Genomic DNA, 57,671 nt, shown 5'->3' on the forward strand with positions numbered 1-57,671 from the left:
GACGACAATGATGCCGTCAAACTGATCTAAATTCAGTATAGCCTGGCGCTCAGTATGGCTCAGCTCACGGGGCGTGATCGCCAGTAGCGGAATATTGAGGGCGCTGATGTGGGCGGCTTCTAGTGATGTCAGCAATGTCGCTGCACGGGCCTCGGGACGTGTCGTGATGACCTTAAAAGGAGACGCGCTCATAGCATGATCTCTGTATAACGGCTATTCGGGGGCGGGAAGATAAGCGGAACCCCTGAGCAGGTTAGCGCCTGCTCAGGGTGAGAATAGTGGTGATGCTTATTTAATTTCACGCCCATAAACCTTGGCCAGAATCTCGCCAGCACCTTGAGCCAGCAAGTCCTCTGCGACGGCAACCCCCAAAGCCCCCGGGTTAGCGGCAGCGCCACGGGCTTCTGCCCGTAAGATCTGGTGGCCTTCCGGTTCTCCCACCAGGGCGCGTAGCCACAGGGTTTCACCTTCCAGCATCGCATAACCACCAATCGGCACTTGGCAGCCCCCTTCTAGCCGCGTATTCATGGCCCTTTCTGCTAAGACGCAAGCGGTGGTCTCAGCATCCGCCAGAGGGGCCAGTAAAGCCGCCGTGTCGAGATCGTCAGTGCGTAATTCAATCCCTAGCGCGCCCTGGCCACAGGCGGGCAGACTGACTTCAGCAGGCATGTCCTGACGAATGCGATCCGCCAACCCCATACGCTGCAACCCTGAAGTGGCGAGAATAATGGCATCATATTCGCCCGCATCCAGCTTACCTAGACGGGTTTGCAGATTCCCTCGAAGCCAGTGAACGGTGAGATCAGGTCGAGCGGCGCGAATCTGACAACCTCGGCGAAGGCTTGACGTCCCAATGACTTTACCCGCCGGTACTTGATCCAAACTGTCGTAGTGATTCGATACGAATGCATCGGTCGGGGCATGACGCTCTAGAATCGGGCCTAGCATCAACCCCTCTGGGAACGTCATGGGCACATCTTTCATCGAGTGAACGGCGATATCGGCTTGATCTGAGAGCAAGGCGGCTTCCAGCTCTTTAACAAATAGTCCTTTGCCACCAATTTTAGCCAAAGGCGTGTCGAGTATTTTATCGCCTTGTGTCGCCAGGGGGACCAGCTCAACGGTCAAATCTGGGTGCAGCGCCTGTAAACGGGCCTGCACATGTTCAGCTTGCCACATGGCCAGTGGGCTGCGACGGGTGGCGATTCTCAGTGTGTTCACATCGACTCCTGTTTGAACGGCAAGTGACAGTTTTCAAGGCATCATGATACGCGAAAAGGACAGTGCTTTCGCATCTGTCCTTTTCATTCCGACCTTATTCGCGCCAAGAGATCTGTATTGGCTGATCTGGATCAGCTGAAGGTTATCCTCAAGGCGGCTTACAAGAGCCCGTCGGCTCTGAACATGGCTTTTATGCCGCGAACCGCTTGACGAGTGCGATCATTATTTTCAATTAACGCAAAGCGAACATAATCATCACCATAGTCGCCAAAACCGATGCCCGGGGAGACACACACTTTAGCCTCAGCAAGCAGTTTCTTAGAGAACTCCAGTGATCCCATCTCCGCATAAGGTTCGGGAATTTTCGCCCAGACATACATCGACGCCTTAGGCTTATCGACCATCCAACCGGCTTCATGCAACCCTTTGACTAGCACATTGCGACGCTGCCGATATTGTTCGGCAATATCGCGGACACACTGCTGATCACCTTCTAGTGCAGCAATCGCCGCGACTTGAAGCGGTGTGAAAGTGCCATAGTCGTTGTAGCTCTTGATCCGTGCCAACGCATGTACAATTTCTTTATTGCCCACCATAAAGCCTATACGCCAGCCGGCCATATTGTAACTTTTAGACAGCGTAAAGAACTCAACGGCGACCTCTTTGGCGCCGGGCACCTGCATAATCGAAGGCGCCTTCCAGCCGTCATAAACAATATCGGCATAGGCCAAATCATGGACCACAATAATGTTGTATTGCTTGGCCAACGCCACGACGCGTTCAAAAAAATCCAGCTCGACACATTGCGCCGTCGGGTTGGAAGGGAACCCGAGAATCATCATTTTCGGCTTGGGAATAGATTCCCGAATCGCGCGTTCAAGCTCAATAAAGAAATCGATCCCCGGCACCAGCGGCACAGAACGCACCTGAGCACCGGCAATCACGGCCCCGTAAATATGAATCGGATAACTGGGGTTAGGCACCAGCACCGTATCGCCTTGATCCAAAGTGGCCAGCATTAAATGAGCCAACCCTTCCTTTGAACCAATGGTGACAATGGCCTCGTCTTCAGGATCAATCTCCACTTCATAGCGATCCTGATACCAGCGCGAGATCGCACGTCTTAACCGTGGAATGCCGCGGGACGTCGAGTAACCGTGAGTATCCCCCCGCTGCGCGACAGTGCAAAGCTTCTCAACAATATGAGGTGGGGTTGCACCATCGGGATTGCCCATACTGAAATCGACAATATCCTCGCCTCGACGGCGGGCCGCCATTTTCAATTCGGCAGTGATGTTAAATACGTAAGGAGGTAAACGTTCAATGCGGGAAAAGTGGCGAGCCGTCTGCTCACCTGTCGTCTGTGTCATAGCGCTCTCGATAGACGTCAGCGCCCGGAACCGTCCGAGCGACGCAGGCCATGCCTTCATGACCTTCTATTGATATTAGCGTGAATGCGATGAGGTCGCCAGTTTATTTTGATCTCGCGCTGAGTTTTTCAAGTACCGTGATGTGTGTTTCATTGTAACGCTATCCGAGTGCCTACTGTGCTCGGGGTTTATTGCTATTCAATTTACAGGGCTTTTAATAGACTTTATTAATAGGGTTTTTCATTTTACTTCATAATGAAGGGTTTTTGGTTTTCAATGGTCTAGATGAGTATTCAGCTTATTGTTTCACCCAAAGTAACTCAATATACTCATCGGCGTGATTAGCACCTCAAAAGTGGTCGTTCGACCGTTCTAATAATTAAATTTTGCTCCCGGCACATTATTTAGGCGCCTGCTTTTGAACGTAGAGACCCTGCGGGATCTATCGAGTGCCTTCTCCTGAAGTTGCTTGCCGAGGAAAGCGCAAGGAAAACCTGATGAATAGACGAGAGGCCTTGAAATCTCTTAGTGCGTTGATTGCAACGGGAGCGGTTGCGGCCAGCGCCCGAGCCAGCGAAATGCAGGGTTACCCAAGCAATCTCGCGGTGGCCGACGAGTTTTTGCCGCGGCCTGCTATGGACGGCGGTAAGATGCACGTTCTTACTGATGAAACCGCACTCAAAACGGTCACGGCAGTTTTCGACCGTCTTATTCCCGCCGATGATTTAGGGCCATCAGCCAGCGAAGCCGGATGCATTGTCTTTCTTGATAGCCAGCTCGCTGACCGTTTTGGTCAGGGCGCTCAGCTGTATCGAGAAGGGCCAAAACTCCCTGGCGCTGATGAGCTGACCCAAGCACCGCAATTTATTGCCACCCCGCGAGAACGCTATGAAACCGGGCTTAAAGCGCTAGAAGCCTATGCGCAACAGACTGACGGGGCTGCTTTTGCCGACCTTCAGCCAGACCGACAGGATGAAATTCTCCAGGGTATGGAAGAGGGTTCGATTAGCCTCGCTGATGACATCAACACCAAAGCTTTCTTTGAGTTGATGCTGCAGAACGTACGGGAAGGTTATTTCTCCGACCCCATCTACGGCGGCAACAAAGATATGGTGGGCTGGAAGTTGATTGGATTCCCTGGTGCCCGCTACGACTATCGCCTCTATGCCGATCGAGTTGGTCAAAAGCTCGATTTAGAGTCCATCAGCCTCATTCCGCTCGATTGATGCAGCGCACCGGTAAAACAAGGTAGTAATGATGACAACCAATAGCAAAGCTGACGTAATCGTTGTGGGTCTTGGCTGGGCAGGCTCGCTCATGGCCGAAGAACTGACCCGTGCAGGTCTCAACGTCGTTGCAATCGATCGTGGTCCATGGATCGATACCTCAACCCATACTCCGCCTGCCGTCGATCCTGATGAACTGCGGTGGGGTATTCGCAAAGAATTATTCTCCCCGCCTAAAGACAACACACTGACTTTCCGGAACACACTAGATCAGACGGCTGTACCGCAACGCGACTTCGGTATTTTTGAGTTAGGCGGTGGCGTTGGCGGTGCCGGCTTTCACTGGGCGGGTATGGCTTGGCGCTTTAATCCTTATGACTTTGAAATCCGCTCCAAAACTATCGAACGTTACGGTATCGATCGTGCTGAAGATGGTGAACTGCAGTTACAGGATTGGGGCATTACTTATGATGAGCTGGAACCCTTCTATGACCGCTGGGAACGCATCGCTGGTATTTCAGGAAAGGCGGGCAACCTCAATGGCGAAAAAATTGAAGGGGGCAACGTTTTAGAAGGGCCGCGGTCGCGTGATTACCCCACCCCCCCGTTGAAAACGTTACGTTCAATGGAAGTCTTCAACGAGGCAACCGAGCGGATGGGCTATCACCCCTTCACCATCCCCGTCGCGAATATATCCCAAGCCTATGTTAACCCTTTGGGCGTTAGCATGGGGGCCTGTAGTTATTGTGGTTTCTGTTTGGGTTTTGGTTGCGGTAATTTCTCAAAATCCTCGCCACAAGCATGTATCTTTCCTGCGTTGATGCGGCGTTCCAACTTCCGGTTGCTGACCGAAAGCTGTGTGACTCGCGTCAATAAGGCGCCTGATGGTCAAACAGTGACGGGCGTTACTTATGTTGATGCCCATGGCAAAGAACATGTGCAAGAAGGTGATATTGTTTGTATTACCGCCTTCCAAATCGATAGCACTCGATTGATGCTCTTATCGGGTATTGGTCAACCCTATGATCCGCGCGACCAGTCTGGTGTGGTGGGGCGTAACTTCAGCTTCCAGACCGTATCAGGTGTTGATATGTGGATTGAAGGCGAACAGATGAATCCATTCATTGGCGCTGGAGGCCTGGGGAGTCAGATCGATGATTTTAATGCCGATAACTTTGATCACAGCGATCTAGACTTCTTGCATGGCGCGGGGATGTTAACACTTGCTCGTGACGGCATGCCGATTAGTAAGGCTAACAAGCTACCTCAAGGGTCACCGCGTTGGGGCTCCGGTTTCAAGCAGGCGTATAAAGATCACTACCAAACTTATACGACTATTTTTAACCAAGGCTCGTCAATGCCGATCAAGCATGGCTATTTAGACCTTGATCCAAACTATAAGGATAAGTTCGGTCAGCCGTTGTTACGTCTGACCTACGACTATTCTCAAAGCGACCGTAACATGGCGAAGTTTACCATGGACCGCTCGATCGAAATTGCCAAAGAAATGGGGGCGCAGCACATCACGCCATTCAACTTTGCCGATAAGCCTTTCACAACCTCCATCATTGCATCTGATCACGTAATTGGCGGTACCCCAATGGGGGCTGACCCCCGAACGTCAGTAGTGAATCCTTATCTACAAAGCTGGGATTGTCACAACCTGTTCATCTGCTCGGCTTCGGTCTTCCCCATGAACTCGGGTTACAATCCGACAGAAACCGTGGGGGCTCTTGCCATTCGTACAGCCCAGGCGATTCACCAGCAATATATCCAAAATCCTGGTGCACTGGTAAAGGTATAAAATATGGCAAACTATAAAAAGATCAGTACCCGCATTCTAGTGCTTGGCGCTGTGGTGATTGTCGCTGTGGGCTTCTGGGCTTCGCGCTCATCAAATACCGAACGTAATGCTGTGGCCGATGATAACGTCGCATTGGCTGATTTCCGTAGCACCGATATAGAAGCCATTCAACGTGGTGAATATGTCATGCGTACTGCGGATTGTGCGGCCTGTCATACCCAGGGCAAAAACAATATGGCGGGTGGGTATCCGCTCGCCACACCCTTTGGCACGCTGGTTTCATCGAATATCACACCTGACCGGGATACCGGTATTGGACAGATGACTGAGCGCGACTTCTTTAATGCCGTTCGTAACGGTCAAGGCTCCAAAGGGTTTCTCTACCCGGCGATGCCTTATACCGCTTACGCGAATCTGACCGATCAAGATATGCATGACCTTTGGGCCTATATGTCGACGGTTACGCCCGTGAACCATGCTATTGATGAAAACAGCGCGATGGCGTTCCCTTACAACATCCGTTTAGCGATGCTGGGTTGGAACATGTTGTTTTTCGATAACAAAGCGTTTGATGGCGATGCGGACGGCGCTGATAGGGGGCGTTACTTGGTCGATGCCGGTGGCCACTGTTCAGTCTGTCATAGTCCGCGCAATGCGCTGGGTGCCGAAAAATCGGATCACTACCTACAAGGTGGGCAGCTTGGGAGCTGGTATGCCCCCGACATCACATCGAACCCTCATGTCGGCATTGGTGATGTCAGCGTCGAAGACTTGGCCGAATATTTAGGTACCGGCACCAATGGGCAGGCTACTGCTGCGGGCCCCATGGCTGAAGCTGTCGAGCATTCACTCCAGTACATGAGCGAAGACGACTTAATGGCCATAGCGTCTTACCTTAAATCTGTTCCAGCGTCTAAGACTAAAGCCCACACAGCTTTAGATGCCAGTTTGCCGTCGATGAAACGGGGGGCACTGGCCTATGAAGTCAACTGTGCGGCCTGTCATGGGGTTGAAGGTGAAGGTATGGGAGAACTCGCGCCAGCGCTTGCAGGTAACCATGCATTGCAAGGCGAGCCCAATAATGCCATTCGTGCGCTCATGGTCGGGGCTCGTGCCGCAGCCACTCACACCAAGTTGACGGGGGCTGGCATGCCTTCTTTTGCCTGGAAAATGAACGATCAACAAATTAAAGATGTGCTGGACTATGTGCGTAACAGTTGGGGCAACGCTGCTCAACCGGTCACGCCGGAACAGATCGAACGTATACGGGTTGGGATGCAGGCACGGGATAAGATGATTGATGGATACTGATATTTTATCGGTGTATAGGGACTGATATTCTATCTATCAAGAGGGAGGCGGGGCGATAGACCCTCTCCCTCGAATTCGACCACATTTCATCATGGGTGCTGCGCTATTGCCGAGGGAATCTATCCGGATGTCTAAACGACCTACAATGCAGGATGTGGCTGATATCGCCGGCGTTTCTCTCTCCACTGTTGATCGTATTCTCAATCGCCGTACCAATGTGAGGTCTTCAACACTTCAGCATGTACTCGAAACTGCTGAACGTATCGGCTTTTATGGATCCCCAGTCATTCGCGATAGACTTAGCGAACAAGCCCCGTCTTGTACTTTCGGATTTTTGCTAAACCCTATTCAGCGAACGTTATATCGCGAATTTGCAGAACGACTTGTGCAACGTACGCTCGATGCTTCATGCGTTCAAGGAACACCCAAAGTGCTCCACATAGAACGCTTGAGTGAAGAGATGATGATTAACGGTCTGTATCGTCTCGCTGAATACTGTCAGGTGATCGCTGCGGTGGTGTTTGATACTCCGGCGATCCACGCTGCACTTCGTGACCTCACGAGTCAAGGATGTGCTGTCATTGCAATGTTTACCGACGTTACATCACCTGAATGCATTGCTTTTGTTGGGGCCGATCCGACCAAAATGGGCCGTGGGGCAGGATGGATCATGCATGCTTTGAGCCCTGATCATGGCCAGGTACTTGTTCTCTCAGGTTCACCCCAATATAGCGCCCATCGCGCCTACATTGCAGGATTTCACTCTTACATGTCAGAGGCGCCACATTCACGGCGCATCAGTCCGGTGCAATATACTGCAGAAAATGACAGCCAGGCCGAAAGCTTAGTTCGGGCTGCCATCGCCCAGCAGCAAGTGACCGGTATCGTAATGGTCGGAGGCGGGTTAGAAGGCGTGATACGTGCTGTCCAAGAATCAGTAACGCCATTGACCGTTATAGGAACAGAATCAAGCCAGTCTATTGATCGTGCCCTAGTGGCACATGAAGTTGATGCCGTGATCAGTCACCCTCTGGCCGAAGTGGTTGAACATACCGTAAGTCTTATGGAAGACTTCATACTTTCAGGGCGTCGCGGAGAAAGAAAAAACTGTTTCGTGAAAGCTGAAATTCGCATCAGCGAAATCGTATAACCTTCGTCCACCTGTCCATCCTTGAGCATGTTGAACCTGGATTTCATTGCCCAATCCGAAAAGTAATACTTTGAAACCACCTGATTACTTTTAAGGTGTCAGGGCTTATTATTTAAATTAATAATATTATCAACCCCTTTTTTTGATATTGTTTACGAGTGCATCGAACTCATTCATATGAGCAAAGAACTGAGCTTTCTGATCCGAAGGTAATGATGTTGCCATTGGTAACGCAACTTTCATCGAGTCGACGGGTCGATTATGGACCAATATTTCAAAATGTAGATGCGGCCCCGTCACCCGGCCAGTCGCCCCGGACAATGCAATTCTTTGCCCCCGCTTAACATGCTGACCTTTTTTTACTAGGAACTTACTGACATGTAGATAACGCGTTTTATATACGCTGTTATGTTTAATGACAAGATAGTTTCCGGCATAAGGATGACTTCGAATGGCAATCACTTGACCATCTCCTATTGAATATATTGGAGTCCCCACGGGGGCTGCGAAATCAGTGCCATGATGGGGCATAATTTTCCCGGTCACAGGATGTTTACGCCTTAGATTAAATGGCGAAGTGATACGCCTAAAGGGTTTATGCATCGGGTAACGATTAAAGGCTCGTTCAAGACTGTGGCCTTCTCGGTCATAAAACCGCCCGTCTTGGGCTAAAAAAGCAGCAATTTCTCCTTTTGAAAGTTTAAATGAGATTGCCTTTATCTCACTACGACCTGTTGCCTGATTTTCCAGATATTGTTTGCTTATTAATATGTTGAACTGATCGCCGTTTCTTAAACTATGCTTGAAATCAACTTCGTCTTTGAGACTATTTGAGATGTTGGCGATTTGGGTCGGTGTTAATCCCAAATGGTGTGCGGATGTATAAAAACTACCGTCTATTTGTCCTGATAATAACAGATCATGCCAGGAGCTGGGAACTTCATTGAACTCGTAAGAGAACGAACCATCATCCTTCCGAGAATAAATAGATTGCTCAACTAAAGACATATTATATACGAGCTTTTTTAGCTGTCCTGCTTCATCCAGATCCAGCTCTAATAACTCCCCAGGCTTAATCATATCAATATGAAGATAATTTTGATCGACGGAGAGAATGCGTTGTAACGTATTATAGGTGATGCCATTTTCATGAAAAATATGGCTCAGTGTGTCTCCCTCTTTCACTGTATAGTAGATGGTGCTTGTCTTTAAGACAGGCGCCACATCTTTAACCAGAGATTCCTGATCCGTTTGAACATGATTGATTGGTATCTGAGCCGTTTCTTGAGCCGTGCTGTTCGTCACGATTAACCATGCAACACCGGATAAAAAACACACAGCAATAACTAAAGCAAAATTGATCAGTCTATTCATTAGAAACCAATGCATCGATGGGTTGCCAGAAAAATAATGTTATATCATAACAATAACAAGATAGCCACCTATGGATCTCAGCCCGACACTCGCTTTAAACTCCGATCAACCTGAAACAGATCATCCTGTATCTCATTCGATTAATAAGCACCAAGTTAAGCCAGGGGTTGTGACTGTCCCGCACCCCAAAGAAGGACATTAAAAATGGGACACTAAACAGCATATACAAGGTGGCGGGTCTATAGTCCGCCACATCTCAAAGGTGAGTGTGATGAAGTATCCCGTGTGTTGTCATACAGATGATGGTATTGAGTACAGCGTTACCGTCCCCGATGTGCCGGGTTGCTATGGTGCAGGGGATACCCTGGATGATGCCCTATCAGATATCGAATCAGCGTTGCATGCACATTTTGAACTGCTGGCAGAGGACCAGGAGCCGATACCGCAGGCAACCAGCATCACAGCGCATAAAGATAACGGTGATTATGTTGATGGGGTCTGGGCGGTTATTGATGTCGATCCGGCCCCGTATATATGGGTAAAGCTCAAAAAATCAACGTGACTTTGCCCAGCTTTCTGATCAGTCGGATAGCGCATAAGCTGAAAGAGAGTAATGAATTCAAAAGCCGCTCACAATTTCTGGCTATTGCTGCTGACAGGCTCTTGCAATCTCGTTGAGAAACACGTCCCACGGCGTGGGGAATACTAGGGGATACAAGCGTCGGGACTCCATTGTCCAATCAACAACCAAGGAAGGTGTTAACAAATAATCCCTAATTGCAAGCATTATTGAGGAATAGTTCAACCACTACCAACGCAAATCATTGAAAAATAAAAAAATGGTTGAAAAACTTACGAAACATTAATTTGATAATAAATAATTATTGATATTAAATCAATAAAGAATAAAAAATGATGGTAAAGCTCAAAGCCTCATGCTCGATATCAAATACTACATTCTAATTGATGCGATCGCGCGTCATGGATCGCTTCATGCTGCATCAGCGGCAATTGGTTTAACACAACCAGCTGCAACACATCGCATAAAGGAGATGGAGCGTCGATTAGCGGTGACTTTGTTTGAAAAGCGCGGCCGCCGGTTGGTACTAACACCGGCGGGGAAGCGTTTACTCGATACCGCACGCGAAGTCATCCCCTTACTGATCGCCGCCGAAAAAGAAGCGGCGTTGCTTGCACGTGATGAGATGCCAGCTCTTCGGTGGGGTGTCGATGCCCATGACATTGTGGGCGCTATACTGCATGAGGCCTACTCTAGAGGTATTCATGGCATCGATATTTATCGTTTCTCAACGCAGGCTAAAATCAGCGCGCTGTTAGACAAACAGATCGATCTAGCCTTAGTGAACAGCCCAATGGTCCCCAAGGGGATCAAGAGTTTATTGATTCACGAAGACGAGCTCAAAGCAGTCGTACCCATCACCCATCCATTGGCCAGCCGCGATAGCGTGTGTGCTGAAGATATCGCACAGGAACCTTACCTCACCTTTAGCGCCGCCCGAGAACCTGGCTTCGAATTCGATCGTTTTTTTAATCCTCAACAACACTCCCCTGAGACGATACGCATCATCGAGTCGGTGCACACGCTACTGGGAGTCATCGCTGCAGGCCAGCAGGGGGTCAGCATTCTCTCCACCTGGGTTGTGAAAGCGTCAGGGCTGGAGGACAAAATTACGCTAGTGCCTCTCGACGGGGTGCGCATTCCTATTGATTGGCATCTCGCCTACCTGGATAACGACATCGTTAATGAGCACCTTCCCCAGCTTGAAAAAATCTTTATAAAAACCTTAAAAAATAACTAACTCTCAACCGGAGTACTGCAATGAACAGGATCGGGATACGTAGAGCTACGTTCTACCCCTCTCTTTTGTTGCTAGGAAGCATGACGCTTCTAGCACTGATTAATGGACCTCTGCTGTTAAGACTAACCAACACACTGCATGGTTTCTTAATGGCTCAGTTTGGCTGGCTCTATGCCCTGACGTCCTTCACTCTCGTCCTGATAGCCCTAGGTGCTTTCTGTCGGCCCATTGCTAACATCAAGATCGGCGGTGAGCATGCGACCCCCATCCTAAGCCGCTGGCAGTGGTGTTCGATTACGTTATGCAGCTCAGTCGCCATCGGACTACTTTTTTTTGCTGCCGCCGAGCCCATCTTTCATATGATCAAACCGCCTATGACTGCAGGCGTAGCGCCAATGTCGCCGCAAAGTGGGGCAGTTGGCATCGCATCACTCTATATGCACTGGTCGTTCACCACTTACGCCATCTATACCATTCCAGCGCTGGCATTCGCCATCGCACATTATAACCTGGGTATGAAGTTCAGCATTTCGTCGGCGATGACTGCGGCGCTTCCCATCAAGATGGGACCGATCACTCGGCAGATCATAGACGCACTGGCGCTGATAGCCTTAGTGGCCGGCATGGTGGCCTCTCTGGGGACCGGTGCCATGATGCTTAGCGGGGGGTTGAGTCGTCTTTTCGGCATCGAGATTAATGACACCTTAATTGCTATACTCTGCATGGTCGTCATGCTAGCTTCGGCGTTATCAGCAGCCTCGGGACTTCTCAAGGGGATTCGCTTTCTGTCAAGTTGGAATGCTCGCGCACTGGTCTTGATGGCGACCCTGGTGCTTTTTTTCGGTCCCACCGCTTTCGTTGTCAATGGCGGTATCGATGCTTTCGGTCGATATCTTTCCGGCTTCATCAGGACAAGCCTGTCGACGGGCACAATCAACGATGATGGATGGCCCAGAGCTTGGACGTTGTTCTTCTGGGCTAATTGGTTTGCCTGGGCACCTGTGACAAGTATGTTCCTAGGGAAAATTTCCCGTGGCTACACCGTTCGTGATTTTCTGTTGTTCAATTTCCTTATGCCGGCAGGCTTCGTGCTGATATGGTGCGCCACTTTTGGCGGTCTAGCTGTATTTACCGAGCTCAATACCCCTCACCTACTAAGCGAGACACTGAAAAACAGCGGTCCGGGAGATGTCATCTGGGTATTGCTAGAGCAGCTGCCCTTTGCACTACTTTTCGTCGCTTTATTTCTGATTCTCTCACTGGTTTCCTACGTCACAGCAGCTGACTCCACTATCGATGCTATCTCAGGTATGTGCTGTGATACCCAGAGCAGTGCAGGGGTTAGTTCATCACCCTATTATCTTAAACTGGTATGGGGTGCCATCATCTCTATCATCACGTTAGTGCTCACAGTCAACGGTGGGCTCGAGGCGCTCAAGATGATATCCACCGTCGGGGGCTTCATCGGTATGCTAATCGTCATCTGCGCCGCCGCTTCTCTCACCAGGATGATGTTCAGCGCTCAGCACTTACCCGTTTCGCAGAGAAAATCGATCCCACAATTTTACAATCCATAAATTTATCTGGGCAAAAGGCACTAAAGCTTCATTATTAATCAATAACCCTATACGTATCATGGTGTTGTTGATCAAAAGGAGAGCAACATGACCCAGACGACCAATCGTCAAGCTTTAGCCACTATCGAAGAAATCGTCAATCTCGAAGTGTACCCTCTTAATGATCGAGGAAGTCATACCTACCAACGTTGCGTAGAGGCCATTCATCAACAGCTAGATGAGGATGGCTGCGCGCACTTTGCTCGGTTTATCCGCGCCGATCTAATCGACCGTCTTCGTGAAGAGAGCGAAGAACTCGCGCCCCAGGCCCACTACCACCACAATCAGGTCACGCCCTACGCCACAGAAGATGACGACAACTACCCAGTCGATCATCCATTACGTCGTTTCCAGTCTTTCAGCAACGGCTTCGTTGCTAAGGATTTAATTTCGGAAGACAAGCTTGTACAGCGCCTATATGCCAACGTGATCTTCCAACAGTTCATCGCTGACTGCTTACAAGAAGAACGCATCTACGAATATGCCGATCCCATCGCGGGACTCGTCATCAATGTGATGCCAGAAAATACAACGCTACCTTGGCATTTCGACACTAATGAATTCATCGTTAGCCTGATGACACGTCGCCCCGAAGCCGGAGGTGAATTCGAGTATGTACCCGAGATCCGCACACCGGGCAACGAAAATTTCGATGAAGTCCAGCGTGTGCTTGATGGCGATCACTCCCGCGTCAAAGTGCTGACGCTCGAAACCGGCGATCTTCAGCTATTCAAAGGCCGTTATTCCATGCACCGCGTTGCTCCCGCACAAGGCCAGCGCCTCTGCACGCTGCTGGGCTACGCTAAAGAGCCTGGCATGATTGGTCGCGTCAAACGCACCAAAGATGTTTACGGACGCGTAACCCAGGCACATATCGATGCTGAAAACGTCCAACGCGAAGACTCACTGGCAGGTTAATCGTATGACAACCCCTTACTCAACCGCGGCACCGACAAACACGGCGCTCAACTACGATACGGTCGATTTTCAGGACACCCCAATCGACTTGGCGCTGGAACACCGCGTGGCCGTCTATCGTCTAGGCCGCCTACGCCAGCAGATCAAAGAACACGATCTTAACGCCGTGGTGCTCTTCGACCCGATCAACATTCGCTACGCTTGTGGCGTGCGTAACATGCAAGTCTACTCCCAGCGTAACCCGGCTCGCTACCTGGTGGTGCCAGCGGAAGGCCCGGTGGCGCTGTTCGAGTACCGCTCCTGCGGTCACTTGGCCAAGGGCATGCCGACCATCGACGAGATCCATGGCGCGTCCTCGATCATGCCGCTGCACAGTGGGCCGCACTCGCCACGCCACGTTAAAAACTTCGTTGCCGAGATCGACGACGTGATGCGCCGCTCGGCCTCCGGCGGTAAGCGCATCGGGATCGAAAGCGCGCCGACGGAGGTCGTGAGCGCTCTGGCCGAGCACGGCTACACGCTGAGCGACGCCGCGCGGCCGGTGGAGATCGCCAAGTCGATCAAGAGCTTCGACGAGCTGACGCTGATCGCCAAGTCCGTCGAGCTGACCGAACAGGCGATGGCCGTGATGGAGCGCGCCATCGAGCCGGGGCTGACCGAAAACGGCCTATGGTCGATCTTCCAGCAGAAGGTCATCGAAACCGGCGGCGAGTACATGGAAACTCGCCTTTTAAGCTCCGGCGACCGCACCAACCCGTGGTTCCAGGAAACCTCGGCCAAGCAGCTTGCCGCCGGTGAACTGGTTGCTTTCGATACCGACACGGTCGGCGTCTATGGCTACTACACCGACTTCTCGCGCACCTTCTTCGTCGGCGGCGAAGGCGCCAAGCCCAGCGCCAAGCAAAAAGAGCTCTACTCGCTCTCTCGCGATGAGATCGAGACCAACATCGCACTAATGCGCCCGGGCATGTCGTTTCGCGAATATTCCGAGAAAGCGTGGAAGATTCCGGAAGGCTACCGGGAAAACCGCTACCTGGCGGTGGTTCACGGCTGCGGCATGACTGGCGAGTGGCCGATCATCTCGCACAGCATGGACTGGGACGAGGTCGGCTACGACGGCATCATCCAGCCGGGCATGACGCTCTGCGTCGAATCCTTCTGCGGCCACCGCGACGGCGGCGAAGGGGTCAAGCTCGAAGAGCAGGTGCTGGTGACCGAAACCGGCGTGCGCCGCATGTCGACCTACGGCTACTCAGATCTGCTGACCAACCGCTAAAAGTTCAGTCTAATTTTGCCAAGCCCCTGAATTCTTTGCAGTGCCTCGGGGCTTGACTTCCGAAAACCTCGTTCAGAGTCCATGGATATCACAATCGCAGCCCTTTCATACAAACTTTTTCGCTTGCCTAAGCGTCATCATCAAAGAGCTGCTAGCGATCGTCCCGCAAGGTCGGTTCTGTCAAACGATGTAGACAACCTTGAAAGGAGATATCACGCTCGGAACTCCAATACTGGGGGCTTCTGCGTAGTCTGCCCCCATTTTTTGATCGTCCACCACAATGTTTAGGCCAGGCCTCAGCCATTTGCTCCACGGTCACTACTTACTCCACTGTCACGGATTTAGCCAGGTTCCGAGGTTGGTCGACGTCGGTGCCTTTGAGGATGGCGACGTGGTATGACAGCAGTTGCAAGGGCACGGTGAACAGGATCGGGGCCAGCCATTCGCTCATGGCCGGTAGTTTCACCACATGGTGTTGTTCACTGTCCGCGATGGTGACGGCGTGATCGGCAAACACAAAGAGTTCACCCCCTCGTGCGCCGACTTCCTGCAGGTTGGATTTGAGTTTTTCCAGGAGATCGTCATTGGGGGCGACGGCAATGACGGGCATATCCCGATCGACCAACGCCAGTGGGCCGTGTTTGAGCTCGCCAGCCGGGTAGGCTTCGGCATGAATATACGAAATTTCTTTAAGCTTTAAGGCGCCTTCTAACGCAATGGGAAATTGCGTGCCGCGACCCAAAAACAGGGCATGATGTTTTTCAGCAAAGGCCGCACTGAGCCGCTCAATTTGGGTGTCTAAATCCAGCACTTGCTGACAAAGCGTCGGCAGTTGGCGGAGGTCATCGACAATCTCTCGGGTTGTGGCGTCATCGAGCCCCTTGGCCTGGCGTAGCGCCAGCGTCAACAGCAGTAATGCGGTGAGCTGAGTCGTAAACGCTTTCGTTGAGGCCACGCCGATTTCAGGGCCAGCGTGCGTCATGAGGGTCAGGTCTGATTCTCGCATCAGCGATGAGCCCGGCACGTTACAGATCGCCAGGCTGCCCAGATAGCCTTGTGTTTTGGCAAAGCGCAGTGCGGCGAGTGTATCGGCGGTTTCACCAGACTGAGAAATCGTGATAAATAAGGTGGCTTCAGGGACGACCACTTGGCGATAGCGATATTCGCTGGCGACCTCAACCTGACAAGGCACACCGGCGAGGCGTTCAATCCAGTAACGCGCCACCATCCCAGCATGATAGCTGGTGCCACAGGCCACAATCTGGACTTGCTTGACGCTAGGCAGCAGTGCCATGGCGTCGCTACCCAACATCTGTGGCAGTACATGGTCGCCTGCCAGTCGGCCTTCCAGCGTATCCGCTAACACCTGCGGTTGTTCATGGATTTCTTTCAGCATGAAATGCTTAAAGTCGCCTTTGCTGGCGGCTTGATGACCATGTTCCCAACGGATGACGGGGCGCTCGACGGGCTGACCTTGCGCATTCAGCACTTCGAAATGATCCAGATGCAGGCGCGCGACATCGCCTTCTTCCAGATAAGCAAAGCGGTCCGTCACCTGCAGTAGGGCCAGCGGGTCTGAGCCACAGAAGTGCTCACCCATCCCAGCACCAATCACGAGCGGGCTGCCTTTGCGAGCGCAGACCAATTGCTGAGGCGCATCACGGTGGATCACGGCAATAGCATAAGCGCCTTCAAGCTGGCTCACGACCTGGTGAACGGCCTGGAGCAGGTCGTGGTGGGTTTGCATTGAGCGGCGAATCAAATGGGCCATCACTTCAGTATCGGTTTCGGAGCTGAAGTGAACGCCCTCGGCTTCTAGCTGGCGGCGTAGGGGCTCGTAATTCTCAATAATGCCGTTGTGCACTAGGGCTAATTCATTGGTGTCGCCATCACCGGCCATATGCGGGTGGGCATTGGCCTGGGTGGGGCGGCCATGGGTGGCCCAGCGGGTATGCGCAATCCCTAACGAACCATTCAGAGGCGAGTCACTTAAGGCGGCTTCTAATGCCGCCACTTTACCGACCGCACGCCGTCTGGAGAGCTGACCGTTTGGCTCTCGGATGGCCACGCCTGCAGAATCATAGCCGCGATACTCCAAGCGGCGCAGGCCTTCCAATAAAATGTCTCCAACTGGCCGTTCGGCGACGGCACCGACAATACCGCACATACTCAGCGCTCCTGTGCGTCAGTTTGTTTTTGAGGGCGTGGCCAGCCCATTTTTTGCATTTGGCGGCCACGGGCGACGGCCAAGGCATCGTCTTCAACATCTTTTGTGATGGTTGACCCGGCCCCCACGGTGGCGCGATCACCAATGCTGACCGGGGCCACCAGGCTCGAATTTGAGCCAATAAAGGCGGATTCGCCAATCACCGTTCGGGATTTATTGACGCCATCATAGTTGCAAGTAATGGTGCCAGCGCCAATGTTGGCATGGGCCCCCACTTCGGCATCGCCGAGATAGGTCAGGTGATTCACTTTGGCCCCTGTGCCGATATGCGACTGCTTCACCTCGACAAAATTACCGACCTTGGCTTGGGGCGCGAGTACGGCTCCGGGGCGTAGGCGGGCGAAAGGTCCCACCTGGTTTTTGCCTTGTGTTTTAGCCCCCTGCAAGTGGCTATAGGCTTCGATATAGGTATCGGCAGCGATATAACTATCACGAATGACACAATAAGGGCCGATATAAGCCCCCGACTCGATCACCACCTTGCCTTCAAAGACGCAGCCCACATCAATGACCACATCCTGCTCACAAATCAATTGACCTCGAACATCCATCCGCGCCGGGTCCATTAAGGTCACGCCTTGGGCCATCAGCTGCTCGGCCTGTCGCTGCTGAAACACTCGCTCTAATTGCGCCAGTTGTTGACGGTTATTCACCCCTTCCACTTCATAGTGAGCCTCGGGGGAGACGGTATTGACGGTGAGACCTTGTGTGACAGCCCAGGCGATAATATCGGTGAGGTAATATTCCCCTTGCGCATTGTCATTGGACATTTGGGGTAAAAAACGACGCAAATGCGCGCTGGATAATGCCAAGATCCCCGTATTGATTTCGCCAATTTGACGTTGGGCTTCAGTAGCATCTTTGTGCTCTACAATGGCCGAAACAGCCCCCTCGTGGGTTCTGACAATGCGGCCATAGCCGTTGGCATCATCCAGTGTAACGGTCAGAAGCCCTAAGTGTTCGGCATCAACCGTGGCCAGCAGCCGTTGTAATGTACGCGGCTGAATCAGGGGGACGTCGCCATATAAGATCAGGACCAAGCTCTCGTCATTTAAAGCGGGCGCTGCTTGGGCCACAGCATGGCCGGTGCCCAGTTGTTCGGTTTGCTGCACAAAGTGGATGGCTTGGCCTGCCAGTGCCGCTCTGATTTGTTCGTGACCATGTCCGACCACCATCTGAATTTGGGTCGGTGCTAACGGTTGGGCGGCATCCAGGACATGCTGGATCATGGGGCGCCCGGCCAGTGGATGCAGCACCTTGGGCAGTGCTGAACGCATGCGAGTCCCTTGGCCTGCTGCCAGGATCACAATATCAAGTGTCATGGTCTAACTCCTTAAACGGTACATCCACACAACAGTAAATCCACACGACGGTAACTCACATGCCGTGCCGAATATCATGACGCTGAGCTGTCATCGACACCTGCTGGGGCGGTGGGCTGGCAGGATGACAAAGGCGCCCGCTGAGCGGGGTCTTGGGGGGCGGGCACAAAGTCCGCTTGAGACATCATATGGCCCAGTTTATCCGCCTTAGTGGATAGGTAATGCGCATTGTGAGGGTTCAAGCCGGTTGTGATCGCCAGTCGTTCAGTGACATGGACATGGTAATGCTCCAATGCCTTCACTTTCCGAGGGTTGTTGGTCATCAGGCGAACCGATTGGATGCCAAGGTGAGTCAGCATCGGGCGCAACATGTGATATTCACGCATATCAGCGGCAAAACCCAGTTGCTCATTGGCCTCAACCGTGTCAGCGCCATTATCTTGTAAGTGGTAGGCTCTGATTTTATTCAATAGCCCGATGCCGCGGCCTTCCTGACGCAAGTAGAGCAAGGCGCCTCGACCTTCAGCCGCGATTCTGCGTAATGCTTCCTGCAATTGATAACCGCAGTCACAGCGCATCGAAAAGAGCGCATCTCCTGTTAAACACTCGGAGTGAACGCGGGCTAACACAGGCTCGCCAGATCCGACATCCCCCAATGTGAGGGCAATATGCTCTTTGCCTGTCTCTGGGTCTTCAAAGCCATGCATGGTAAACGTTGCCCAAGGGGTGGGCAGCTGTGAGGAAGCAACAAACTGGACGGTCACAGACAAATACCTCGACCTGATCAAAGTAATTAAGCCATTAAGCATTTTTTCATTAAGCAACAAACCACAGCGCCCGGTGTTTGTGATAGGCGACAGGCGTCATTGGGGCTATAGTTTGACATCCTCAACGCTTGTCGACCAGTTGAACTCTGTCTTTGTCGATGTGATCGTGCTCACATATCGCTATCGATAAGGGCAGTTGACGCTGGAAACGCCTCGGGGGCTGTGAAAGAATGCGTTGCCTTTCCAGTTGTGGTGAGCGTTGAGTGTGCTCGCAACAAGACTTTTCACCTTTGTTGATTTATGAAAATTGGAGATTTCACCATGGCAGAAGCTCAAGCGCAGACAGTTAAAATCAATGGTCAGGAGTATGCTCTGGATGCGCTCAGCGACACGGCCCGCCAGCAGTTGAATAACCTGCGTTTTACTGATGCTGAAATTCAACGTTTGCAGGCTCAATTAGCGATTGCACAGACTGCACGTTCGGCCTATGCACAGTCTCTTCAGGCTGAGCTGGATGCCCAAGGCGAAGAAAAGGCGGCACCGAAGAAAACAACGGCGCGTAAAACAACAACCCGTAAAACGACCGCACGCAAGACACCTGCTAAGAAGTCTTGATCTAGTTGGTTAAGTGTATGTCATGGATAGGCTGTCCGCTCAACGTGAGTGCTTGATGGACTATTCATGGCATCGTGAGTGCCCGAGTATTCAGCATCGCCTTCTAAGGCCTATGTGTCGGATGTATCGGTTGAATCATCGGCATTAAATATTGTCTATGACGCATTCAATGCACCCGGTGCTCTAAATTCAACGTTTTTACGAGTCTGAACTTCCATGCAATCATCCAGTACGACTGCCGATGACCTGAAAAGCGCGTTAAGCGCCAGTCGTCGAGGCTTTGTAGCTGTAGGCTTTTTCAGTTTGTTCATTAACTTACTGATGCTCACTGCCCCCCTTTATATGCTGCAGGTTTATGATCGTGTTGTCTCTGCACGCAGCACGGAAACGCTGATATTCCTGACGGCGATCATGGTGTTTATGTTTGCGGTGATGGGGTCATTAGAGTGGATTCGTTCACGTATTCTGGTCAGGGTCGGTAACCAGCTGGATAGCTACCTCAGTCGCCGTACTTATAGCGCCATGTTTGAAATGGGGGTGAAAAATGCGACTCAGCGCAGTGCTCAGCCCTTAAGTGATTTAAATACAATCCGTCAATTTATGACGGGCAATGGGTTATTTGCTTTTTTTGATGCGCCCTGGATGCCGATTTATATCGCATTATTGTTTGTGTTCCATGCGGCTTACGGCTGGTTTGCCATTGGTGCGGCCATTATTTTGTTTACAGTTGCGGTCTTCAATGAACGCTCGACGCGTAAGCAAATGCAAGAAGCCAATAGTGAGAACGTTAAGGCGCAGAACCTGGCCAATAGTAATTTGCGCAACAGTGAAGTGCTCCATGCCATGGGCATGCTGCCCGGTATTCAGCAGCGTTGGTATGAACGTCACCTTAGCTTCTTGAAAAAACAAACCTTGGCAAGTGATCGCGCCGGCATCTTCTCCAATATGTCTAAGGTGCTGCGTATGATGTTCCAGTCTCTGATCTTAGGGCTTGGGGCTTACTTCGTCATTCATAATGAGATGTCTCCCGGGATGATGATTGCGGGCTCGATTCTGTTGGGCCGCGCGTTGGCGCCGGTTGATTTGCTCATTAATACCTGGGGTGGATTCAATAACGCCCGTTCCTCCTATAAGCGCTTGAACGAGCTGCTGACACAAATCCCTTCATCACTAAGAAAAATGAGCCTACCCACCCCGCAAGGGAACGTGGCGTTGGAGACGGTTGTTGTGGTACCTCCAGGCTCTAAAACGCCGGCACTTAGAGGGCTTAATTTAGAAGTATCCCCAGGGGATCATGTCGGCATTATTGGCCCCAGTGCGGCGGGTAAGTCTACTTTGTCTCGTGCTCTGCTTGGCATTTGGCCGACTGCGAATGGGGCGATCCGTATCGATGGCGCTGATGTTCAACATTATAATCGCGACGAATTAGGCCCTCATGTCGGGTATTTACCGCAGGATATTGAGCTTTTTGACGGCTCGGTCAGTGAAAATATCGCGCGTTTTGGTGAGGTTGATTCTGAACAAGTCGTCAGAGCCGCAAAAAAAGCGGGTGTGCATGAAATGATTCTGCAGTTACCCGAAGGCTATGACACCGTCATCGGCAGTACTTCCGGTGCACTTTCTGGCGGTCAACGCCAGCGTATTGGGCTGGCCCGAGCCCTGTATGGCCATCCGAAAGTGGTGGTGTTGGACGAGCCGAACTCGAACCTCGATGACCAGGGCGAGCAGGCTTTGGCGCTCGCTTTAAAACAACTACATGACGAACAGGTGACCGTGTTTGTTGTGAGTCACCGCCCCGTTTTATTACGGAACGTGGATAAATTGTTGATGCTGAAAGACGGTCAGGTCCAAATGTTTGGTCCACGTGATGATGTGATGAAACAGTTGGCCCAACAACAGCAAGCCAAATCTGTACAACATCAAGGGGCCTGAGTAGGGCCATGCCCATAAGTCATCATGGGCGTTCTTAATTTTCTGTAATGGCGAATAAGCGATTACAAACCGGTAGAGATGTTGCCATGAGTAAGCAAGATATCGTCACGGCTGATGAGAAGCTCCCCAGTGAAGAAAGTGCGCGCTGGGTCAACGAAGAGACTTCAACGGCTGAACAGCAGGCGCAATATGATGATGTGCCCACCGATGATCGACGTTACATCATTCGCGGACTGATTTTTCTTTTTCTGACCTTTGGCTGTTTTAGCCTTTGGGCGGGGTTTGCACCGCTGTCCAGCGCGATTGTGACCCAAGGTGAAGTGGTGGTGGATAGCTATCGTAAATCGATCCAGCACTATGAAGGCGGCATTGTCGAGAACATTTACGTCCGTAATGGCGAGAATGTTAAAGCGGGTCAGCCGTTAGTGCAGCTCGAAACCACGCAATGGAAAGCGGAATTAGCAGCCAAGCGTGATCAGCTGTTAGCGGTGAAAACAGAGCTAGAGCGCTTACGTTCAGAGCAGGACTTTGAGCATGATTTAGTGTTCAGTGACCAGCTCAAGCAAGCGGCTGAAGAAGACCAAGATATTGCGGAAGTGATGGGGCAGCAAAAACAGCTCTATCAAGCCCGCGTTGAAGCTTATACCCAGCAACGTGAGGCCTTGGAAAACCAGATTGATCAGACTCGGCAGCAGGTGAAGGGTCTAGAATCCCAAAGCCATATTTTAGAAGAGCAAATTGCTTCCCTTCAGGATGAACAAAAAGCCTACGCGACCCTGTTCGAAGAAGGTCTTGGCGATGGGCAGCGTGCTCGAGAGCTGAAACGACAGACCCTTTCTCGTCAGAATGAGCTCTCCAAAGCACAGTCTGATATTGCGCGCTTAAATCTCAGTGTGAGCGAAGCCCGGATCAAACTCGCCTCGCAAAAGCAGGACTATCTCAAAGAAGTCGGTGAACAGATCAAAGAACAGCAGACCAAGTACTTTGGTTTGCAAGAAGAAGTCCGTGTGGCTGAAGATCGAGTCCGTCGTGCCACGATTCGGGCGCCAGAAGATGGCACCATCGTGGATATGCAGATTCACACAGTGGGCGGTGTGATTTCGTCAGGGCAAAAGCTCTTGGATCTGGTGCCACGAAGCAATCAGTTTGTTGTCGAAGCTAAGGTGCAGACCCAAGACATTAACGATATCTATGATGGCCAGAAGGCGGATATTCGTTTCTCTGCGTTCAATACCCGACTCACCAAAGTGATTGAGGGGGTCGTTGAAACCATTTCTGCAGACCGTCTCGTCAATGAGAAAGATGGTAGCCGTTATTACTTAGCGCGTGTTCGAGTGACCGACAAGGGCGCTAAAGATATGACTGAAGATATGCATCTTGTCCCTGGGATGCCGGCTGAAGTCATGATTCGAGGTGAGGATCGGACCTTATTCAGTTACTTGTTGAAGCCACTGGAAGACAGTTTTGCACGCAGCATGAAGGGGTATTAATCCATGTTGAAACTGACACCGACGTTGCAAGCCCTGATGCTGTCTGGCCTGGTGGCGATCTCATGGCCGGCTTGGGCTGAAGAAAGCGCATCATCTGTATCCGCCAATCAAGTTGATGACGAAGCCGATGCCAGCACTTCTGACCCCCGTACTGCTGGGGTCGATGGGGATACTTTCAAGGCAATACTCGGACAGGCGCGATCGCATGACCCTGATTTAAGGGCCGAGCAAATGCGTTATAAGGGGGAACAAGAAGAAACCAATATCGCATTGAGTGCCTTGCTGCCTCAGGTGAATGTGCAGGGTCGTTTCTCCCGCCAAGATTCGGATAACATTTATACCGACCAAGACAGTCAGTATTATGATCCAGACAAGCCACGATCAAGTGGCAAATTAAATGAAACCTATTATCAAGCGTCGATACAACAGACATTATTTGATTGGGCGAAATTTAAAGATCTGGATCGGGCTGATGCCTATGTGGCGGCCGCCGAGGCTCGCTTAAAAGGCGCCGAGCAAGAGCTGACCTACCGTGCTTCACAGGCCTACCTCAAGGTATTATTCCAATCCCAACAGGTGTATTTGAATAATAATAAGCTGGAGTCTTTACAGCTGAAACTGGCTCAGGCGCAGCGCCAAAACCAGTTGGGTGTGGGCGATCAGCTTAACCTCTTGGAAGTGCAGGCCCGTCGAGATTTGGCTCGGGCCGATTTGTTACAAGCGAAAAGTGATTTATCCGACGCCAAAACTGAGCTGCGTAAAATTACCGGCCAAGACGTCCAGGTGCCCGAGCGTTGGGTCAAGGCAGGTTATCTTATTGAGCCTCAACGGGTGGATAGCAACCTGGATGAATGGCTGAATATGGCCAAGCAGGGTTTTGAGTACCGTCAAGCCCAGCAAATGGTGCGCGAAGCGAAAGAGCAAGCGAGTGTTCAATGGGCCGGTCATTACCCAACGCTATCGCTGAGCTTGAGTTATAGCGATCGCCATTCAGAAGATGACTTGAACGAACGTACGGATAAAACGGCAGCATTACAGTTAGCGCTGCCGATTTATCAGGGCGGGCGTACACAGGCTCAAACGCGTCGTGCCGAAGCCCAGATGCAAGCCCAAATGGCGAAAAGTGATAAAGCATTGGCCGATGCACGACAGAAAATCCGGCTGTCATTTTCACGTTTAGGCAGTTTAGGTGAGCGATTGGAAGCTCTACGACAATCTCGCCAGTCGAGTGAGCGCTATTTAATTGCCGCTGAACGAGGCTTAAAGCTTAATCTCAGAAGCCAAGTCGAAGTGCTGGATGCGCGTACCCAATTGGTCGATACGCAACTGAAGTTTGCGGAGGCTTTAAATAATTATCTGACCGCAGATTTGGATCTGCATTATCAAACGGGCGATCTGACGGCGAACCATGTGGGCTATTACGATCAATTATTTCAGGATGCTGCGGCCAAGTTAAAACACGCTGTTTCAGCTGAAAATCCGGATATCTCGATTTAGTCTGGCCATTTTTTACCTTGGCAGGTGTCGCTTTGTCACGCAGTCTATTGAATTGGTTGCCACAACTCTTCGACCTCACCGCGGCGGTAATGGTGGGGGCTTTGGCAACCTTTTGGCTGATCGAGCCTGAGTGGCAGCCTGCTTATTACAGTCATACCCCTTTGTACCTGATGTCACTGTATTTGGCGGGATATTGGGTCCGTCTGTATGGCTCTTGGCGAGGGGCCCGCCTAGGCGAGTTGATGGTCTACTTGCTACTGGCCTGGGGGCTCGGCAGTGTACTGTTTACTTACCTCACTACCTTATTGAATACCATCCCAAGCCTTTCTCGTGGCTGGCTATTATGTTGGACCGTCGGTGGGTTCGGGGTGAGTGCTCTGTTTCGCTGGGGCGCTTATTCGGTGTTGCGCGCTTTACGGCGACGTGGCTTTAATCGAAAAAGTGTCATGTTGGTCGCGTCTGAAGCATCGGCTTTACGGATTCGTCAGAAGATTGAAGGCCTGCCCAACCTGGAATTCTATTTTGTTGATGACTTTGTGCTTGATCAGGCCCACATCGCTCAAACCGATGAGCAGTTTGAGGGGGTCTGCCAACAGCTGCTGGCGCGTTTGGACGCTAACCCTGTTGATGAAATCTGGATTGGTCTGCCATTGGCTGCAGGCGATAAAGTCAGATATTTACACGATGCCGTATCTCGGTATAGCGCATTGAATGTGCGTTATTTACCTGATTTGTCTGACTTTCGTTTGTTTAATCACCAGGTGCGACAAATCGGCGCCCTGCTGGTGCTGGATTTGTCGCGCACGCCGATGGAAGGCGGCGCACGACTCCTTAAGTTTTTTGAAGACCGTGTCCTCGGCTTATTGCTTTTTATTGTGTCACTTCCGGTGATGTTGTTGATTGCCTTGGTGGTTAAGTTGACCTCTAAAGGCCCTGTATTATTTAAACAATATCGCCAGGGGCTGGATGGTAAACCCTTTAAAATTTATAAGTTTCGGACCATGCACTATCAACCATCGGCCGCTTTCCAGCAAGCCTGCCATGGTGATCAGCGCATTACCCCTGTGGGGCGATTCTTAAGGCGTACCAGCCTTGATGAACTGCCTCAGTTTTACAATGTGCTTCAGGGCCGGATGTCGATTGTCGGCCCGCGTCCTCATGTGATGGAACAGAACGTTTATTACAGCAAGGTCATTAAGGCTTATATGCAGCGATACAGGGTGAAGCCGGGGATTACTGGGTGGGCACAAGTCCACGGCTTTAGGGGGCTGACAGAAACCGATGATGTGATGCGTAAGCGCGTCGAATATGACTTTTATTACATTAACAACTGGTCCCTTGTATTAGACTTGAAAATTATTGCCCTGACCGTGATCAACGGCTTTTTTAATCGTCAGCCTTAATCCAAGTTATTGATAAAGTTAAGTGCTTCATCAAATTAAGCCATTCATCTCGTGGTTGTCTTGTCCGCCGGAGCTCAGCATATGTCAGTCGCTTTTTCGTTGATCCTGCCTGTGCTGAATCCGAAACAATGGATGGACTCACTACTCCCTTTTCTTGAACAGCTCAGTACCCAATATGGGGCTCAGTGTATTGTGGTTGATTCTGGCTCAACTGATGGCAGTGTGGCCCAATGGCAGCAAAGTGAGGCCATTGAGCTTTACACTATTGAGCCGCAAGCATTTGACCATGGCGGTACACGAAACTGGGCGCTGCAATGGGTGAAACATGAGTTGGTCGTGTTGATGACTCAGGATGCCCTGCCGGTTGCGTCTGATGACTTGATACGCTTGTGTCAGGTCTTTGATAATCCTGCTGTTGGGGCGGCTTATGCACGTCAGTTGCCGCGCCCCGAGACGGCTTTCTTTGGGCGTCACTTGAGACTTTTTAATTATCCAAAGACGTCCTATCTAAGAGATCAATCCGATATCGAATGCTATGGACTCAAAGCCGCTTTTTTATCCAATTCTTGTTGTGCCTATCGGTTGCAGGATCTTCTTCATGTTGGGGGGTTTCCGGAGCGTTTGATTTTGGGGGAAGATATGGTCGTGGGGGCTCGACTGTTGAAAGCGGGTCGTTTGCTGGCTTATGTCGCTGAAGCCCAAGTCTGGCATGCCCATGACTATAGTGTTTGGCAAGAATGTCGACGTTACTTTGATATTGGTGCGATGCATGCCCATCAGCCATGGTTGCTGAATGAATTCGGTTCACCTGAAGGTGAAGGCTGGCGTTTTGTGCGTAGCGAATGGAGAATGATCATCCAGCAACATCAATGGTGGCTATGGCCGGTGAGCCTTGTGCGTAATGCCTTTAAATTGCTGGGCTATCGTTTAGGTCGCTTACATCGATACTGGCCTGTCTGGGTGAATCGACACCTCAGTATGCATCGTGGTTGGTGGTAGTCTTTTGGGCGAGCGTGACTTATTTTTTTATTGAGCTTGATGGTTGGACGAGGAGTTGTGGCGTGAAGTTGATGATTACCGGCGGTGCCGGCTTTATAGGTGGCGCTGTGGTCAGAACCCTGATCAATGAGACTGACCATCAAGTGGTGAATGTCGATAAACTGACTTATGCCGGTAATCTCGAGTCTTTGGCTGAGGTCTCCGCAAGCGATCGTTATCACTTTGTGCAAGCCGATATCGCTGATGCCGAGGCGATGGCGCACATCCTGGCGCAACATCAACCTGATAAGATCATGCATTTGGCGGCGGAAAGTCACGTGGATCGATCCATTGATGGGCCCGCAGACTTTATTCAAACCAATATTGTCGGCACTTATACGCTGCTCGAAGCGGCGCGACATTATTGGCAGTCTCTGAATCAGAGTGCCTCACCGGAAGCTTTACAAAAAGCTCAGCAGTTCCGTTTTCACCATGTCAGTACCGATGAGGTCTATGGGGATTTGGCCCATACGGATGATCTTTTTACTGAATCCACGCCTTATGCGCCCAGCTCGCCTTACTCTGCCAGTAAAGCCAGTTCAGATCATCTCGTCCGCGCTTGGTACCGCACCTTCGGTTTGCCGGTCGTGCTGACGAACTGCTCGAATAACTATGGCCCTTATCATTTTCCGGAAAAGTTAATTCCTTTAATGATTTTGAACGCCCTTTCAGGCAAGCCCCTTCCGGTGTATGGCGATGGCCAGCAGATCCGGGATTGGTTGTATGTAGAAGATCACGCGCGTGCGCTGATTAAAGTCTCATTAGACGGGCATACGGGGGACACCTACAACATCGGCGGCCATAATGAGAAAACTAATCTCGATGTTGTGTATACGCTCTGTGACTTATTGCAGGCACGGGTGCCCCCTGCATCGGGGCACTACCGCGATCTGATCACCTTTGTACCCGACCGGCCGGGTCATGATCTGCGTTACGCCATTGATGCCCGTAAAATCCAGCGAGAACTGGGTTGGACACCGTCTGAGACCTTTGAGACGGGGATGGCCAAAACCGTCGACTGGTTTTTAACGCATACCCAGTGGTGTCAAAATGTGCTGGATGGGAGTTACCGAGGGGAGCGTCTGGGCTTGCAGGGACTTCATTCAGCCGTACAGGATTCAGGAGCGCTGCCCTCATGAATCCTGCACGCAAAATTTTAGTCACTGGTGGTCAAGGTCAGGTGGGGTTTGAGTTGCAACGGGCAATGGCCCCTTTCGGCGAGGTTTTGGCGCCCTCTAGGGCCGTGTTGGACTTATCCGATGCTCAAGCCGTGGACCAGTATCTCACGGCTTATCAGCCGGATTGGATTATGAATGCGGCGGCTTATACGGCGGTAGATCGTGCCGAACAGGAACCTGATTTAGCACATCGACTGAATGCGGCCTTACCCGCACAATTGAGTCGTTATCTATCGGGGCGGCCTGGCTCATTGGTGCACTATTCATCGGATTACGTTTACAACGGTCAAGGGGAGCGCCCTTGGCAAGAGGGTGATGAGCCCGGTCCCTTATCCGTTTATGGGCACACCAAGTTGGCCGGTGATAACGCCGTGCTGGCGGGTGATCATCACCATCTGGTATTTCGCACCAGTTGGGTTTACTCAGCACGGGGTCAGAACTTTATGAAAACCATGCTGAGATTGGCTCAAACAAGGCCCGAGCTGTCGATTGTCAATGACCAGATTGGCGCGCCGACCCCCGCCCGCCTGATTGCTCAGATCACGGCTTTGTCACTGTATCAGGCGGTCTCTGAACAACATGCACCATTAGCTTCTGGTGTGTATCATCTGACCAGTTCCGGCTCAACCAGCTGGTTCGGGTTCGCACAACAGATTTTTGATGCCGCCGGTCAGCTGGGGATGCCCTTAACGTTGGATCCCACCAAGCTCAAGGGTATTCCGACGCGAGAATATCCGACGCCTGCATCCCGGCCACTGAATTCACGGTTGTCACTGACGAAACTGGAGCAAGCATTGGGGGTTCGGCTCCCCAGTTGGCAAGAAGGTCTCCAGCATACAATAGAAGAATATGTTGACATGACGGCTTAAACAGTCGCTATGCGGCACTGATTGAGAGTCTCTTATGGTTCGTAAAGGTATTATTCTCGCAGGGGGATCGGGCACTCGATTGCACCCTGTCACCTGTGGTGTCTCCAAGCAACTGCTGCCTATTTATGACAAACCGATGGTGTATTACCCCTTGTCGGTGTTGATGTTGGCGGGCATTCGTGAGGTGCTGATCATTTCTACTCCGGATGATCTGCCTCACTATCAAAAGCTATTAGGTGATGGCCATCATTTTGGTTTAGCGTTGCAGTATGCCGAACAGCCTTCTCCCGACGGTTTAGCCCAAGCATTTATTTTGGGTGAAGACTTTATTGGCGACGATAATGTTTGTCTGGTGTTGGGAGATAATATTTTTCATGGCCAACATTTTTCGGATCAATTGAAACGTGCCGCTGCACGTCGTACAGGTGCGACCGTTTTTGGTTATCAAGTGACTGATCCTGAACGCTTTGGTGTCGTGGAGTTTGATGCTGAAGGTAAGGCCATCTCCATCGAAGAAAAGCCTGAATCGCCTAAATCATCTTATGCCGTCACTGGCCTTTATTTCTATGACAATGATGTGATTGACATCGCCAAAGCGGTCGAACCTTCAGCGCGAGGCGAGCTGGAAATCACCAGCATTAATAATGCTTATTTGGCCCGTGGTGACTTGAGTGTCGAGCGGTTGGGGCGTGGTTTTGCCTGGTTGGATACCGGCACCCACGACAGCTTGCTGGAAGCTTCTCAATATGTGCAAACGATTGAGCATCGCCAAGGCATGAAAGTCGCCTGTTTGGAAGAAATTGCTTGGCAACAAGGCTGGTTAGATCGAGAAACCCTCGAACAACGGGGTCTTGAAATGGCGAAAACAGGCTATGGCCAGTACTTATTGAAATTGGCAAAGGGATTGACGGAATGAAGGTCTTGGAGACGGTGCTTGCCGGCGTCAAAATCATTGAGCCTCAGGTCTTTGGCGATAGTCGTGGCTTTTTTAAAGAGACCTTCAGTGCTGAGCGTTATCGGCAAGAGGCCGGGATTGACCTGCCCTTTGTCCAGGATAATCACTCCCGCTCAACCCAAGGGGTGTTACGGGGGCTACATTTTCAACAACAGCGGCCTCAAGGTAAGCTGGTCAGTGTGACGCGTGGTGCGGTTTATGATGTCGCCGTTGATATCAATCCGAATTCTCCCACCTGTGGACAATATGTCGGTGTTGAACTGAGTGACGATAATCATCGTCAACTCTGGATTCCACCCGGTTATGCACATGGATTCTGTGTACTGTCTGATGTGGTCGATTTTGTCTACAAATGCACCGACTATTATCACCCGGAAGATGAAGGCGGATTGGCTTGGAACTGTCCTGATGTTGCCATTCCTTGGCCTATTCAGCAGCCGCGCTTGTCTGAGAAAGATCAAGTATATCCAGACCTCAAAGGCCTGCTAGGGACCAAGATGTCTTAATGGATCTCTGATCTGAAGATGTTTAGACGTCTCCCTCGTCGATCACCGTCATGCTAAATGGCCCGTTAATCTGTAGGTTTGATATGGATATACCTCAGCCCATCGCCGTTGTCATTCCTTGCTATAAGGTGTGCGATCACATCTTGACGCTTCTCAAGCAAATTCCCGATTTTATCGATCGAATTTATGTGGTAGATGATGCTTGCCCGGACCAGAGTGGTCAGTTCGTGCTGGATCATCAAGCTGACCCTCGCGTTGAAGTGATCGTTCACGATCATAATCAAGGCGTGGGGGGGGCGGTGATGACGGGCTATCAAGCTGCGATGCGCGATCACATGATGATTGTGGTCAAGGTGGATGGTGATGGCCAAATGGACCCGGCTTTAATTCCTGATTTTGTTGAACCGATTTTGATGGGCGAAGCGGATTACACCAAAGGTAATCGTTTTTATGATCTGGAAGATGTTCAAGCGATGCCGCGAATTCGTCTATTGGGTAATGCCGGTTTGTCATTATTGAATAAACTGTCTTCGGGGTATTGGCATTTATTTGATCCTACCAACGGTTATACGGCGATTCATGTCGATGTCTTGAGGCGGCTGCCTTTTGCGAAGATCAGTCAACGGTACTTTTTTGAAACCGATATGCTCTTTCGCCTGAATACCTTACGTGCTGTGGTACATGATGTGCCGATGACCGCGCATTACGGCGATGAAGTCAGCCATTTGAATATTCGTAAGATTTTTGGCGAATTTCTAATTAAGCATCTCCGTAATTTGGGCAAACGGATTTTTTATAATTATTACTTAAGAGATGTTTCGCTGGCCTCGATTGAGCTCCCCGTTGGGCTGGGGCTGCTGCTATTTGGTGCCTGTTTTGGCAGTGCTCATTGGTATCATAGCGTCTCTACAGGGCAGGCGACGCCTACGGGCACGGTGATGCTGGCTGCATTGCCGATTATTGTCGGTGTTCAATTTATTATGGCGTTTATTGGCCATGATGTGGCCTCTGTGCCGCAAAGACCGCTTCATCGACGACTGTTCGGCATGTTGAGAAAAGGCCAGTAACATGACTTACTTTATTGCCATTTTATGTGTGATCGGGATTGCGGCCGGGCAGATTTTATTTAAATTAAGTGCGGCCAGCTGGCATCGCACCGGTTCATTATTTGATCCTTCCACACTCGTCACCTTATTAAGTGCGTTAGCCCTGTATGGCATCACCACCATCGCTTGGGTTTGGGTCTTGCAGAAAATTGATTTAGGCAAAGCTTACCCCCTGATGGCGCTCGCTTTCGTGCTGGTGCCGATTGGCAGTTATTTTATTTTAGGGGAGCGGTTTCAAACCCAATACTTTATGGGCGTCGCCTTGATTATGGCGGGGATTATGTTAGCCGTCAGGGCTCAAGCATGATGCTGTGGCGTCATGCTCAATGTTGGGGGATGGCGGGCTGGTTATGTACCGCTTTAATGTGTGTGGTGTTTGTTGCGGTGACCCCAGACTTTCAGTCGCCCGATGAGCCTGATCATATTAAGCGGGCTTATTGGCTGATGGCGGGGTACCTCTGGCTCTCAACGCCACCGGGCGAATCATCGGGGGAGCAGCTCGATAAAGGCCTCAACCATTATATGTCGGCCTATATGTGGCTGAAGCAATCCCCACAACATGTGGTGACCCGCCAAGCGCTAGCCTCTGTGAAGTCGATAACATGGCAGCATGAGACGGCGTTTAGCGCTGCACCCGGCACAGGCTACTATTTCCCTTTGCTCTATCTGCCCCAGGGGATTGGGCTTTATCTCGGACAAGTATTTGATCTGACGATTCATCAGAGTTACCAGCTGGCGCGATTATTGGCGCTTGCCAGCTGCTTGGCGTTATTGGCCTGCGCGATTCGGCTCTATCCATTACCGCCTTTAGCCTGGGCGGTGCTGTTTTTACCCATGAATCTTTTTCAATGGAGCGCGGCAAGCCTGGATGGACTGTCAACGGCACTCACACTGGTCATCCTCTCGACGTTTATGCGGTTATGGTCTTTACCCAGACATGAGCCTTTAGCAATTCGGTTGAGGGCTCTGTTGTTGGTGAGCCTCTTTGTCCTGGTGGCAACACGTATTCATATGGCCCCTTTATTTCTGATGCCGTTGCTATTGGCTTGGCGTGATCGCCAGTTGAGTGATGCGTTATGGGGCCTCGGTGTGGCGAGCGCCGTACTGGTCTGGCTTGGGTCTGCCATCATGATGACCGTCGACCACCGAATCTCCGGGACGTTAGGGGCTGTGGGGACACTGCAAGCCTATTGGCATCACCCTCAAGCGTTATGGGATATTCTGGCCAATACGCTGACCTCAAGCACGCTACTGAGCTTTTATGGCGCGTCTTTTATCGGGATCTTGGGGTGGCTTGATGTGCGGCTGAGCCCTCTCACTTATGGCATTCTGGCCATGGCTTTTCTGATCATATCAATGGCTGCTATTCAGTATCGCGCTCGCGATGCGATGAACCGTTATGGTCGATTATCGCTCGGTGTGATGAGTCTCAGTGCGGTTCTACTGACGTTCCTGGCGCTCTTGTTGACCTGGACGCCTTTTCCCAGTGAGTTTATTCAAGGAGTTCAAGGACGTTATTTTTTGATGCCTGCGCTTGTCATGGCGTATGCCGTGTCTGCTGGTACGGCTGAGTTGAGCCCTTGGCGGTTGGGGGTGACCGGAGGGGGCCTGGTGGGACTCTTAAGCATTGGGATGTATGCATCGATTCACGGATTAATCCTCCGCTACTATATGGCGCCTTGATCCGTGAGGGGTCTTATGAGTGACGGACTCGCACTGGACTCACTGAGATAATGGCCCCATATGGTGTCGCCAGCCATCATAAAGGCCTTTAAGCATGAGCCGGATGCGCTGGCGCCTTTGTGGCAAGAAGATCGAATAAAACACAAATTGTTTAATCAGCGTCAGCGTCATATTGCGGCACCAGCGCGAGGTCATATGAGGCAGCCTTTGCAGTGCAATGCCATTACGAAGCATATAATAATGACGGATCGGGCTATGCACTAAAATCTTTCTCGACAGTAGCTTCATCACGCGATCGCCAATACTGTGGTAGAGCCGAGCATCGCCGACGGCATAGACGGCATAACCTTGATGACGGGCCCTGAAACACCACTCCATATCGACATGATCAATAAACAGTTCTTCCCGCATCGGGCCGATCTGGTCCAGCACTTCAACCGCCATTAAAGCCCCTGAGGTGATCAGCATATCGACCTCAACGACCCCTGTCTCTGGGGCCGGCATCATTTTGCGATACTGATCGGGGTGGGTATCGGCCGCGAGTAAAGGGGCGACCTCGCCGGTTTTGCGGTCTTCATAGCAAGGCCCGACGGCGGCAATCGCATGACCCTGGGTACTGAGTTGCTGATAAGCCCGCTGTAAGCACTCGACCATATCGGCAGCGGGTTCGCTGTCCTGGTCAAAACTGATGATATGGGTGGCACCTTGAGCCTGGCACCACTGAATACCCTGATTTAATGCGGCAGCGATGCCCGCATTGTGCCCCAAATGTTGGCAGTGAAAGCCGTATTCGAGCAGTTGTGCGTTGGTGAGCGGTAAGCTCTGGCCATTATTGATCACCACACCACCGGTCACTTGAGGTGCTAAAGATGCCAGTAAACGCGCCAGCAAGGCGGGATCTGGTTGATAAGTGACAATAATGGCCCAGGTTGCGGTATTCATGACGAATAAGCGGTATGTTCAGTCGATGCTTCAGCGGTGACAGCCGACATCATTGGAATCTGCTGTCTTTGCGCTGTCAGTACCTCATCTATGATACCAGAGAGTTCATCCGCTTGGTCAGCAAAGCGGCGTATTCGGTCTTTGTGGGGGTTCTGATAGCGGCGGGTGTGCTCTGGGTTAGACAAACACGCTTCTATTGCGGCTTTAAATCCGGCCGCATCATCCATCGCGACCAAGTGTCCATTCTCGCCATCAATCAGATCTTCGGCAGGGCCACCACAGTCGGTGGTAATGACCCAGATATCTCGAATCATCGCCTCGCGCACGGTTAAGCCGAAGCTTTCCTTCCATTGAGACGGGAACAGCAGCACATCAATCTCGGCAAAAAAGTCATCCAACTGATCCGGGTCGAAAGGCGGCACAATGTTCACCTGCCCTTTGGCGTTCCAATGCTCCTGCTGCATCTCAGAATGCGTCACCCGAGCGGTCACATCAATCAGTCGCAGCTCATATTGATCGCTATCTAATTGCTCGATGATCTGTTTGAGCCAGAAGTAGCCCTTATGTTCGGCACGTCCGCCCATAAAGGCGAATACGAGAGGTTGCCCAGCCCGCTGAAGGGCGCGATCTTCAGTCGACGATAGATTTTCAGGAGAGGATAAAGGGTGGCTGATCCCGTTCTTGTTCACCAGGGTACGTTCAGAAGAAGTCCCCGACTGGACATAAAGATCACGTTGGAACTCACTGGGGGCCAGCAATCGTGCGGCCTGATTCAATAAAGGCTGAAGCCGGAAGCGGCGCTTGAGCATCGCTTCGGTATGGTCGACGCACTGAGCGCAGACCAAAGGATCAATTGCGGCCTGTCCGCAATAGCCGTCAGCATTCACCATAAACTGCTTCTCACACAGCCACCAGGCATCGTGTAGCGTAATGAGATAAGGCAACTGCTGCGCTAAACAGCACTCGAGCATCCCCACGCCCATCATCTGGATCGAGTGAAAATGCACGATGTCTGGCTGCAAGGCGGTCAGAATACGATCAAACGCCTGGGTCACAAGGGGGCTATCATAATCCTGCTCCATGCTGCCCCCAGCAATGCGAACCGCGAAAACCGTCAGATCATGCCAGCGATATTGGCGAACTTCGCCTAAAGCCAATGACGTATCAAAACATCCGGTAATGACCGTGACGCGTGTATCGCCCCGTTGGTTCAGCTGTTCGGCCAGCTGTTCAGCGACCACTGTCGCACCGCCCAAGCTCATGGGAGCAAACAACACATTCACTAACACCACATGGCGCTGCGTTGAGACGAGGGGCATCTCGGGATGATGGGCCAGTGAGAGCACGGGTTTCAGCTGCTGATCGGCCACGATAGGAATCGCGTACTGTTCGACCGCCGTGCGATGCGCCGCCTCGCCGATGCGTTGGCGGAGTGTCGTTGACAGCACAAGGGCTTCCAATGCGTCAAACCATTCCGCTTCAGTCTCGGCAAGAAACCCATTCTCTCCGGAGCAAATGACTTGCTTAAACGCTGCCGCGGGTGAGGCCACAGTGGGAATGCGAAAAACGGACGCTTCAATAAACTTAATATTACTTTTGGCATCATTGAAAGGGCCCGGCTCCAAAGGGGCCAGATTAATATCAAACCGACGCATAGCTTGATAATAATCCTGTGCCTCGATAAAGGGCACTTTATGAATACGCTCAGCGACAGCCTCAAACTCATCGGCCAATGTCAGATGGCCATAAACCGCTAACTCGACTTGTGGATATTGCTGCATCAGCCGTACTAAAGCTGCCGAGACCAGTAAAAAATCAGCATTATGGGTCCGGGTGCCGCTACCATAGCCAATGACAATCCGTTGGCTGGCAGGCATGCCGCTAGGCTTCTCGGCCAATTGCAACAAGCGATTGTCCAGCGCATTCTCAACCACCAGCACTTCGCCTGGGCAAAAGCGTTCCATATGGTGCTTTAACGTCGGTGTACTGGCGATGGCATGATCGCAGGCCATCAACATATCACAGTACAGCTGCCCGCCTTTGAGCAGTTCAGCCTGCTCTTTCTTGGGTAAGTCGATCAGATTGCTGTTCTGTCGGTAGACGTCTAAATCAAAGACCAAATCATCAATATCAAAAAAGCGGATCATCTTCAGCCGCTTGGCTTCCTCCGCTAACGCCAGTAGTTCGGGGGTCGCCGGTACACGATAAAAGATGACGGTTTTAGCCGTTTGTAATCGTTCAAAAGCGGGCTCAAGATCGGTCCATGACACCACATCACAGCGGATACCTAATGCCTTAAAGCCCTCGACCTTTTGCTCAACTCGGTAGCGTCGACACTGGGGCATGGCTAATTCGGCAATAATCAATACCCCTTGGTTGACGCCATTGACGGTTAGTGCGTCATGCCAAGGTTGTGTGGTTGAACGCTCGACCTGCTGGATATGAGGGCGTTGTTTCAAGCGATGGTACATCCGCTGGCAACGCAGGAGCAGATGATAAGTCGCCCACAGCCCCATATTGAGGATTCGGGCGAGCCATGACCGGCCTCTCAACACCCTTTCCAATAAATTCAAAAGGCCAGGATTAAAGTGTTGCGCTTCTCGTAGACGATGTGACCAGCGGCGGACAAATTGACGCATTATCGATGATGATCCGAAAATAATGTGCTGAGTTTGCGTAGGGTCATCATGATGTAGCGTAACGGGGCCGTGATTTTCCACGACCACGAGTTCATCAATGATGCCAAACGGTGCTGCTCATCCGCTAAGCTGATTTCCTGAGCTACTAACTTCTCGTGACAGGCACTGAGTGCGCCTTCTAATTCTGCAATCTTATTTAAATGCCGTTGCAACTCGGTATCATTCACCGTTAATTTCAGGCTCTCTAATTCATGGAGATACTCACGCAGCGCCGAGAGCCCTTGCGTGTGCCAACGCGGTTTCCATTTCTGATAAATCTGGTCGGCGGCTTTTTGAATATGTTCCGGGGTATGCACCGGGTGCGCTTCATCATCGCTGATCAGATACTGAGCCGAGAGGCCCGGCACATATACGAACTCCCCAATTTCAGAGAGCTGCAGCCAAAAATCCCAGTCTTCGTAAATATCGAGCGATTCATCAATTGAGCATTGATGTTGCTTGACCAATTGCTGCTTGAACAGTACAGCATGAATGGGCAGGTAGTTACTGATAAAGAGTCGCCCTTTAGGGACGTTGTACTCAAATGAGGTGATCACTCGGCCGTCTTCATCGACCGCTAAGACACCGGTATAGGCCAGCACGGTGGTTGTGGGTGACTGATGAAGGGCTTTTGCCAGCTTAGTGACATGTTGAGGTAGAATGACATCATCATCGTCTAAAAACATCAGACCATCCCCTTGGGCGTGAGCCAGGGCTTGATTGGCCGCTTGACCACGACTTAAAGGATGATCGTTGTTAATAAACCGTATTGGATACCGTCCACAGTGATCACCCACGTCAGGGTGGCCCTGTCCGAGAGCATTCACAATGATCACTTCGATATGGGACCATGTTTGACGAGCAACCGAATCAAGCGTTCGCTGAAGCGTCGCTCGCCCCATGCTGCGAATCATAATACTCACGGTCCATGTTGACTGGTCTTCAGTCATTCCTGCGGCTGAATGAAGGGGATACAAAACGGAGGCTCCACAAGTCACGCCAATTGGCACGGGTGATAATCGTGTATCGATCAGCACGCCGATATTGGCTGTTGCCAGGCATGCCTTTAATCTTCTTGACCCCATAAGCCTGCATGTGCTGGATCCGTTATGGGGTCTTGCGGCTTATTATCTCAACTCGTTTCCCGATGTACAGTGCTGCATGACGTTGTCGTGTCGTTTTAATGATGTCGGTTTGTCCCTGTTGATTATTTTTTTCGTACTTTTCGACATTTGTAGAGGAATGTGCGTAAGGGCGATGTCCACCGCCAGCTTCGCGAATGTAAGAGCGCTTCCAGTTGCGCGGTGGTGGCTTGAGACTGTTGCGCTAATTGATGACAACGCCGGTTGGCTTGGTAGAGTGCTTCACTGACCTGGTCGGGGTGATATTGACTGAGGAAGGCTTCAATATCGGGCAAGGCCACCGTATGAAACGCCTCTGCGGCCATCACATTGAGCGGTAAGGTATAACTGCGGAACTGATTCAGCCCCAATACTTGGCGGTCATAAGCCTGTACGGCCAGCTGACTTTGAAACTGAGCAATGGCTGACTGCTTAAGCTCAAGCGTCGCGGTGATATCCACCAGCCGATTACAGCTTAAAGGCCGGCCCACTTCATACATCGCCACTTGCGTCAGGTGCGCTTCAGCGGTTGAGGCCTGCGATAGGGCTGATAACACCTTTAAGGTGGCTTCAGCCACGGCGCGATGATCCCGATGCATTTCCCATATTGATGGGCAGAACACCAAGTCCGGTTGGTATTCAGCCAAATACTGCGTGATCGTCTCTTCCAATAAGGGCGTATTGGTGGCCATGGCCCCATCAGGGAGTGCTTCAGCACAGAGTTGTGAATACCCTAAAATCGCTTGGGCTCGGCGAGACTCCTCCAGGCGCGCTTCTGGATGCGGGCCCTGCTGCTCCCCCTGACTCAAAATGACCACCGTGATCTGGATATCATCTTGCTGACTCAGTTGTGCCAATGTGCCGCCACAACCCAAGACTTCATCATCGGGGTGAGGGGCCAGCACCACGACCTTTTGTGCGTGAAAAGGGAGGCTTTCGTAAGGGGTAAAAAAAGATTCGATCATTAATGAAAATCCGTATCGCCACCCATGAGCCACCATCGGTTTCGCAATTGACTGGCTTGTTGGCTGCCGCCGACGGCACTGCCCGGAATCACAATATCGGTGGCATTGACTTGAGGTGAGGTGGCTTCAAACCAAGTTAACGTTGTCGGCGTCATCCAGCTATACACACATTGAAAGCCTTGTTGGGCGGATAAGTGCTGAGCGGCCCGAATTAAACGAGGGGCGTGAGCTGGGGGACCGATAATATCCAGCAGCTCCATGGTGTGCGGATCGCTGGGCTGCAAGATGATCATCCCGACCGCTTGAGAGTGCCAAGGTGAAAAGACCAGCCACAGCTGATAATGGCCATCAGGTTTTTCCAGATAGCGGCTGATGATCCACCCCGGATCCCGTTGACCGACCGCCACCTTGGCTAAGTGTGGGCGCATGGCTTGCCACAGCCGTGCCATGATGGGTGCGTCATGAAGCGTTGCGCGCCGCATTAGAGCGCGCTCAATCCAGCGTGTATAGCGCTGAGCCGTAGGCCAACGCACATCCAAAATCACATCAATGTCACAGTAAAGTCCGCGCTTTTTACCCAGGACTGCGTGACGTTTATTAGGAAAACCGAAGGTGTAAGGATAAGGCTTATCAACCCCGATACGGGTTGAAAAGTAATGTGACACGGCCAGATAAAAAGGCCCTCTTCGGGTCAAAATGCCGCGATACTGAGGGTGCACCATCACATCCCCCATCTGCACGGCTGTCACCGATTGTTGATCAACCTCTATTTGGCGCGGCATACCGCCATTAAAGGCCACCAGCTGTGGCGGTTGATCTGAGCATGTCGGGTCAGTTGGGTCGCCATAATCGTAAACCAGCGTGCCCGGATTATCGGTTTCTCGGTATTTCCAGCACCAGGTCTCGGGTGATAGTCGATGGCCGAAACTGGCTTCAAATAACGCCAATACCTGAGCTAACGGCAGCGCAACGCCTTCTTTCACCTGCCAAGATAAACCTTCCGCCTCTGCTGATGGGGTCTCCATCGATGCATGAGGATCCGTCGCCTCAAAAGACTGAAAATACTGTTGAATGAAAGCCCGCTTATGCCAAGCGCTGGCGGCTACTGGCGGAAAGTCGCTGTGGTGCATCATCTCTGAAAACGCGGCCCGAGCGCCTTGCGTCATCATACGGCCCGATTCCCACCAGACCAGTGACTGAATGGCCGATGAGACTTGCTCCGGATGCTGGCCCATCACAACGAGACTGCTGCCTGCCTGCGTCAATGATTGGCAGACCTCAGCGACAAGCTGCGGGGCTTCGCGCGTGAGGGGGATCAGCGAGGCTTCATCGATAATCAAGAGTTGTCGGTGCTGTGGGCGCTCTGCCTGAGCGGACTGAACGTGCGGGATCAGCGTATCAAGGTGAATAACCTCTGAATAGGCGTAGTCGACTTGCCCCTGTATCACCCCCGGCTGCCCCATCAGTAAGGCACGTAAAGCCGATAGCATCTGGGGCTGGCGGCTATAACAAAACCAATGTGTACCCGGCTCAATATGCCAGTTCACATCGGCTAATAACGCCTGACCCGTTGTCAAAGCCTTGCGCTCACCGAGCACACTGCGTACAAAACGAAGGGCTTTGGAAGCGCAAGAGCGGTGCTCAAACCAAAGCCGTTGGCACCTTATGAGCGGGTTACGCACTGGGGGGCGATCATCATGCATTGGGGCTCAGTGTTTATTCTACGGTCATATCGGGGAGCGCTGGATCTAAGGCCGACCAGCGTCTAGGCAAATGAACGAGGCCTTGTTCTAGCATCCGCTCAGGCGAAGACATGGTGAAATGAGCCGCGGGAATTTGTTGATCATAAAACATAATCCCATTTTCACACATCAGATACACCTCAACCCAATACTCTCCTTTTAATAAGCTCAGCGCGGGTAACCGGATTTCAATCTGACCTTCACCGCTTGCGGCATCATGCTGAGGCGATATGCGATCAATATGGGTGCCGGCGCTGGCAATCATGCGGCCATCACTGCCCATCAGCGTCATGGCGAAAGACGGGGCGGGCCAATCAGCAGGCCCTTGCCAGTACGCTTGAATGCAGAGCTCGCTGTGCCCAGTCTGGCCTTCTGGCACTTGACTCAGCGTCGCGGGCTGTTCATCCAAAGTAATGGCAACCCGAGTGAAGCGGGGCGGTTGCTGAGCACCTGTGAGTGTCGGGGTTGATGTGGGTGCTTGCGCATGCGAGTGGCCATGCTCCTCGGCATATAAAAAGCGTTCGTATTGCTCGATCACCTGGGCGGGTGCCCCTTCTGCCATCACTTGGCCTTGGTTGAGCCAAAGCGCCCGATTACAAATCGCTTCTACTTGATATAGGCTGTGGGAACAAAACAAAATGGTTTTGCCCTGCGCCTTCAATGCCATAATCCGGTCGAACGATTTTCGGGCAAAGGCGCCATCTCCGACCGAGAGGGCTTCATCAATCACCAAAATATCCGGCTCAACGCACACCGCGACCGCAAAGGCTAAGCGGACAAACATACCGCTTGAATAGGTTTTGACCGGTTGATCAATCGCCTCACCAATTTCGGAAAAGGCGTGAATCTCATCAAAACGAGCGGCGACTTGGGTTTTGCTTAAGCCTAAAATCGCCCCATTGAGAAACACATTCTCACGACCCGTGAACTCAGGGTTAAAACCCGAGCCTAGCTCCAGCAGTGCCGCAATCCTTCCATCCACCTTGAGCTGCCCTGATGACGGGGTCAAGGTGCCACAAATCAACTGCAGTAACGTGGATTTGCCCGCCCCATTGCGCCCAATCAGGCCAATCACCTCACCATGACCAATCTTCAGGTCTAACGGTGCCAGCGCCGTATGTGTGCGACCCCGATGACCAAACCCAGGCAATAACTCTAATAACCGGTCTTTCGGGCGCTCATAAAGGCGATAAGATTTACCTACCCCTGATAGGGTGATAGCCGGTTGAGTTGCGGATGAGGCGGTCTCCTGGGCGTTAGAGGACATCGGCAAAACCTCCACGTAAACGGGCAAACACCCCCGCACCGATGAGTGCGACCAATAAGCCACTGGCGGTATAAATCAATAATGCCTCCGGCGTAGGCCAAGGCCCGTTCAACAAAGCCGCTCTCAGGGATTCAATCATCACCGTTAATGGATTAAAAATAATCAATCCTTGAGCCATCGCCGGTAGGGCCGAGACAGGGTAAAAAATCGGTGATAAAAAGAGGATCGGCGGCAGGATCATCGCCACCAAATGGCGTGTATCTTGTAAATAAACCCCGATGGCCGATAACAGCCAACTGAGCCCCAGCAACCAAGGCATAAACATGAGCAATACCAACGGCAGCGCCCAAAGCTCAGAGGGCAGTTGCTGATCGAATATCAGCTGACCGGTGACCAGTACCCCCATCGATAACAACGCCTGAAACAAACTGGATAACACCACCATCCAAGCCAATATTGGCAAAGGGAAAATGACCCGTTTGACCAGATTCGTTTGCTCAAGAATCAGCTGTGGCGCGCGGGTAAACACATCCCCGAACCAATTGAACACAATCAAACCGGCAAACAGGTTCAGCGCAAAGGTCATGCTATCGCCCTCAGCACCAGGCCAGCGGGCTTTAAACACTGATTGGAACACGAAGGTATACACCGCCAGCATGGCGAGAGGGGTGACCAACAGCCAGCCCAAGCCTAACCACGAGCCCTTGAATTTTTGCTGGATTTCCCGGCGTGTCATCTGGCCCAGTAACCCTGCTTGTGCAAAGGGCCACACATAACTTCGCATCATTAACCTCTTGCCCCGTTGCTCACGAGCCGTCTCTATCGTCAATCGAATGAACCCGATGTAAAACGGGTGTCTCCGCATATGGGTGACGTATCATACCTGAAGGGCCCGCGATCGCCGAGTGTTCCCTGCGCCCATGAATGACCGTCTTAGATGAGCGTTTGGGATCGCATTACAGCTCCTGATCACCCTTGGCCAAGGCTTCGAGTGTGCTGGCATCGGGAATCAAAAGGCGAGTGTTGCCATCCCGCTGCACGACCGCACGGGATTGTAAGGTCTGAAAGACGCGAGTGACACTCTCTCGGCTCAGGTTGAGCATGATCGCCATCTCCTGATGTGTGGGTGGATGTTGAATCAACGGCGGAGAATCTTGGCGCCCGGCGCTGGCTTGTAGCAGCATCCACAACTGCCCGCAGACCCGCTGCGCCACACTCGGTAATGCCAGCAAGCCTCGATGCGAGGTCAAGGCTCTAACGCGATAGGCCATTCGTGCACACAAGGCTTCCATTAACGGGCGAGATTCAAACATCACTTGCCTGAGTGTCGCCATAGGCACCATCACCACCTGTGAGCGGGCCAGCGCCATCACATACTCAGGCTGGGGGCCTTGGTCAAAGAGCCCGACCTCACCACAAAACTCACCGGGCTCGACGAAATACAAGCCCACTTCACGGCCGTCTAGCGTAAAGTCGATGCCTTGGAGTCGCCCTTCGAATAAAAAACACAAAAACTCTTCTTGCTGCCCAGCATTCAGGGCCACCCCTCTGCGGGCCAGCTTACGCAATGCACTCTGACTGGCCAATTGTTCCAGGGCATCAGGCGAGAGTGTTTTGAGGATATCGAAACGGCTCAGTAGCTCAGTGGAAACAGCCATTCAGTCCTCTGATTCTCTGGATCAAGGCGCCCCTCATGATATCGAATTCCCTGGTTGTACTGCGCGTGATGAACACTCATTGACCATCGTACCTTGTTGAAGCCCGTTATCTGACCAGATCAGACGCATCATGCATGTGACTCCAGTCACGCCAAGGGAAATTGAGTCGGCTAGAATGCCATTATAAATAGATTACCCCTGGCGCCTAAACCTAAAGAGGCGGTTGAGTTCATTGTCCAAGGTTAATAATAGCCCAGGGTTAATAGGCCAAAGTTAATAGGCCACAGTTAATAGGCCACAGTTAATAGGCCACAGTTAATAGGCGTTATACTGATCAATGCTTTGATGCATCATTGAGCACGATGTTCAATCGGTCATCTTGATTGATCGAATGTTCGTGCGATTTGTATCCGGTACGATACGACAATATATGAGGTTAGACATGTCTGCCTGCCAAGTGGTCGATCAACAGAAGTCACTGTGTTATCCATCGAGGCTACGGATGAGCTTGCTCATCCTGATGGTATTGATGTCAGGACTGGCCATGATGGCGCAGGCTGCTGATGGGCAATCCCCAAGTGAAACGGTCGTAGGCCGGGTCACGTTGGCGATTGGGCAGGGGCAAATTATCCACGACAATGATACCCAGGATCAGGCGCGCACGGGCACGCTTATTCGTGAAGGTGATCAAGTGGTGACGCACAGCAATGGCCATGTACACATTCGTTTTATTGACGATGGCTTAGTCAGCGTCAGACCTAACAGCCGCCTCGATGTTGAACGCTATCAGTACAACCCCGATCACCCTGAAGACTCCACCATTCGCTTCAACCTTGAAGAAGGGGTCACCCGTGCCGTGTCAGGTAAAGGGGCCAAAGCGGCGCGTGATCGCTATCGCATGAACACCCCGATTGCTGCGATTGGCGTAAGAGGCACCGATTATATTTTAAGCGCCAGTGCTGATCGCATTCGAGCCTTTGTCAACGAAGGCGCCATTGTGATGGCCTCCTTTTCGGACCACTGTCTCGCTTCGGGCTTGGGCCCTTGTAATGATGGGGGGATTGAGCTTCGAGGGGGATCGAATCAAGTGTTGGAGTTGGATCGTTTGAGTAAGCAGCCACGGCTGTTACAGATGGAGTTGGACGAGGCATTAACCTCTCGGATTATTCAGCGCGATGGGCAAGAACTCAGCCGTCAGCCTCAGGCGACGGATGACCAGGATAGCCAAGAGGCGCCATCGACATCAGACCCAGTGGCAGAACCTGATCCCACGACAGCTGATCCCACGACAGCTGATCCCACGACAGCTGATCCCACGACAGGTATGGAACCTCCCGAACTTGAACACCCCGATCAAAGTGATTCAGGCAAAGGTCAAAATGGTCAGAAAAAAGATGATGACGATGAAGAGGCTTCATCGGCCATGGTGATGAAAGCGCTGGCTTTAATCAAAGATCATACGCCTGCCGCAGAGTCAGATAATGACGCTAACCAAGAGCAAGGGATGGGCTTACAAATCGTTTTGGTCGATGATGGCAACAGTTTGACCATGATTTCCGATGCGGCGGCTCAAGGGGTTGGCGATGCCGATCAAAGACCGCTGAAGCCGGAAGATTTGCTCATGATGCCGCAAATCGGAGGAAGCGATGGGAGCCTGCTACCAGACTCAAGCCGGCGTCAACTGGTGTGGGGTTACTGGGGCGATGCGGCTGAAACGGCCCCTGACTTTTTCTTTCCTTATGAAGAACTCGTTGAGAAAGGGTATGTCGCGAAAGTGAATAACCCGAGCCTCCAGTATCGCTTAATGCGCCGCTCTTCTGATTCCTCTACATTGATGCCTGGCCTAGGCACCGTCAATTTTGCGCTGCATAACGCGGCGGCAACGCTGACCTCTCATTCCGGCGACAAAACCGATATGGGGGTGACCGCAGGCGCCTTGCGTATTGATTTTGCAAAAGGTTCATTTGCGACGTTATTGCAGATGGATAGCCAGCAGACCGGACAGATTGAGTTTGTGATGTCAGGCGCTGTCTCTGACAATGGCTTATTTCAAGGGCACTTTAATAACTCCTCTAGCGCGCTTGGGGGGGCGACAAGCCTGGATGGTCAAGAAGCCGCGTATATGTTTTGGCATAATGTCGCTCAGGGCCGCATTGATGGGATTACCTTGTGGGGAGCGCGCCCGTGAAAGCCAGGCGCCTACCGCCTTCCTTGGCCTGGTCGTTCAGTTTGAGCCCTAGGCTTTCAAGGCTGATCGTACTGCTACTGGCCGCCGGGCTGACTTGGCTATGCCTCTCGTTATGGCAGTCTCCCTTGCGCTTGCTGGAAGAGCGGGTTGGGGCCATGGGGTGGGTCTGGTTTCCGGAAGATACGGCTGAGCAGCGATTGACCCTAGTGGCGATTGATGAGCGCAGCCTATCGGCACTGGGAAGCTGGCCTTGGCCGCGACAGCGTTTGCAGCAGTTGTCTCAAGACCTTTCTGAGGCGGGTGTCAGTCAGCAGCTTTATGACATTGTGCTTCCCGAATCTCGTTCAGGTGACCACTCGCTCGCGGCGACTTTGCATGAAACCCATGCGGTGTTGGCACAAGTGCCCTTGCTTCAGTCTCAGCAGCCTTTGCAATCAGGGGCGATGAGTGGGGCGATTGAGGGCATGCGCTGCCGACCGCCTATCCCTGTGACAGAATACTTTCTGGCGAATCAGCCTGACTTCTCTTCAGTGGCTAAAGGCTATATCACGCCGATCGTTGATGAGGACGGTATGATTCGGCGGGTGCCGCCTTTGATTTGTGTCGAAGGCAAGGTTTACCCTTCTTTGGCATTGAGCGCACTGGTGAATGAACTTCACCAAGGACGCCCGCTTCAGGCCAAAGATTTTAAGCTAACCCCCGGGCATGGCCTGTTTGAGGCGCCTTGGATACTCACTTTAACCGCTTACCCCAACGTCCAAATTCCGCTTGATCATGACGGCAATATGCGATTGGACTATCGGCTCTCGCCCAATGCCTTTACTGTGGTGCCCGCATTGGACGTGTTACAACATCAACAGCCCGATATTTTGTTGGATAACACTTGGGCTTTAGTCGGCGCCACCGCTTTTGGGCTGGGTGATGTTGTCCCCACGCCGCATCAAGGTATGACCCCTGGCGTTGAGTTACAAGCCCGTATGATCGCGAGTCTGCTGGACGATCGTGTCCCCTATACCCCCAAAGGCTGGCTCGGCGTGCAGCTCTTGCTCATGCTCGTGATTTCTGGGGTCTTATGGTTACTGGCTTCTAGGCCCGGTAAAAGTAGCTTCCTGGGTTTGCCATTGGCGGGTCTTGTGGTGCCTGCCCTCGCTGTCGTGCTGCATAGCCTTGTACTATTGGCCCATAACATCTGGTTGGGTTGGTTGCCGGCTGCGTTATTTGCGAATGTCGCTGCGGCTTTATTGCTATTGCTGGAATACGGCCGCGTTCGGGTTGAGCGTTTGCGGGTCTACAACAACCTGAGCAGTTATCTTCCTGGGCATGTGGCCCATGAAATTGCTTACCACCAGCCGACCAATGCGATTCAGGCACGTCGCCAGAAGCTCGTTGTCTTATGTGCTGACCTGCGCAACTACTCCGCTTTCCAGGATGCGCAATCAGCCGAAGCGGCGGCGGCGCTATTGCACTGCTTTTTCGTTGAAGCGTCTTCATTGGTCGAATCGTGCGGCGGCAGCATCCATGAATTCAAAGGGGATGCCATTATTGCCACCTGGTCGCTGGATAACGCTTTGGCGCCAGAGGAGGCTTTATCCCAAGCGGTGCAAGCCTCAGTCTTGCTGGTGACCCGTATGCAAGAAATATTACCGCAGCACAATATGGCCGGGTTGGAGCCGATGAGCGTGGCGGTCGGCCTTGAATCCGGTACGGCATTAGTGGGATCAATTGGTCCGGCACATCGTCGCCATCATGCCTTGATGGGTCGACCCTTAACCTCCGCATTGCGCATCCAGGCGATGACGGCTGATTTAGGGCAGCCCGTACTGATTGGCGAACAGATGGCGCGTCAGCTCAAAGGCCGTGTCGAATTACGATCGCAAGGACAATATATCTTGGAAGGACTGCGCCAGCCCTCTGAACTTTATGCGCTGTTGCCTGAGCATATCCCCGAAATGCCTGTGCCAGACGAGGAGAGCTTACAGCTTGATCTTCGGCTTATTAAAGGCGGGCGATCCTCCTAAGAGATCACGAAACCAAGAGACCAAAAGACCTCATCAATCGACATCACCTCCTGAGGGTTGACCCCTTGTCGTGAGTTGCGCTTGGTTTAATATCGGTCTGTTGGTTTAATGTCATCATCTTGTATGAATGCTGTTGTCAGTGCTTGCACTTATCGTGTGCTCACGCTAGATTCTGCGCGGGCTCAACACGGGGTCTGGAAAACGGGGTCTGGTGAAGCGTCTGATACAGGCCTTGAATTCGGTGATTGAGCGTTGTGATTGAGCGTTGTGATTGAGTGTTGTGATTGAGCGTTGTGATTGAGTGTTGTGATTGAGCGTTGTGATTGAGTGTTGTGATTGAGTGTTGTGATTGAGTGTGGAAGTCATTGACTTGGCCTTGTGGCTGGCACGGGTATAAAATTAGCCTCTTGATATTGTATGAATGCTGTTCTTGGAAGCGATGTTCTTGGAGGCGATGTTCTTGGAAGTCTTGAAGAGATGGACCTAGGCTCGTGACTGATGTGTAATGACGGGTGTGTGGCCTTGCCTCAGATGGCACACATTGAATCAAAGGATGATAGTGAAGGTTGCCTTGTCTGTTGAGCCATAATCCGACGACCTCTTTTGCCCATGCTGTTTTTACCTCTATTTTTACAGCTGTCCAGCGCTTCATGAGACCCGGCCTGCCGTTATGGCGTCATCGTCTCCTCGTGCTGCTGCTCTTGACTGTGGTGCACTGTGCCTGTCCTGTTTTGGCCCGCGCCGATGAGCGATCCCCCTCGCCTGTGCGATTTCTGAATCCTGAGCATTTTCTAAGCCCTGAACGTCCTTTAAGCCTTGAGCGCCCTCTGAATACGCTGCAGCCAACGGATGATGCTGCTCCGGCAGGTTGGTCTGCCCCCCCTATGTTCGCTTCATCTCAGTTCGCTTCATCTCAGTCTGCTTCATCGGGGTCTGATTTCTCTCAATCTGATTTATCTCGGTCTAAGCCGCCTGCCGCAGCGTTCAGCTGTGATGTGGTTATGCCCGTGCCGCCTCAAAATCTGGCGCAATGGCAGCAAGTGAAAGTGCAGCTCTCCCCCTTGGTGACCGCCTGTGATCATGATCCTCAATTTTTATCCCTGTTAGGCGCCGCTCAGCTGAATACCGGTGCCCTCGATGAGGCCCTCAAAACGCTTGAACGGGCGCTCATGCTGGACCCGCAACAAGGGGGCGCTCGTATTGACTATGCCCAAGCTTTATTTCTCACCGGCCAGCCTTTTGCGGCATTGGATTTGAATCATGAGCTGTTGTCGGCAGACGGTATGCCTGACCGCCTGCGTGAGCGCTTGCAAGCGCGTCGCAAACAATGGCGAGCGGCATTAAGTCAGTGGCATCAACAGCTGATGATCTCCGTTGGCCGTGATACCAATTTAAACTCAGCGCCTGACCAGTCAGTGATACGGCTGACCTTGCCTGAAACTGACTTGGCCCTGTCATTGTCCGGGGATGATCGCCCTAAAGCAGGCAATACGCTGCGCCTGTTTTGGGGGTTGCGTTATGAGCAGCAAAAAACCGATGGCCGCTTTTACGCAAAAGCCAGCCTCAACAGTCGTAACACGCATGATACGGATTTTAGTGCCCATCAGCTGGCGCTAGAGGTTGGGCGTCACTATGACACCGCTTTAGGGCAGCTGGATTTATCCTTGAGTGGGCAGGGGCTCCAGTATGGCGGAAGCTTGCTTTACACTGGCCTGGATGGTGCGTTGGATTGGTTGGCGCCAGTCTCGGGTCTAGGATGTCAGCCAGGGCTTTCCGGTAACCTGCTGTATCAACGCTTTCCCGGTGATCGTGGGCTTGATGGGCGTGAGCAACGGTTTGGCCCCGCATTAGAGTGCCAATGGGGGCGATTCAATACCGCATTAAAAGTGCACGGCATACTGAATCAGGGGGTTCATTCTGATCGTATCGGCGGGGATCGTGATGGCTGGAATGCTGAATGGCAAATGGCTTATCCGGTGGCATCAGGCCAGCTTTCTGGCAGTTTTGGCTGGACACAGTTGGAAGATCGGCGCGGTTATAGTCCACTCTTGGATGACGGCGCGCCGCGACAGATTCGTCAATATCACTATGCCGCCCAATATCTACAGCCGATCGGGCCCTCTAAAGCACTGACGTTGAGTGTCCAGCGTCGAATACAGCGCAGCAATCTGGCCTTGTTTGAGCATCAAAATACCCAATATGAAGTGGGTATCCTGTGGATATTCTGAGGATATTCAAATATAGACACAAAAAACCACAGAGATCTTGATCCATCGCGGGATTGTTGGCTTGTCACTGCCGGGGCAAGTGACTAGTATGTTGAAGCCTTTGATATGAGGGCTGTTGCTTTATTGACCATTTTAAATGGTGCCTCATAAAAGCATGATAATGAATTGATGGTTCGTGTGATTGACGTCACACAAGCTTTTAACAAGATCCATTAACTTGGATCGTCGATGATCAGCGACTATCGCATTGATAGCGTTGATCTGTTGGAATCCTGGTATACGGCTATGGAATCAAGCGTATTACCTGGTGTTTGAGTTCAGTGTCGTATCAATCAAAAGTCGAACTGAAACTCACAAGATGACTAACCCTTGATCAAGGAGTTACACAAGATATGTTGACTAAAACTGAAGTGTCTGCCGTCACGGCTGGCCTGCTGGGTATTGCACCGGGCGGCTTCGCCGATGATCTGGGTAAAGCGTTTAACACGCAGAAAGACCTGGCCGACTTCCTGATGAACACCGGCGTGTTCAAAAGCATGTACGGTGAAAACCTCTCTAACGAAGAGTTCACCACCAAGTTCATGCAGAAAATGCTGGGCGATACAGTCCCGCAGGAATCTTTTGACAGCATCGTAGCTGACTTTGTCGCGGTTCTGGATGCAGGCGGCGAGCGCTCACAGTTTGTTGCGAATGCCGTGTCTGTACTGCCGATCATCACCAATGCTGATCTGCAAGAAGCGCGTGCCGCATTCAAAGAAAAAGTGGCCAATGCTGCTGCTTATAACGGTAACTCTGAAAACCTGGATGATCTGGCCGGTGTTCTGAACGGTGAAACACCGACTGAACCGACTGATCCGGGTACGCCGGGCGAAACGTTCCGTCTGTCTGTTGCTGATGACATGGTCACTGGCACCGCAAACAACGACACCATCATCGCCAACGTTCTGCAGAATGATGCAGGCCAGTCTGCCAACAGCCTGGGTTCTGGTGATGTCATCGACGGTGGCGCTGGCGTTGATACCCTGGAGGCAACACTGCGTCCGGAATATGACTTGGCTCAGCAGCCGGTACCGGTTGTACCGACCACGGTTAACGTTGAAAATGTTTCTGTTGAAGCGCTGTCTGGTGTGACTGACACCATTCTGGACGCGGGCAAAATGTCAGGCGTTAACAGCTTCACTAACTTTGAAAGCGAAAACAACCTGACCATTCAGGATGTCCGCATCAAAGAATCTCAAGCGACTGTTGACATCAAGCTGAAGATGGAAAGCGTCGATCACCACGAAGACTTCACCGTGCTGTTCGATTCTAACTCGCTGCGCGCCAAGCCGAACGAAACCGCTAACTCAGCGATCGTACTGCGTTTGGACGACGGCCGTGGTACTGATGACCAGCCGCTGGCGACACTGAAGTTCAACCTGTCATTCAACATCAATGGCAACGATATCGAAATCAGTGATATCACGCCGGTTGACGGCACTTACCAAGGCTTGGTCACTGCGATCCAGAATGCCCTGGCCGACATTCCGCAAGCGGAAGGTCTGAGCGTTGAACTGGGTAACGCCTTTACCGCTATCGACATCACCAAAGCCGATGGTTCTGTTGTTTCTGAACCGGCTGACGGTGTTGACGTCATCATCCGTGATGCATCCGGCGGCGAATTCGAAGACGTGAACTTCGATCCGCAATCCGTCGGTGGTACCTTCTCTATCAAAGGTGGCGCGACTGCAGAACAGCCTGACACCATCACCAACAAAATCACCAGCGACATCACGCTGGACAACGTTGGCCGCGGCAGTGTCGGTGGTGACGTTGTGATCGGTGGTATGTCGGGCACTAAAGGCGTTGAAAAACTGCTGGTTCACGTTGATCGTGACAGCAACATCGCCAGCCTGGGCACGACTGCACGCACGGCTGACGCGGTTGAAAACCCCGGTCAGCTGGATCTGGACGAAGTTGTGGTTGACTCTGTTGCCGATGGCGCCAATGGTGACCTGGTGATCGGTCAGCTGACTGACGTTCAAGACTTTGACTCCACCAGCTTCAATGGCAACAGCCTGACTGTCACGTCTGACATCACTGACGCCGTAGTTGCGCGTGATCTGGATATGCCGGGTCAGTACAGCGAAGTCAACTATGACTACAAGCTGGGCGCCAACAACAACAACCTGACTCTGAATGTGGCTCAGGAAGCCGTCGGTCATGACGACTTCAACCTGAACATCACCGGTACAGGTAACAACACCATTGTGGTTGACGTGGCCGATAACGGTTACAACACCAACAATGTGAACTGGTATAACAACCAGTCCAACCTGGATAACATCAACGTTAACACTGGCTCTGGCTCAGACTTCGTTTGGACCAAAGGTTGGGGCGATGCCAACATCAGCACTGGTGCGGGTAACGACACTATCGTCACCGATAACACCGGTGAAAAAGCGACCTGGATCTTCAATGGCACAGGTGCACCGGAAGATGTGAATGGCAACCCGACTGGTTTTGGTTTTGCTTACACCAACAATGGCGTAACAAACTCAATTGTCTACAAAGGGTCTGTCACCGTCACCTTGTCTGACGATGCGGCCGCTGCCCTGGGTGACGAAGGCTTTGAAGCCACCGTTCAACTGGATGACAGCATCATCTTCGGTAGCGCCAAAGCGCTGAACGATGCGATCAAAGAAGCGATCAACACGCCGACCCTGAACGGTGAGCGTAATGAGCTGAGCAGCCTGCTGACCGCAGAAGACGGCCCGAATGGCAGCTTGATCATTCGTTCCAACATCGATGGTCAGGTCGTGAATGAGAACCTGCAAGTCGCCTTCACACCGGTCGATACGACTGATGCGACCGCTTGGAACTCCAGCAATGCCTCCACTTTGACCAATGCGATTGCTGAAGCGACCAGTCAGTCTGATTATGCGCTGCCTGCCAACCTGGATACTGTCCTGGGTGATCCGGCCACATCAACTGATTTGACCGGTCAGCAAGAGCTGGCTAATGCCGGTACTGACAGCACCGCGGTCAGCAGCAACGTGGTGAATGCAGGAACAGGTGATGACCTGATCGTACTGGGTACAGGCAACGGTGCCGACACCATCGTGATCGACGGCACTAACCTGGGTCAGAACACCATCGTCCACTTCAACGCGGCGCAAGACAAAGTTGATCTGAGTGCCTACCTGGTTGACCGTCAAGACGGCACTTCCGGGTCTGACATCTCTTCAACAGTGATTCCGGTGAATACTGCGAATGCCAACACTGTTGACGTTCTGAATGGCTTTACCAATGGTACAGCGACCCAGAACTGGAGCTCTTTGGATGCGGCTGCAATCAAAGCAGACCTCGAAGGGACGACAAGCTTCACTGGTTTCACTGCACCGACTGAGCTGACCAGCAACGCACCGGGCAACCTGCACAACAGCAACCAGACGAACCACGTGATTGCCGTTGAAAACCCGGAAAACGATGGTGAGTACAAGTTCTTCCACATCGTGGTTGATCACACTGACGAAAGCGATCGTGGTTACAGCGTCTCTGAAATCGGTACCTTCGATTTCGGTGACACCGTGACTGATACTGATCTGCTGACAGGTAGCTATGCTGGCACGCCGAACAACCCGAGCCCCTCTTCTGTCTTCACTTTAGAAGAAGCCGATGGTCAGCTGCTGGATAGCGACGCTCAGGATCTGGAAATCACTGTCGGTCGTGATGCTGACCTGACTCAGGAATACTTCCTGCGTCTGGTTGACCAGAACATCACCTTCAGCTTCGCCAGCGAAGCCCAGACCGTTGTTCTGTCTCAGAACAGCTTCATCGATGTTGATGGTGCGACTGGTAACCTGACCATCGATGGTGGTGCACTGGATGTGTCTAACCTGCGTCCGTCTCAGTTCCTGCCGAGCGCCGGTGGCCAGACAGGGGTTGTCCTGAACTCTACCCTGGTAATGTCTCAGGCTCAGGCAGCAGCTTTAGCTGCTGATGGCACTCTGTTCTACTCCAACTCTGACACGAACAGCCAGATCATCGTTGAGCTGGATAACGGTACAGAAAATGTGATTACCCTGCCGACAGGTGATCAGAGCAACAATGATCGTGCGATCACGTTGACAACTGCTGCTAATCCTGAAGATGGCTTCGAAGGTTCGGCTCCGGTATCTATCCCGACTGACGACATCCCGTCTGACAACGGTGGTGACAACGGTGACACGACGCCTATGTTCTCTATCCAGGACATCCAGGAGACCGACTTCACTGCACCGACGGATGCCTATAACATCGTCGATTCAGCGGATAACCTGACTGGCACTAATTACACCGATCTGGATCCAGCCCTGAAAACGATCGTTGATGGTGCTGCTAAAGTCATCGCGACTGTTGGCACAACAACTGATCTGTCTGGTCTGGATCTGAGTGTTGCGGGTGTTGATGAAATCAGTGTGGGTGAGAATGATGTCACTGCGACAGTTTCTGCGGCTCAGCTGAGCTTGGTCACTGGTGCAGATTCATCTGACACCCTGACCGTCAACACGCTGGATGGTGAAACTGTTGAGGCAACTGCTGCGACTGAAACCTTCGACTTCGAAGATACAGCTCCGACTACAGCAGCAACCATCACTGGCTTCACTACTGGTACAGATAAGATCGACCTGTCTGGCCTGGCAGGGGGCACTGTTGAGACCTCTATCGATAATGGCGATACAGGTACTGGTAACACTGAATTTGCTCTGAAAGCTGGCAACGTCTACCTGCTGACTACTGGCTCTACTGTAGCTAATACACCAGCAGATGCGGCGACCTTCATTGCAAGCGAAGCTGATGCAGAAGGCCTGACTGATCTGGCTGATGGTGAGACTGCTTACTTCGCCATTGCAGATGGTACTGATACTGCGCTGTATGCTTACACTGCCGCTAATGGTGCAGCCGGTGTCGCTGATACTGAACTGTCTCTGATCGGGACAGTTAACGGTGACTTAGCTGCTGGCGATATCGTTGCTGCCTAATCACTTGATGTGATGCCTGACCCGGCTTCGGCCGGGGCAGGTTCAAGGCTTAGTGATACCGTAGTGGTAGTACAGTAGTTGAAGTAAAGTACTTGTCGTAAAAAGACCCCTGCCTTCTTCGGAAGGTGGGGGTTTTTTATTGGCCCTTCTGTAGGCGCTTGCTTGCAAGCGAATGTGCCGTGAACCTCTGTGGCCATCCAACATACCCCCTTCGCGGCCAAGGCCGCTCCTACAAAACCCGTTTCAATCTCTTAACCTTCTGTAGGCGCTTGCTTGCAAGCGAATGTGTCGTGAGCCTCTATGGTCACCGAAACCGCCCTTCGCGGCCAAGGCCGCGCCTACAAAAACCTCTTTAATCGGGTTGATGGTGGTTTTTTTGGGGTATGTCATTGACTTCTTTACGTGAGGCGTTTGAAATGAGGCGTCAAGTGTCTACTTTTATTGACACTATCTTGATAAGCCGAGTCGTTGAGCGAGGTCTGATCGCTGAGCGAAGCCCGATGAAGAGGAAGTTCGCCCCATGCCTGTGTCCGTCAATGAGATTTATGCGGTATCGATTGCGTTGTTTGAACGCGCGCCGACTGAGGGTGAGTTGGCACAGTGGCAGGGGTTACCCAGCCTCACCGCGGTAACGGCGGCATTGCTGGCGGCGGATGATCGCTATGCCGGGCTTGAAGGCGGTGATTTAGTGGCGGCGGTTGTCGAGACCTTGGCGCGTGGGCAGGTGGATGAGTCGTTGATGACGGAGGCCCGCGCGGGGTTTACCGCTCAGTGGGCCGCACAAAAGCCCGCCCCGGCCACCTTGTTGACCGATATGGCGCTGGCGATGTGGCAATCGCCAGACCCACAGTGGCAGGCGGCGAAAACGGTGGTTGTCGAGCAGTTCGAGGCCGCCCTGGCTGATCAAGCTCAACCCGGTGAGGCGTGGTGGTTGGCGATCGGGCCGGATAGGTTAGTGGGCACCGCTCAAGATGATCTCTTTTGGGCGCCCGTGCAGCAGAATGCCTGGGGGCAATCGGCGAACACCTTAGGCACGGGGGATGAGGTGGATGGAGGGGCCGGTACCGATACCCTGCATGCCATGCTACGCCCTGAGTACGATCTAGGCGGTCAGGCGGTGAGTATCAACCCGATCACCCGTGGCATTGAGCAGGTGACGCTTGAAGCGCTCAGTGGTCGTACTGATACAGTGCTGGACGCGGGCAAAATGTCAGGCGTTAACCGCTACACTAACGTTGAAAGCGAAAACAACCTGACCATTCAGGATGTCCGCATCAAAGCATCTCAAGCGACTGTTGACATCAAGCTGAAGATGGAAAGCGTCGATCACCACGAAGACTTCACCGTGCTGTTCGATTCTAACTCGCTGCGCGCCAAGCCGAACGAAACTGCTAACTCAGCGATCGTACTGCGTTTGGACGACGGCCGGGGTACTGATGACCAGCCGCTGGCGACACTGAAATTCAACCTGTCGTTCAACATCAATGGCAACGATATCGAAATCAGCGATATCACGCCGGTTGAGGGCACTTACCAAGGCTTGGTCACTGCGATCCAGAACGCCCTGGCCGACATTCCGCAAGCGGAAGGCCTGAGTGTTGAGCTGGGTAACGCCTTTACCTCTATCGACATCACCAAAGCGGATGGTTCTGTTGTTTCTGAACCGGCTGACGGTGTTGACGTCATCATCCGTGATGCATCCGGCGGCGAATTCGAAGACGTGAACTTCGATCCGCAATCTGTTGGTGGCACCTTCTCTATCAAAGGTGGCGCGACTGCAGAACAGCCTGACACCATCACCAACAAAATCACCAGCGACATCACGCTGGACAACGTTGGCCGCGGCAGTGTCGGTGGTGACGTTGTGATCGGTGGTATGTCGGGCACTAAAGGCGTTGAAAAACTGCTGGTTCACGTTGATCGTGACAGCAACATCGCCAGCCTGGGCACGACTGCACGCACGGCTGACGCGGTTGAAAACCCCGGTCAGCTGGATCTGGACGAAGTTGTGGTTGACTCTGTTGCCGATGGCGCCAATGGCGACCTGGTGATCGGTCAACTGACTGACGTTCAAGACTTTGACTCCAACAGCTTCAATGGCAACAGCCTGACTGTCACGTCTGACATCACTGACGCCGTTGTGGCGCGTGATCTGGATATGCCGGGTCAGTACAGCGAAGTCAACTA

At 52.0% G+C, this 57,671-nt stretch carries 43 protein-coding genes (1 of these 43 only partly in view); 28 read left to right on the forward strand and 15 right to left on the reverse strand.

Annotated features, from left to right (window positions below):
- The 3 genes from BFW38_RS18000 to alaC all read right to left on the reverse strand — a co-directional run.
- A partial coding sequence (locus BFW38_RS18000; protein ID WP_218186438.1) for a uroporphyrinogen-III synthase occupies nucleotides 1–192 on the reverse strand: 192 nt, incomplete at its 3' end.
- A gap of 96 nt (nucleotides 193–288) precedes the next feature.
- Entirely contained in the window at nucleotides 289–1,221 is a 933-nt protein-coding gene (gene hemC / locus BFW38_RS16030; RefSeq protein ID WP_084004714.1) for a hydroxymethylbilane synthase, read from the reverse strand.
- Nucleotides 1,222–1,379: 158 nt separating this feature from the next.
- The gene (alaC, locus tag BFW38_RS16035) at nucleotides 1,380–2,591 is read right to left on the reverse strand and encodes an alanine transaminase (protein WP_068999796.1); all 1,212 of its coding nucleotides are present in this window, start codon (nucleotides 2,589–2,591) and stop codon (nucleotides 1,380–1,382) included.
- Between the two features lie 497 nt (nucleotides 2,592–3,088).
- On the opposite strand from alaC, the gene BFW38_RS16040 reads away from it, so the two are divergent.
- The 4 genes from BFW38_RS16040 (at nucleotide 3,089) to BFW38_RS16055 (ending at nucleotide 8,082) form a co-directional block, all read left to right on the forward strand.
- Entirely contained in the window at nucleotides 3,089–3,817 is a 729-nt protein-coding gene (locus BFW38_RS16040) for a gluconate 2-dehydrogenase subunit 3 family protein (protein ID WP_068999797.1), read from the forward strand.
- A 91-nt stretch (nucleotides 3,818–3,908) separates the two neighbouring features.
- Nucleotides 3,909–5,621, forward strand: coding sequence for a GMC family oxidoreductase (locus tag BFW38_RS16045; protein ID WP_218186439.1), 1,713 nt, complete (start codon nucleotides 3,909–3,911; stop codon nucleotides 5,619–5,621).
- Between the two features lie 3 nt (nucleotides 5,622–5,624).
- Nucleotides 5,625–6,932, forward strand: coding sequence for a cytochrome c (locus tag BFW38_RS16050; protein WP_068999799.1), 1,308 nt, complete (start codon nucleotides 5,625–5,627; stop codon nucleotides 6,930–6,932).
- Nucleotides 6,933–7,059: 127 nt separating this feature from the next.
- Entirely contained in the window at nucleotides 7,060–8,082 is a 1,023-nt protein-coding gene (locus BFW38_RS16055; RefSeq protein ID WP_175401000.1) for a LacI family DNA-binding transcriptional regulator, read from the forward strand.
- 129 nt (nucleotides 8,083–8,211) lie between these two features.
- Here BFW38_RS16055 and BFW38_RS16060 read toward each other — a convergent pair whose 3' ends face one another.
- On the reverse strand, nucleotides 8,212–9,456 hold the full coding sequence (locus BFW38_RS16060; protein WP_084004833.1) for a peptidoglycan DD-metalloendopeptidase family protein: 1,245 nt from the start codon (nucleotides 9,454–9,456) through the stop codon (nucleotides 8,212–8,214).
- Between the two features lie 271 nt (nucleotides 9,457–9,727).
- Between BFW38_RS16060 and BFW38_RS16065 the strand changes: the two genes are divergently transcribed.
- From BFW38_RS16065 to BFW38_RS16085, 6 genes are all read left to right on the forward strand, one after another.
- Nucleotides 9,728–10,018 (forward strand): type II toxin-antitoxin system HicB family antitoxin, encoded by a 291-nt coding sequence (locus tag BFW38_RS16065; RefSeq protein ID WP_281180427.1) that lies wholly within the window; start codon nucleotides 9,728–9,730, stop codon nucleotides 10,016–10,018.
- Complete coding sequence (locus BFW38_RS18530) at nucleotides 9,991–10,134, forward strand: type II toxin-antitoxin system HicB family antitoxin (RefSeq protein ID WP_425427927.1); 144 nt, start codon at nucleotides 9,991–9,993, stop codon at nucleotides 10,132–10,134. Before BFW38_RS16065 ends, BFW38_RS18530 begins: the two co-directional genes overlap by 28 nt.
- Before the next feature lie 257 nt (nucleotides 10,135–10,391).
- Nucleotides 10,392–11,276: a LysR family transcriptional regulator gene (locus BFW38_RS16070; protein ID WP_068999801.1), complete on the forward strand. Its 885-nt coding sequence runs from the start codon at nucleotides 10,392–10,394 to the stop codon at nucleotides 11,274–11,276.
- Between the two features lie 20 nt (nucleotides 11,277–11,296).
- Nucleotides 11,297–12,853 carry a BCCT family transporter gene (locus BFW38_RS16075; RefSeq protein ID WP_068999802.1) on the forward strand — a complete coding sequence of 519 codons (1,557 nt, stop codon included), beginning with the start codon at nucleotides 11,297–11,299 and terminating at the stop codon, nucleotides 12,851–12,853.
- A gap of 87 nt (nucleotides 12,854–12,940) precedes the next feature.
- Nucleotides 12,941–13,810: a HalD/BesD family halogenase gene (locus tag BFW38_RS16080; RefSeq protein WP_068999803.1), complete on the forward strand. Its 870-nt coding sequence runs from the start codon at nucleotides 12,941–12,943 to the stop codon at nucleotides 13,808–13,810.
- Nucleotides 13,811–13,814: 4 nt separating this feature from the next.
- The gene (locus tag BFW38_RS16085) at nucleotides 13,815–15,086 is read left to right on the forward strand and encodes a M24 family metallopeptidase (RefSeq protein ID WP_068999804.1); all 1,272 of its coding nucleotides are present in this window, start codon (nucleotides 13,815–13,817) and stop codon (nucleotides 15,084–15,086) included.
- A 322-nt stretch (nucleotides 15,087–15,408) separates the two neighbouring features.
- Here the strand turns inward: BFW38_RS16085 and glmS are convergent, their stop codons facing one another.
- The 3 genes from glmS to ribA all read right to left on the reverse strand — a co-directional run bounded on the left by glmS (nucleotide 15,409) and on the right by ribA (nucleotide 19,399).
- Nucleotides 15,409–17,253: a glutamine--fructose-6-phosphate transaminase (isomerizing) gene (gene glmS, locus BFW38_RS16090; protein ID WP_068999805.1), complete on the reverse strand. Its 1,845-nt coding sequence runs from the start codon at nucleotides 17,251–17,253 to the stop codon at nucleotides 15,409–15,411.
- A 2-nt stretch (nucleotides 17,254–17,255) separates the two neighbouring features.
- Complete coding sequence (gene glmU / locus BFW38_RS16095; RefSeq protein ID WP_068999806.1) at nucleotides 17,256–18,635, reverse strand: bifunctional UDP-N-acetylglucosamine diphosphorylase/glucosamine-1-phosphate N-acetyltransferase GlmU; 1,380 nt, start codon at nucleotides 18,633–18,635, stop codon at nucleotides 17,256–17,258.
- 74 nt (nucleotides 18,636–18,709) lie between these two features.
- Nucleotides 18,710–19,399, reverse strand: a complete 690-nt coding sequence (gene ribA, locus BFW38_RS16100) for a GTP cyclohydrolase II (RefSeq protein WP_084004834.1) — start codon at nucleotides 19,397–19,399, stop codon at nucleotides 18,710–18,712.
- Between the two features lie 324 nt (nucleotides 19,400–19,723).
- On the opposite strand from ribA, the gene BFW38_RS16105 reads away from it, so the two are divergent.
- The 13 genes from BFW38_RS16105 (at nucleotide 19,724) to BFW38_RS16165 (ending at nucleotide 33,674) form a co-directional block, all read left to right on the forward strand.
- On the forward strand, nucleotides 19,724–20,017 hold the full coding sequence (locus tag BFW38_RS16105; RefSeq protein ID WP_068999807.1) for a DUF6447 family protein: 294 nt from the start codon (nucleotides 19,724–19,726) through the stop codon (nucleotides 20,015–20,017).
- A gap of 216 nt (nucleotides 20,018–20,233) precedes the next feature.
- Entirely contained in the window at nucleotides 20,234–21,949 is a 1,716-nt protein-coding gene (locus tag BFW38_RS16110) for a type I secretion system permease/ATPase (RefSeq protein ID WP_068999808.1), read from the forward strand.
- A gap of 86 nt (nucleotides 21,950–22,035) precedes the next feature.
- Nucleotides 22,036–23,439 (forward strand): HlyD family type I secretion periplasmic adaptor subunit, encoded by a 1,404-nt coding sequence (locus tag BFW38_RS16115; RefSeq protein WP_175401002.1) that lies wholly within the window; start codon nucleotides 22,036–22,038, stop codon nucleotides 23,437–23,439.
- Nucleotides 23,440–23,442: 3 nt separating this feature from the next.
- Nucleotides 23,443–24,936: a TolC family protein gene (locus BFW38_RS16120; RefSeq protein ID WP_068999810.1), complete on the forward strand. Its 1,494-nt coding sequence runs from the start codon at nucleotides 23,443–23,445 to the stop codon at nucleotides 24,934–24,936.
- A 32-nt stretch (nucleotides 24,937–24,968) separates the two neighbouring features.
- Nucleotides 24,969–26,339, forward strand: a complete 1,371-nt coding sequence (locus BFW38_RS16125; protein ID WP_139116651.1) for an undecaprenyl-phosphate glucose phosphotransferase — start codon at nucleotides 24,969–24,971, stop codon at nucleotides 26,337–26,339.
- Between the two features lie 81 nt (nucleotides 26,340–26,420).
- Nucleotides 26,421–27,338 carry a glycosyltransferase family 2 protein gene (locus tag BFW38_RS16130; RefSeq protein WP_068999811.1) on the forward strand — a complete coding sequence of 306 codons (918 nt, stop codon included), beginning with the start codon at nucleotides 26,421–26,423 and terminating at the stop codon, nucleotides 27,336–27,338.
- 62 nt (nucleotides 27,339–27,400) lie between these two features.
- A complete protein-coding gene (gene rfbB / locus BFW38_RS16135) occupies nucleotides 27,401–28,516 on the forward strand; it encodes a dTDP-glucose 4,6-dehydratase (RefSeq protein ID WP_068999812.1) in 1,116 nt (371 codons plus the stop codon).
- Nucleotides 28,513–29,424, forward strand: a complete 912-nt coding sequence (gene rfbD, locus BFW38_RS16140; protein ID WP_068999813.1) for a dTDP-4-dehydrorhamnose reductase — start codon at nucleotides 28,513–28,515, stop codon at nucleotides 29,422–29,424. The genes rfbB and rfbD overlap by 4 nt, the downstream gene beginning before the upstream one ends.
- Before the next feature lie 34 nt (nucleotides 29,425–29,458).
- Nucleotides 29,459–30,340 (forward strand): glucose-1-phosphate thymidylyltransferase RfbA, encoded by an 882-nt coding sequence (rfbA, locus tag BFW38_RS16145; protein ID WP_068999814.1) that lies wholly within the window; start codon nucleotides 29,459–29,461, stop codon nucleotides 30,338–30,340.
- On the forward strand, nucleotides 30,337–30,885 hold the full coding sequence (gene rfbC / locus BFW38_RS16150; RefSeq protein WP_068999815.1) for a dTDP-4-dehydrorhamnose 3,5-epimerase: 549 nt from the start codon (nucleotides 30,337–30,339) through the stop codon (nucleotides 30,883–30,885). Before rfbA ends, rfbC begins: the two co-directional genes overlap by 4 nt.
- A gap of 83 nt (nucleotides 30,886–30,968) precedes the next feature.
- Nucleotides 30,969–31,952, forward strand: coding sequence for a glycosyltransferase (locus BFW38_RS16155; RefSeq protein WP_068999816.1), 984 nt, complete (start codon nucleotides 30,969–30,971; stop codon nucleotides 31,950–31,952).
- A 1-nt stretch (nucleotide 31,953) separates the two neighbouring features.
- Nucleotides 31,954–32,298 (forward strand): EamA family transporter, encoded by a 345-nt coding sequence (locus tag BFW38_RS16160; protein ID WP_068999817.1) that lies wholly within the window; start codon nucleotides 31,954–31,956, stop codon nucleotides 32,296–32,298.
- On the forward strand, nucleotides 32,295–33,674 hold the full coding sequence (locus BFW38_RS16165) for a DUF2142 domain-containing protein (protein ID WP_068999818.1): 1,380 nt from the start codon (nucleotides 32,295–32,297) through the stop codon (nucleotides 33,672–33,674). Before BFW38_RS16160 ends, BFW38_RS16165 begins: the two co-directional genes overlap by 4 nt.
- A 39-nt stretch (nucleotides 33,675–33,713) precedes the next feature.
- On the opposite strand, the gene BFW38_RS16170 is transcribed toward BFW38_RS16165, so the two are convergent.
- The 8 genes from BFW38_RS16170 to BFW38_RS16205 all read right to left on the reverse strand — a co-directional run bounded on the left by BFW38_RS16170 (nucleotide 33,714) and on the right by BFW38_RS16205 (nucleotide 44,047).
- Nucleotides 33,714–34,616, reverse strand: a complete 903-nt coding sequence (locus BFW38_RS16170) for a glycosyltransferase family 2 protein (protein ID WP_068999819.1) — start codon at nucleotides 34,614–34,616, stop codon at nucleotides 33,714–33,716.
- Nucleotides 34,613–37,255 (reverse strand): glycosyltransferase, encoded by a 2,643-nt coding sequence (locus tag BFW38_RS16175; RefSeq protein ID WP_068999820.1) that lies wholly within the window; start codon nucleotides 37,253–37,255, stop codon nucleotides 34,613–34,615. The genes BFW38_RS16170 and BFW38_RS16175 overlap by 4 nt, the downstream gene beginning before the upstream one ends.
- Nucleotides 37,255–38,208, reverse strand: a complete 954-nt coding sequence (locus BFW38_RS16180; protein WP_175401003.1) for a glycosyltransferase — start codon at nucleotides 38,206–38,208, stop codon at nucleotides 37,255–37,257. The genes BFW38_RS16175 and BFW38_RS16180 overlap by 1 nt, the downstream gene beginning before the upstream one ends.
- Before the next feature lie 293 nt (nucleotides 38,209–38,501).
- Complete coding sequence (locus BFW38_RS16185) at nucleotides 38,502–39,380, reverse strand: PIG-L deacetylase family protein (RefSeq protein ID WP_068999822.1); 879 nt, start codon at nucleotides 39,378–39,380, stop codon at nucleotides 38,502–38,504.
- Nucleotides 39,380–41,083, reverse strand: a complete 1,704-nt coding sequence (locus tag BFW38_RS16190) for a GNAT family protein (RefSeq protein WP_068999823.1) — start codon at nucleotides 41,081–41,083, stop codon at nucleotides 39,380–39,382. The genes BFW38_RS16185 and BFW38_RS16190 overlap by 1 nt, the downstream gene beginning before the upstream one ends.
- A 13-nt stretch (nucleotides 41,084–41,096) precedes the next feature.
- Nucleotides 41,097–42,389, reverse strand: coding sequence for an ABC transporter ATP-binding protein (locus tag BFW38_RS16195; RefSeq protein ID WP_068999824.1), 1,293 nt, complete (start codon nucleotides 42,387–42,389; stop codon nucleotides 41,097–41,099).
- Nucleotides 42,379–43,176, reverse strand: a complete 798-nt coding sequence (locus BFW38_RS16200; RefSeq protein WP_068999825.1) for an ABC transporter permease — start codon at nucleotides 43,174–43,176, stop codon at nucleotides 42,379–42,381. The genes BFW38_RS16195 and BFW38_RS16200 overlap by 11 nt, the downstream gene beginning before the upstream one ends.
- 169 nt (nucleotides 43,177–43,345) lie before the next feature.
- Complete coding sequence (locus tag BFW38_RS16205; protein WP_068999826.1) at nucleotides 43,346–44,047, reverse strand: Crp/Fnr family transcriptional regulator; 702 nt, start codon at nucleotides 44,045–44,047, stop codon at nucleotides 43,346–43,348.
- Nucleotides 44,048–44,489: 442 nt separating this feature from the next.
- Here BFW38_RS16205 and BFW38_RS16210 point away from each other — a divergent pair, with 442 nt between their 5' ends.
- From BFW38_RS16210 to BFW38_RS16230, 5 genes are all read left to right on the forward strand, one after another.
- Nucleotides 44,490–46,235 (forward strand): FecR domain-containing protein, encoded by a 1,746-nt coding sequence (locus BFW38_RS16210; protein ID WP_068999827.1) that lies wholly within the window; start codon nucleotides 44,490–44,492, stop codon nucleotides 46,233–46,235.
- Nucleotides 46,232–48,253 carry a CHASE2 domain-containing protein gene (locus BFW38_RS16215; protein ID WP_068999828.1) on the forward strand — a complete coding sequence of 674 codons (2,022 nt, stop codon included), beginning with the start codon at nucleotides 46,232–46,234 and terminating at the stop codon, nucleotides 48,251–48,253. The genes BFW38_RS16210 and BFW38_RS16215 overlap by 4 nt, the downstream gene beginning before the upstream one ends.
- A 650-nt stretch (nucleotides 48,254–48,903) precedes the next feature.
- Nucleotides 48,904–50,481, forward strand: a complete 1,578-nt coding sequence (locus tag BFW38_RS16220; protein WP_139116652.1) for a tetratricopeptide repeat protein — start codon at nucleotides 48,904–48,906, stop codon at nucleotides 50,479–50,481.
- A gap of 392 nt (nucleotides 50,482–50,873) precedes the next feature.
- The gene (locus BFW38_RS16225) at nucleotides 50,874–55,484 is read left to right on the forward strand and encodes a beta strand repeat-containing protein (RefSeq protein ID WP_068999830.1); all 4,611 of its coding nucleotides are present in this window, start codon (nucleotides 50,874–50,876) and stop codon (nucleotides 55,482–55,484) included.
- Between the two features lie 520 nt (nucleotides 55,485–56,004).
- Nucleotides 56,005–57,671, forward strand: partial view of a beta strand repeat-containing protein gene (locus tag BFW38_RS16230; RefSeq protein ID WP_068999831.1) — the start only. 3,097 nt of this gene lie beyond the right edge of the window; the window shows 1,667 of its 4,764 coding nt (coding positions 1–1,667); its start codon is at nucleotides 56,005–56,007; its stop codon lies beyond the right edge, outside the window.

Source organism: Terasakiispira papahanaumokuakeensis, assembly GCF_001709345.1.
Lineage (GTDB): Bacteria > Pseudomonadota > Gammaproteobacteria > Pseudomonadales > Halomonadaceae > Terasakiispira > Terasakiispira papahanaumokuakeensis.

Coding starts and splice junctions, on each gene's coding strand:
- BFW38_RS16055 (WP_175401000.1), top strand. CDS start 7,060: ATGTCTAAACGACCTACAATGCAGGATGTGGCTGATATCGCCGGCGTT.
- BFW38_RS16075 (WP_068999802.1), top strand. CDS start 11,297: ATGAACAGGATCGGGATACGTAGAGCTACGTTCTACCCCTCTCTTTTG.
- BFW38_RS16070 (WP_068999801.1), top strand. CDS start 10,392: ATGCTCGATATCAAATACTACATTCTAATTGATGCGATCGCGCGTCAT.
- BFW38_RS16210 (WP_068999827.1), top strand. CDS start 44,490: ATGTCTGCCTGCCAAGTGGTCGATCAACAGAAGTCACTGTGTTATCCA.
- BFW38_RS18530 (WP_425427927.1), top strand. CDS start 9,991: ATGGGTAAAGCTCAAAAAATCAACGTGACTTTGCCCAGCTTTCTGATC.
- BFW38_RS16065 (WP_281180427.1), top strand. CDS start 9,728: ATGAAGTATCCCGTGTGTTGTCATACAGATGATGGTATTGAGTACAGC.
- BFW38_RS16110 (WP_068999808.1), top strand. CDS start 20,234: ATGCAATCATCCAGTACGACTGCCGATGACCTGAAAAGCGCGTTAAGC.
- rfbA (WP_068999814.1), top strand. CDS start 29,459: ATGGTTCGTAAAGGTATTATTCTCGCAGGGGGATCGGGCACTCGATTG.
- BFW38_RS16115 (WP_175401002.1), top strand. CDS start 22,036: ATGAGTAAGCAAGATATCGTCACGGCTGATGAGAAGCTCCCCAGTGAA.
- BFW38_RS16120 (WP_068999810.1), top strand. CDS start 23,443: ATGTTGAAACTGACACCGACGTTGCAAGCCCTGATGCTGTCTGGCCTG.
- BFW38_RS16105 (WP_068999807.1), top strand. CDS start 19,724: ATGGCAGAAGCTCAAGCGCAGACAGTTAAAATCAATGGTCAGGAGTAT.
- BFW38_RS16225 (WP_068999830.1), top strand. CDS start 50,874: ATGTTGACTAAAACTGAAGTGTCTGCCGTCACGGCTGGCCTGCTGGGT.
- BFW38_RS16080 (WP_068999803.1), top strand. CDS start 12,941: ATGACCCAGACGACCAATCGTCAAGCTTTAGCCACTATCGAAGAAATC.
- BFW38_RS16130 (WP_068999811.1), top strand. CDS start 26,421: ATGTCAGTCGCTTTTTCGTTGATCCTGCCTGTGCTGAATCCGAAACAA.
- BFW38_RS16205 (WP_068999826.1), bottom strand. CDS start 44,047: ATGGCTGTTTCCACTGAGCTACTGAGCCGTTTCGATATCCTCAAAACA.
- BFW38_RS16045 (WP_218186439.1), top strand. CDS start 3,909: ATGGCCGAAGAACTGACCCGTGCAGGTCTCAACGTCGTTGCAATCGAT.
- BFW38_RS16180 (WP_175401003.1), bottom strand. CDS start 38,208: ATGATTCGCAGCATGGGGCGAGCGACGCTTCAGCGAACGCTTGATTCG.
- BFW38_RS16085 (WP_068999804.1), top strand. CDS start 13,815: ATGACAACCCCTTACTCAACCGCGGCACCGACAAACACGGCGCTCAAC.
- BFW38_RS16155 (WP_068999816.1), top strand. CDS start 30,969: ATGGATATACCTCAGCCCATCGCCGTTGTCATTCCTTGCTATAAGGTG.
- BFW38_RS16060 (WP_084004833.1), bottom strand. CDS start 9,456: ATGAATAGACTGATCAATTTTGCTTTAGTTATTGCTGTGTGTTTTTTA.
- BFW38_RS16160 (WP_068999817.1), top strand. CDS start 31,954: ATGACTTACTTTATTGCCATTTTATGTGTGATCGGGATTGCGGCCGGG.
- alaC (WP_068999796.1), bottom strand. CDS start 2,591: ATGACACAGACGACAGGTGAGCAGACGGCTCGCCACTTTTCCCGCATT.
- BFW38_RS16195 (WP_068999824.1), bottom strand. CDS start 42,389: ATGTCCTCTAACGCCCAGGAGACCGCCTCATCCGCAACTCAACCGGCT.
- BFW38_RS16165 (WP_068999818.1), top strand. CDS start 32,295: ATGATGCTGTGGCGTCATGCTCAATGTTGGGGGATGGCGGGCTGGTTA.
- BFW38_RS16170 (WP_068999819.1), bottom strand. CDS start 34,616: ATGAATACCGCAACCTGGGCCATTATTGTCACTTATCAACCAGATCCC.
- BFW38_RS16050 (WP_068999799.1), top strand. CDS start 5,625: ATGGCAAACTATAAAAAGATCAGTACCCGCATTCTAGTGCTTGGCGCT.
- rfbC (WP_068999815.1), top strand. CDS start 30,337: ATGAAGGTCTTGGAGACGGTGCTTGCCGGCGTCAAAATCATTGAGCCT.
- BFW38_RS16220 (WP_139116652.1), top strand. CDS start 48,904: ATGAGACCCGGCCTGCCGTTATGGCGTCATCGTCTCCTCGTGCTGCTG.
- rfbD (WP_068999813.1), top strand. CDS start 28,513: ATGAATCCTGCACGCAAAATTTTAGTCACTGGTGGTCAAGGTCAGGTG.
- BFW38_RS16190 (WP_068999823.1), bottom strand. CDS start 41,083: ATGCATGATGATCGCCCCCCAGTGCGTAACCCGCTCATAAGGTGCCAA.
- BFW38_RS16040 (WP_068999797.1), top strand. CDS start 3,089: ATGAATAGACGAGAGGCCTTGAAATCTCTTAGTGCGTTGATTGCAACG.
- glmU (WP_068999806.1), bottom strand. CDS start 18,635: ATGACACTTGATATTGTGATCCTGGCAGCAGGCCAAGGGACTCGCATG.
- BFW38_RS16200 (WP_068999825.1), bottom strand. CDS start 43,176: ATGATGCGAAGTTATGTGTGGCCCTTTGCACAAGCAGGGTTACTGGGC.
- BFW38_RS16175 (WP_068999820.1), bottom strand. CDS start 37,255: ATGCGTCAATTTGTCCGCCGCTGGTCACATCGTCTACGAGAAGCGCAA.
- BFW38_RS16185 (WP_068999822.1), bottom strand. CDS start 39,380: ATGATCGAATCTTTTTTTACCCCTTACGAAAGCCTCCCTTTTCACGCA.
- glmS (WP_068999805.1), bottom strand. CDS start 17,253: ATGTGCGGTATTGTCGGTGCCGTCGCCGAACGGCCAGTTGGAGACATT.